Source organism: Demequina litoralis (assembly GCF_030418455.1).
Lineage (GTDB): Bacteria > Actinomycetota > Actinomycetes > Actinomycetales > Demequinaceae > Demequina > Demequina litoralis.
This window is the reverse complement of the sequence record NZ_JAUHPW010000001.1, coordinates 172187-227569: the sequence shown is the minus strand read 5'-3', so window position 1 is coordinate 227569 and position 55383 is coordinate 172187. Positions and strand designations below refer to the sequence as shown.

Annotated in this window: 52 protein-coding genes (1 of these 52 running past the window's edge); 22 read left to right on the top strand and 30 right to left on the bottom strand. The window is 73.7% G+C overall.

The genetic code is table 11. The features are described from left to right. Positions 1-67 precede the first annotated feature (67 nt). Entirely contained in the window at positions 68-1162 is a 1095-nt protein-coding gene (locus QQX09_RS01035; RefSeq protein ID WP_301130853.1) for an ATP-binding protein, read from the top strand. Positions 1163-1190: 28 nt separating this feature from the next. Here QQX09_RS01035 and QQX09_RS01030 read toward each other — a convergent pair whose 3' ends face one another. Further along, a complete protein-coding gene (locus QQX09_RS01030) occupies positions 1191-1922 on the bottom strand; it encodes an MIP/aquaporin family protein (protein WP_301130852.1) in 732 nt (243 codons plus the stop codon). Then, positions 1919-2263, bottom strand: a complete 345-nt coding sequence (locus tag QQX09_RS01025) for an ArsR/SmtB family transcription factor (protein ID WP_301130851.1) — start codon at positions 2261-2263, stop codon at positions 1919-1921. Before QQX09_RS01025 ends, QQX09_RS01030 begins: the two co-directional genes overlap by 4 nt. 79 nt (positions 2264-2342) lie before the next feature. Here QQX09_RS01025 and QQX09_RS01020 point away from each other — a divergent pair, with 79 nt between their 5' ends. Then, the gene (locus tag QQX09_RS01020) at positions 2343-3647 is read left to right on the top strand and encodes an FAD-dependent oxidoreductase (RefSeq protein ID WP_301130850.1); all 1305 of its coding nucleotides are present in this window, start codon (positions 2343-2345) and stop codon (positions 3645-3647) included. On the opposite strand, the gene QQX09_RS01015 is transcribed toward QQX09_RS01020, so the two are convergent. The 8 genes from QQX09_RS01015 to QQX09_RS00980 form a co-directional block, all read right to left on the bottom strand. After that, positions 3648-3806, bottom strand: coding sequence for a hypothetical protein (locus QQX09_RS01015; protein ID WP_301130849.1), 159 nt, complete (start codon positions 3804-3806; stop codon positions 3648-3650). A gap of 199 nt (positions 3807-4005) precedes the next feature. Next, entirely contained in the window at positions 4006-4581 is a 576-nt protein-coding gene (locus QQX09_RS01010; RefSeq protein ID WP_301130848.1) for a flavodoxin domain-containing protein, read from the bottom strand. A gap of 4 nt (positions 4582-4585) precedes the next feature. After that, positions 4586-7993, bottom strand: coding sequence for a pyruvate carboxylase (locus QQX09_RS01005; RefSeq protein WP_301130847.1), 3408 nt, complete (start codon positions 7991-7993; stop codon positions 4586-4588). A 183-nt stretch (positions 7994-8176) separates the two neighbouring features. After that, positions 8177-8749 carry a MerR family transcriptional regulator gene (locus QQX09_RS01000; protein WP_301130846.1) on the bottom strand — a complete coding sequence of 191 codons (573 nt, stop codon included), beginning with the start codon at positions 8747-8749 and terminating at the stop codon, positions 8177-8179. Positions 8750-8839: 90 nt separating this feature from the next. Next, on the bottom strand, positions 8840-9469 hold the full coding sequence (gene ftsR / locus QQX09_RS00995) for a transcriptional regulator FtsR (protein WP_301130845.1): 630 nt from the start codon (positions 9467-9469) through the stop codon (positions 8840-8842). Positions 9470-9580: 111 nt separating this feature from the next. After that, on the bottom strand, positions 9581-10003 hold the full coding sequence (locus QQX09_RS00990; protein ID WP_436969029.1) for an FHA domain-containing protein: 423 nt from the start codon (positions 10001-10003) through the stop codon (positions 9581-9583). Between the two features lie 30 nt (positions 10004-10033). Next, a complete protein-coding gene (locus tag QQX09_RS00985; RefSeq protein WP_301130844.1) occupies positions 10034-10678 on the bottom strand; it encodes a CDP-alcohol phosphatidyltransferase family protein in 645 nt (214 codons plus the stop codon). A gap of 21 nt (positions 10679-10699) precedes the next feature. Continuing rightward, entirely contained in the window at positions 10700-10849 is a 150-nt protein-coding gene (locus QQX09_RS00980; protein WP_156156021.1) for a hypothetical protein, read from the bottom strand. A 116-nt stretch (positions 10850-10965) separates the two neighbouring features. Between QQX09_RS00980 and QQX09_RS00975 the strand changes: the two genes are divergently transcribed. Continuing rightward, positions 10966-11484 carry a MarR family winged helix-turn-helix transcriptional regulator gene (locus tag QQX09_RS00975; RefSeq protein ID WP_301130843.1) on the top strand — a complete coding sequence of 173 codons (519 nt, stop codon included), beginning with the start codon at positions 10966-10968 and terminating at the stop codon, positions 11482-11484. Positions 11485-11533: 49 nt separating this feature from the next. Next, entirely contained in the window at positions 11534-12631 is a 1098-nt protein-coding gene (locus QQX09_RS00970; RefSeq protein WP_301130842.1) for an FAD-dependent oxidoreductase, read from the top strand. A gap of 13 nt (positions 12632-12644) precedes the next feature. Here QQX09_RS00970 and QQX09_RS00965 read toward each other — a convergent pair whose 3' ends face one another. Both QQX09_RS00965 and QQX09_RS00960 read right to left on the bottom strand, forming a co-directional pair. After that, on the bottom strand, positions 12645-13235 hold the full coding sequence (locus QQX09_RS00965; RefSeq protein WP_301130841.1) for a dihydrofolate reductase family protein: 591 nt from the start codon (positions 13233-13235) through the stop codon (positions 12645-12647). A gap of 55 nt (positions 13236-13290) precedes the next feature. After that, the gene (locus QQX09_RS00960; protein ID WP_301130840.1) at positions 13291-16662 is read right to left on the bottom strand and encodes a bifunctional proline dehydrogenase/L-glutamate gamma-semialdehyde dehydrogenase; all 3372 of its coding nucleotides are present in this window, start codon (positions 16660-16662) and stop codon (positions 13291-13293) included. 100 nt (positions 16663-16762) lie between these two features. On the opposite strand from QQX09_RS00960, the gene QQX09_RS00955 reads away from it, so the two are divergent. Continuing rightward, positions 16763-17644 carry a LysR family transcriptional regulator gene (locus QQX09_RS00955; protein WP_301130839.1) on the top strand — a complete coding sequence of 294 codons (882 nt, stop codon included), beginning with the start codon at positions 16763-16765 and terminating at the stop codon, positions 17642-17644. A gap of 20 nt (positions 17645-17664) precedes the next feature. On the opposite strand, the gene QQX09_RS00950 is transcribed toward QQX09_RS00955, so the two are convergent. Next, positions 17665-18480 (bottom strand): EI24 domain-containing protein, encoded by an 816-nt coding sequence (locus QQX09_RS00950; RefSeq protein WP_301130838.1) that lies wholly within the window; start codon positions 18478-18480, stop codon positions 17665-17667. 89 nt (positions 18481-18569) lie between these two features. Between QQX09_RS00950 and QQX09_RS00945 the strand changes: the two genes are divergently transcribed. Continuing rightward, entirely contained in the window at positions 18570-19982 is a 1413-nt protein-coding gene (locus tag QQX09_RS00945; protein WP_301130837.1) for an amidohydrolase, read from the top strand. 9 nt (positions 19983-19991) lie between these two features. Here the strand turns inward: QQX09_RS00945 and QQX09_RS00940 are convergent, their stop codons facing one another. The 3 genes from QQX09_RS00940 to QQX09_RS00930 form a co-directional block, all read right to left on the bottom strand. Beyond that, positions 19992-20429, bottom strand: coding sequence for an OsmC family peroxiredoxin (locus QQX09_RS00940; protein ID WP_301130836.1), 438 nt, complete (start codon positions 20427-20429; stop codon positions 19992-19994). A gap of 101 nt (positions 20430-20530) precedes the next feature. Beyond that, positions 20531-21004, bottom strand: a complete 474-nt coding sequence (locus tag QQX09_RS00935) for a hypothetical protein (protein WP_301130835.1) — start codon at positions 21002-21004, stop codon at positions 20531-20533. Positions 21005-21028: 24 nt separating this feature from the next. Beyond that, positions 21029-21877 (bottom strand): HAD family hydrolase, encoded by an 849-nt coding sequence (locus tag QQX09_RS00930; RefSeq protein ID WP_301130834.1) that lies wholly within the window; start codon positions 21875-21877, stop codon positions 21029-21031. A 168-nt stretch (positions 21878-22045) separates the two neighbouring features. Between QQX09_RS00930 and QQX09_RS00925 the strand changes: the two genes are divergently transcribed. After that, positions 22046-22759 (top strand): gamma-glutamyl-gamma-aminobutyrate hydrolase family protein, encoded by a 714-nt coding sequence (locus QQX09_RS00925; protein WP_301130833.1) that lies wholly within the window; start codon positions 22046-22048, stop codon positions 22757-22759. 6 nt (positions 22760-22765) lie between these two features. On the opposite strand, the gene deoD is transcribed toward QQX09_RS00925, so the two are convergent. From deoD to QQX09_RS00910, 3 genes are all read right to left on the bottom strand, one after another. Next, on the bottom strand, positions 22766-23470 hold the full coding sequence (gene deoD, locus QQX09_RS00920; protein WP_301130832.1) for a purine-nucleoside phosphorylase: 705 nt from the start codon (positions 23468-23470) through the stop codon (positions 22766-22768). A 35-nt stretch (positions 23471-23505) separates the two neighbouring features. Then, on the bottom strand, positions 23506-24417 hold the full coding sequence (locus QQX09_RS00915; protein WP_301130831.1) for a PfkB family carbohydrate kinase: 912 nt from the start codon (positions 24415-24417) through the stop codon (positions 23506-23508). Between the two features lie 105 nt (positions 24418-24522). Beyond that, positions 24523-24735, bottom strand: a complete 213-nt coding sequence (locus QQX09_RS00910; RefSeq protein ID WP_301130830.1) for a hypothetical protein — start codon at positions 24733-24735, stop codon at positions 24523-24525. A 57-nt stretch (positions 24736-24792) separates the two neighbouring features. Here QQX09_RS00910 and QQX09_RS00905 point away from each other — a divergent pair, with 57 nt between their 5' ends. Together QQX09_RS00905 and QQX09_RS00900 are read left to right on the top strand one after the other, a co-directional pair. Continuing rightward, on the top strand, positions 24793-25419 hold the full coding sequence (locus QQX09_RS00905) for an alpha/beta hydrolase (protein ID WP_301130829.1): 627 nt from the start codon (positions 24793-24795) through the stop codon (positions 25417-25419). 66 nt (positions 25420-25485) lie between these two features. Next, entirely contained in the window at positions 25486-26562 is a 1077-nt protein-coding gene (locus tag QQX09_RS00900; protein ID WP_301130828.1) for a class I SAM-dependent methyltransferase, read from the top strand. Here QQX09_RS00900 and QQX09_RS00895 read toward each other — a convergent pair. Together QQX09_RS00895 and QQX09_RS00890 are read right to left on the bottom strand one after the other, a co-directional pair. After that, on the bottom strand, positions 26550-27443 hold the full coding sequence (locus tag QQX09_RS00895; protein WP_301130827.1) for an NUDIX domain-containing protein: 894 nt from the start codon (positions 27441-27443) through the stop codon (positions 26550-26552). The two genes, QQX09_RS00900 and QQX09_RS00895, sit on opposite strands and share 13 nt — an antisense overlap. Further along, on the bottom strand, positions 27440-28693 hold the full coding sequence (locus QQX09_RS00890) for a DUF2254 domain-containing protein (protein WP_301130826.1): 1254 nt from the start codon (positions 28691-28693) through the stop codon (positions 27440-27442). The genes QQX09_RS00895 and QQX09_RS00890 overlap by 4 nt, the downstream gene beginning before the upstream one ends. A gap of 81 nt (positions 28694-28774) precedes the next feature. Between QQX09_RS00890 and QQX09_RS00885 the strand changes: the two genes are divergently transcribed. Further along, positions 28775-29275 carry a glutathione peroxidase gene (locus QQX09_RS00885; protein ID WP_301130825.1) on the top strand — a complete coding sequence of 167 codons (501 nt, stop codon included), beginning with the start codon at positions 28775-28777 and terminating at the stop codon, positions 29273-29275. On the opposite strand, the gene QQX09_RS00880 is transcribed toward QQX09_RS00885, so the two are convergent. From QQX09_RS00880 to QQX09_RS00865, 4 genes are all read right to left on the bottom strand, one after another. After that, positions 29263-29880: a YitT family protein gene (locus QQX09_RS00880; protein WP_301130824.1), complete on the bottom strand. Its 618-nt coding sequence runs from the start codon at positions 29878-29880 to the stop codon at positions 29263-29265. The genes QQX09_RS00885 and QQX09_RS00880 overlap by 13 nt on opposite strands. Before the next feature lie 63 nt (positions 29881-29943). Beyond that, the gene (locus tag QQX09_RS00875; RefSeq protein WP_301130823.1) at positions 29944-31203 is read right to left on the bottom strand and encodes an MFS transporter; all 1260 of its coding nucleotides are present in this window, start codon (positions 31201-31203) and stop codon (positions 29944-29946) included. A gap of 101 nt (positions 31204-31304) precedes the next feature. Continuing rightward, positions 31305-33254: an acyl-CoA dehydrogenase family protein gene (locus QQX09_RS00870; RefSeq protein WP_301130822.1), complete on the bottom strand. Its 1950-nt coding sequence runs from the start codon at positions 33252-33254 to the stop codon at positions 31305-31307. 26 nt (positions 33255-33280) lie between these two features. Then, positions 33281-33904, bottom strand: a complete 624-nt coding sequence (locus tag QQX09_RS00865; protein ID WP_301130821.1) for a TetR/AcrR family transcriptional regulator — start codon at positions 33902-33904, stop codon at positions 33281-33283. Positions 33905-33980: 76 nt separating this feature from the next. Here QQX09_RS00865 and QQX09_RS00860 point away from each other — a divergent pair, with 76 nt between their 5' ends. The 5 genes from QQX09_RS00860 to QQX09_RS00840 all read left to right on the top strand — a co-directional run bounded on the left by QQX09_RS00860 (position 33981) and on the right by QQX09_RS00840 (position 40194). Then, on the top strand, positions 33981-35249 hold the full coding sequence (locus QQX09_RS00860) for an acetyl-CoA C-acetyltransferase (RefSeq protein WP_301130820.1): 1269 nt from the start codon (positions 33981-33983) through the stop codon (positions 35247-35249). Then, complete coding sequence (locus QQX09_RS00855; protein ID WP_301130819.1) at positions 35249-36598, top strand: 3-oxoacyl-ACP reductase; 1350 nt, start codon at positions 35249-35251, stop codon at positions 36596-36598. The genes QQX09_RS00860 and QQX09_RS00855 overlap by 1 nt, the downstream gene beginning before the upstream one ends. Beyond that, positions 36598-37455 carry a MaoC/PaaZ C-terminal domain-containing protein gene (locus QQX09_RS00850; protein WP_301130818.1) on the top strand — a complete coding sequence of 286 codons (858 nt, stop codon included), beginning with the start codon at positions 36598-36600 and terminating at the stop codon, positions 37453-37455. Before QQX09_RS00855 ends, QQX09_RS00850 begins: the two co-directional genes overlap by 1 nt. Positions 37456-37529: 74 nt before the next feature. Next, positions 37530-39257, top strand: coding sequence for an AMP-binding protein (locus QQX09_RS00845; RefSeq protein ID WP_301130817.1), 1728 nt, complete (start codon positions 37530-37532; stop codon positions 39255-39257). Between the two features lie 25 nt (positions 39258-39282). After that, on the top strand, positions 39283-40194 hold the full coding sequence (locus QQX09_RS00840) for a glutaminase (protein ID WP_301130816.1): 912 nt from the start codon (positions 39283-39285) through the stop codon (positions 40192-40194). Between the two features lie 71 nt (positions 40195-40265). On the opposite strand, the gene QQX09_RS00835 is transcribed toward QQX09_RS00840, so the two are convergent. Continuing rightward, positions 40266-40841 (bottom strand): TetR/AcrR family transcriptional regulator, encoded by a 576-nt coding sequence (locus tag QQX09_RS00835; RefSeq protein ID WP_301130815.1) that lies wholly within the window; start codon positions 40839-40841, stop codon positions 40266-40268. Between the two features lie 82 nt (positions 40842-40923). On the opposite strand from QQX09_RS00835, the gene QQX09_RS00830 reads away from it, so the two are divergent. Both QQX09_RS00830 and QQX09_RS00825 read left to right on the top strand, forming a co-directional pair. Further along, on the top strand, positions 40924-42645 hold the full coding sequence (locus QQX09_RS00830; RefSeq protein WP_301130814.1) for an amidase: 1722 nt from the start codon (positions 40924-40926) through the stop codon (positions 42643-42645). Further along, the gene (locus QQX09_RS00825) at positions 42642-43664 is read left to right on the top strand and encodes an agmatine deiminase family protein (RefSeq protein ID WP_301130813.1); all 1023 of its coding nucleotides are present in this window, start codon (positions 42642-42644) and stop codon (positions 43662-43664) included. Before QQX09_RS00830 ends, QQX09_RS00825 begins: the two co-directional genes overlap by 4 nt. A gap of 245 nt (positions 43665-43909) precedes the next feature. On the opposite strand, the gene nrdG is transcribed toward QQX09_RS00825, so the two are convergent. Both nrdG and nrdD read right to left on the bottom strand, forming a co-directional pair. Continuing rightward, entirely contained in the window at positions 43910-44473 is a 564-nt protein-coding gene (nrdG, locus tag QQX09_RS00820) for an anaerobic ribonucleoside-triphosphate reductase activating protein (protein ID WP_301130812.1), read from the bottom strand. A 2-nt stretch (positions 44474-44475) separates the two neighbouring features. Beyond that, on the bottom strand, positions 44476-46731 hold the full coding sequence (gene nrdD, locus QQX09_RS00815) for an anaerobic ribonucleoside-triphosphate reductase (protein ID WP_301130811.1): 2256 nt from the start codon (positions 46729-46731) through the stop codon (positions 44476-44478). 550 nt (positions 46732-47281) lie between these two features. On the opposite strand from nrdD, the gene QQX09_RS00810 reads away from it, so the two are divergent. After that, complete coding sequence (locus tag QQX09_RS00810; protein WP_301130810.1) at positions 47282-49012, top strand: M15 family metallopeptidase; 1731 nt, start codon at positions 47282-47284, stop codon at positions 49010-49012. On the opposite strand, the gene QQX09_RS00805 is transcribed toward QQX09_RS00810, so the two are convergent. Beyond that, positions 49009-50079, bottom strand: a complete 1071-nt coding sequence (locus QQX09_RS00805; protein ID WP_301130809.1) for a beta/alpha barrel domain-containing protein — start codon at positions 50077-50079, stop codon at positions 49009-49011. The genes QQX09_RS00810 and QQX09_RS00805 overlap by 4 nt on opposite strands. A 91-nt stretch (positions 50080-50170) precedes the next feature. On the opposite strand from QQX09_RS00805, the gene QQX09_RS00800 reads away from it, so the two are divergent. The 4 genes from QQX09_RS00800 to QQX09_RS00785 all read left to right on the top strand — a co-directional run bounded on the left by QQX09_RS00800 (position 50171) and on the right by QQX09_RS00785 (position 55085). After that, on the top strand, positions 50171-51541 hold the full coding sequence (locus QQX09_RS00800) for an NAD(P)-binding protein (protein ID WP_301130808.1): 1371 nt from the start codon (positions 50171-50173) through the stop codon (positions 51539-51541). A gap of 69 nt (positions 51542-51610) precedes the next feature. Further along, positions 51611-52561 carry a phosphodiester glycosidase family protein gene (locus QQX09_RS00795; RefSeq protein WP_301130807.1) on the top strand — a complete coding sequence of 317 codons (951 nt, stop codon included), beginning with the start codon at positions 51611-51613 and terminating at the stop codon, positions 52559-52561. 1 nt (position 52562) lies between these two features. Then, positions 52563-53636 carry a glycosyltransferase gene (locus tag QQX09_RS00790; RefSeq protein WP_301130806.1) on the top strand — a complete coding sequence of 358 codons (1074 nt, stop codon included), beginning with the start codon at positions 52563-52565 and terminating at the stop codon, positions 53634-53636. 81 nt (positions 53637-53717) lie between these two features. Next, complete coding sequence (locus QQX09_RS00785) at positions 53718-55085, top strand: pyridoxal phosphate-dependent decarboxylase family protein (protein WP_301131147.1); 1368 nt, start codon at positions 53718-53720, stop codon at positions 55083-55085. Positions 55086-55175: 90 nt separating this feature from the next. Here QQX09_RS00785 and QQX09_RS00780 read toward each other — a convergent pair whose 3' ends face one another. After that, positions 55176-55383, bottom strand: the final stretch of a protein-coding gene (locus QQX09_RS00780; RefSeq protein ID WP_301130805.1) for a cobalamin-independent methionine synthase II family protein. The gene runs 1010 nt beyond the window's last position; 208 of the gene's 1218 nt are visible here — the last part of the coding sequence; its start codon lies off the right edge, out of view — the gene reads right to left on this strand; it ends in the stop codon at positions 55176-55178.

Below are 55383 nucleotides of genomic sequence, written 5' to 3'. Positions count from 1 at the left end.
ATCGTTCCGCTGTCGGACCCCTGTGGCAAAGTACCAAGATGTAACAAAGCGTCACCAGGAGGCGAGGATGGCCAACCCCTTCAAGCCCACGGCGGGTGCGGTCCCTCCCCTGCTCGTGGGCCGCGATGCGCTGCTGGCGGAGGTCGACGAGGGGATCCGGGCCGGTGCCGGCCACCCCGCGCGGATCACCATCTTCACGGGCGCGCGCGGAACCGGCAAGACAGTCATGCTCACTGAGGCGGGCGACCGCGCGATGGCGCACGGCTGGCTCGTCATCGACGAGTCCGCCTCCCCCGGCATGCTGGCGCGCATCGGGGAGGCCGTCGACCGGCTGCTCGACGGCGTCAACCCCCGGGCGCGGCGCCGCATCACCGGCATGTCGATCGGCGGGGTCGGCTCGGTCGAGACGGAGCTCACGCCGCGCCTCGCGGAGGGCGTGCGCCACCGCATCGGCCGCCTGCTCGACACGCTCGAGAAGGACGGCACCGGGCTGCTCGTCACCGTGGACGAGGTGCACGCGCGCTCCGACGACCTCCGTGAGCTCGCCCTCATCACCCAGCACCTCGTGCGCGAGGACCGGGAGTTCGCGATCGTGATGGCGGGGCTGCCGTCGGCCGTGTCGGACCTGCTGCGCAGCGACGCCCAGGGGCGCGTGCTCACGTTCCTCCGGCGCGCCGACAAGCACGTGCTCGCCGACGTCGAGGTCGACGAGGTCCACGACGCGCTCGTGCAGACCGTCACGGACAACGGCCGCACCATCGACGAGGACGCCGCCCGCGCGGCCGCCGAGGCGACCCATGGCTACCCGTTCCTCATCCAGCTCGTCGGCTTCCACGTGTGGCGCGCCGCCGCGGGCGATCGGATCACGCGCGCGGACGTCGCCGCGGGCGTGGACGCGGCGCGCGAGCGGCTCGGCACGCTCGTCACCGAGACGGCCCTGGCCGACCTCTCCCCCAGGGACCTCGACGTGCTGCGCGCGATGGCGGCCGACGACGGCCCGTCGCGCATGGTGGACCTGGCCGCACGCACCGGGATGGCCCGCCAGAACGCCGACACCTACCGCCGGCGCCTGCTCGACGCGGGCGTGATCGTGCAGGCGGGCCGCGGGCAGGTGGACTTCGCGCTCCCCTACCTGCGGGAGCATCTACGCGCGCGGATGTGACGCGCGACGGGACGATGCGCGGGTGGCGTCAGGCCCGCGCGGAGGGCTCGTCGTGCGGCACCACGACGTCGTCCGCCGCCTCGCCCGCGTCGGGGTAGAGCGCGAGCACGAGGCCCAGCGCGACCGCGAGGCCGACGAGCTGCGCCCCGATGAACGGCGCGACGGAGCCCGGCGCGATGCCGGCGAACGTGTCCGAGAACACGCGGCCGATGGTCACCGCGGGGTTCGCGAACGACGTCGAGCTGGTGAACCAGTACGCCGCGCCGATGTAGGCGCCCACGGCCGGTGCGGCCAGCGCACCGCGCCCGGAGCGCGCCAGGGCGAAGATGATGAGCACGAGGCCGGCCGTCGCGACCACCTCGGCGAGCAGGTGCGGCCCCGTGGCGCGGTCCTTGGTCGACAGCAGCGTCTCGACGTCGAACATGAGGTTCGCCAGGACCGCGCCGCCGATGCCGCCGGCGACCTGCGCGACCGTGTAGGCGCCCACCTCGGGCAGGGACAGGCCGTGGCCGCTACGGCGGCCGAGGAACCAGTCCGCGAGCGACACCACCGGGTTGAAGTGCGCGCCGGAGACCGGGCCGAACATGAGGATGAGCACCGTGAGGCCGAGCGCGGTCGCGATCGCGTTCTCGAGCAGCTGCAGGCCCACGTCGTCCGGCGACAGCTGGGAGGCCGCGATGCCGGAGCCGACGACGACCGTGACGAGCAGCGCGGTCCCGAGCAGCTCGGCGAGCAGGGCCCGCCAGCGAAGCGCGCTCATGCGGCGCCCAGGGCGCGCGAGACGCGGTCGAGGGCGCCGGGCACGAGCGCGTAGTACGCCCAGGTGCCCCGCTTGGTGCGGCTGAGGAAGCCGGCCTCCGTCAGCACCTTGAGGTGGTGCGACACGGTCGGCTGGCTGAGGCCGACGGGGCCGGTGAGGTCGCACACGCACGCCTCTCCCCCGCCGGAGGCCGCCACGATGGAGAGGAGGCGCAGCCGCGCGGGGTCCGCCAGCGCCTTCATGGTGTGGGCCAGCTCCGCGGCGGCCGCCTCGCTGAGGGGCTCGCCGACCAGCGACGTCGCGCACGCGGCGGTCACATCCGTGATCTCGATCTCTGTCATGACATTGACGATAGTCTATATTGACAAGTATCGATAGAGGCAGGCAGACTCGACGCCCGATCCCGCCCCAGGAGATGTGATGACACTGCTCGACCTCACCCCGCGCCCCGCGGCACGCCCCGCCAACGACCACCTGCCGGTGGCGATCATCGGTGCGGGCCCGGTCGGGCTCGCCGCCGCCGCCCACCTGCTGCGCCGCGGCATCGACTTCGTCGTGCTCGAGGCCGGCGACACCGTGGGCGCGGCCGTCCGGTCGTGGGGTCACACCCGCCTGTTCTCGCCCTGGCGCCATCTCGTCGACCCCGTCGCCCAGGCGCTCCTCGAGGAGCGCGGATGGACGCTCGAGAGGCCCGACCGGGCACCCACGGGCGCCGAGCTCGTCGAGGGGTACCTCGAGCCGTTGGCCGCCGTGCCGGGCATCGCCGCGCGCCTGCGTCTCGGCGTGGCGGTGTCGGACGTGGCCCGCGACGGCATGGACCGGACCCGGACCCGCGGCCGCGCGGGCGCACCCTTCGTCGTGCGCACCCGCGACGCGTCCGGCGAGGTCGCCGACGCGACCTACCGCGCGGTCGTCGACGCCTCGGGCACCTACCTCACCCCCAACTCCCTCGCGTCGAACGGCCTCACGCTGCCCGGGCTCGCGGACGTCGCGGACCGGGTGCTGCCCGCGCTGCCCGACGTGCTCGGCCGCGACCGCGACACGTTCGCCGGTCGCCACACCACCGTGGTGGGCGCGGGCCACTCCGCCGCCAACACGGTGCTCGCGCTCGCCGCGCTCGCACGCGACGTGCCCGGCACGCGCGTGACCTGGGCGATCCGCACCGCGACGCCGGACCGTGTCACCGCCTCGGACGAGGATGGGCTGCCCGGTCGGGCCTCGCTCGGCGCCCGGGCGCGCCGCGCCGTCGCCGACGGGCGCGTCACGCTGCTCGACGGCTTCGAGACCGTGGGCGCGCGCCGGGACGGCGACGCGGTCGAGCTGGTCGGGCGACGGGGCGGCGACGTGGTCGCCCACCGCACCGACCTCGTGGTCAACGCGACCGGCTTCCGCCCGGACCTGTCCCCCTACCGCGAGATCCGGCTCGACGTCGACGAGGTGGTCGAGGCTCCCCGGCGGCTCGCGCCGCTCATCGATCCCAACGAGCACTCGTGCGGCACGGTCGAGCCTCACGGCTACCGCGAGCTCGCCCACCCGGAGCAGGGGGTCTTCATCGTGGGCATGAAGGCGTACGGCCGCGCCCCGACCTTCCTGCTCAAGACGGGCTACGAGCAGGTGCGCTCGGTGGTCGCGTGGATCGCGGGAGACGTCGCCGCTGCCCAGGCGATCGAGCTGGTGCTGCCCGCGACGGGCGTGTGCTCGACCGACGACGGCGGCTGCTGCTGATCAACGGTGCCGACGGTGGTGGTTGTGCCACCCCACGGCAAGCGTGCCGGCGATGCCCGCGGCGAACAGCGCGATCATGAGGTAGAACCCCGGCGCGAACGAGGTGGTGGGCGTGGTGGCGGCGCTCAGGGTGGCGGCCGCCGCGGTTGCGGTGAACATGAACTCTCCGTTGAGTCGTTCCGCGAGGCCCGATGGATCGCACCGGCCTCGCTTCCAGGCGGGGACCTGATCCCAGCGTAGTGCCGGGCGAGGCCGCCGTCGGCCGTCGTGCCCGGGTGTCGCATCGTCCCGCGGCACGGCCCTCGGGGAGACGCGAGAGGCCCGCTCCCGGCGATGGGAGCGGGCCTCTCGGAGCGCGTCAGGCGGCGGCGATGGACTCCAGCTGGGTCGCGACGCCGGAGGCCCACTCGCGGACCGCGGTGAAGTCGCGGAAGTCGCCCTTGGGCGGGTTGAGCGCACGGATGAGCGCCTTCTCCCCGACGTTGAGCCTGTCCCAGTTGAGCGCGCCCGGGAAGCGGGCGTGGTCGTGGGCCTGGATCTCCTCGGCGAAGCCGTCGGCCTCGTCGAGCGGCTGGCCCGGCTGGACCACCGTCTCCATGCCGACCGAGAACATCCACACGTCCTTGTCGCGCAGCTCGTCGCGGTGCTCCCGCACCAGGCCCGAGGCGTCGCGACGCCACAGCCCGCCGTACACGGCCGAGCCGAGCACCACGGCCTCGTAGTAGTGGATGCCCTGCACGTCGCACGCGTCCTGAAGGTCGACCTCGAAGCCGTGCGCGCGGATCTCCTCCGCGATCCGCTCCGCGACCTCGCGCGTCGCTCCGTACTTCGATCCGACCGCTACCAGCACCTTCATGGTGACCTCCTCCGGGGTGAACGGCACCATCGTCCCGTGACGCGGCGTCACGCCGACGGGACGATGGTCCCCGACCACGTGTCTATTCGACCACGAGCACCAGGTCGCCGCCCGCGAGGGACTGCGAGCCGCCGATCACGACCCGCGCGACCGTGCCCGCCACGGACGACGTGATGGACGACTCCATCTTCATCGCCTCGATGACCGCCACGGTCTGGCCCGCCTCGACCTGGTCGCCCTCGGCGACGCGGGGGGTGACGAGGCCCGTGAACGGCGACGCGATGTGACCGGGCTTGCCCGCGTCCGCGCGCTCCCGCTCGACCACATCCACCTTCGCGGACAGGTCGCGCACCTGGATGGGACGGATCCCGCCGTTGTAGTTGAAGATGACCGTGCGCTCGCCGCGCGAGTCGGGCTCGCCGACCGCCTCGATGGTCGCGATGATCTTGACGCCGCGGTGGAGCTCGATCACGGCCTCCTCGCCCGAGCCGACCGACAGGCCGTACAGGTAGTGGAACGTGTCGATGACCGAGATGTCGCCGTACTTGTCGACCGCCTGGTCGAAGTCCTTGGCCGGTCCGGGGAACAGCAGGTGGTTGAGGCGGCGACGGCGCGCCTCTCCCGGCTCCGCGAGCACCGTGCGGTCGTCGTCCGTGAGCTCGGCCATCGTGCGGGAGACGTCGCGGCCCTGCAGCGCCTTGGTGCGGAACGGCTCCGGCCAGCCGCCGGGCGGGTCGCCCAGCTCGCCCGCGAGGAAGCCGATGACGGAGTCCGGCAGGTCGTACTTGTCGGGGTTCTCCTCGAAGTCCGCCGGATCGGCGTCGTTGGCCACGAGGTGGAGCGCGAGGTCGCCCACCACCTTGGAGGACGGCGTCACCTTGACCAGGTTGCCGAGGATCCGGTTCGCGGCCGCGTACATGTCCTCGATGGCCTCGAACTTGTCCGCGAGGCCCAGCGAGATCGCCTGCTGACGCAGGTTCGACAGCTGGCCGCCGGGGATCTCGTGGTGGTACACGCGGCCGGTCGGGCCGGGCAGGCCCGACTCGAAGGGCGCGTACAGCTTGCGCACCGACTCCCAGTACGGCTCGAGGTCCTGCGCAGCCGACAGCGAGATGCCGGTGTCGCGCGTGGTGTGCTCGAGGGCCGCGATGAGCGCCGACATCGGCGGCTGCGAGGTGGTGCCCGCCATCGCGGCGTTCGCCACGTCGACCGCGTCGACGCCGGCCTCGGCCGCCGCGAGCAGCGTGCCGATCTGGCCGCCCGCCGTGTCGTGCGTGTGCAGGTGGACCGGCAGGTCGAAGCGCTGGCGCAGCGCGGACACGAGCATGAACGCCGCGGCCGGCCGCAGCAGGCCCGCCATGTCCTTGATCGCGAGCATGTGCGCGCCCGCCTCGACCAGCTGGTCCGCGAGGCGGAGGTAGTAGTCGAGCGTGTACAGCTTCTCGTCGGGCGAGATCATGTTGCCCGTGTAGCACAGCGTCGCCTCGGCGACCGCGGTGCCGGTGCCGCGGACGGCCTCGATCGCGGGACGCATCTGCTCGACGTCGTTGAGCGCGTCGAAGATGCGGAAGATGTCGATGCCGGTCGCGGCCGCCTCCTCGACGAAGGCCACGGCGACCTCGTCCGGGTACGGCGTGTAGCCCACGGTGTTGCGCCCGCGCAGCAGCATCTGCAGCGCGATGTTCGGCATCTTCGCGCGGAGGTCCTCGAGGCGGATCCACGGGTCCTCCGACAGGAAGCGCATGGCGACGTCGTAGGTCGCGCCGCCCCAGGCCTCCATCGACAGCAGCTCGGGGGTCATCCGCGAGACGTGGCCGGCGGCCGCGAGCAGGTCGTACGTGCGCACGCGGGTCGCGAGCAGCGACTGGTGTGCGTCGCGCATCGTCGTCTCGGTGATGGCGAGCGCGTTCTGCTCGCGCAGCGCGCGGGCGAAGCCCTCGGGGCCCAGCTCGAGCAGGCGCTGGCGCGAACCCGCCGGCGGCTCGGCCGACAGGTCGATCTCGGGCAGCTTGTCCGCCGGACGCACGAAGACCTCGGCGTGCTCGCCGTGCGGGCGGTTCACCGTGGTGTGGCCCAGGAACGCGAGCAGCTTGGTCGAGCGGTCCGGGGTGGTCGCCAGGTCGAGCAGCTCCGGGTGGGTCTCGATGAACGAGGTGGTGAAGCCGCCCGCCTGGAAGTCGGGGTGCGCGAGCACGGTGCGCAGGAACTGGATGTTCGAGGTGACGCCGCGGATGCGGAACTCGGCGAGCGCACGCAGCGCGCGGCGGTTCGCGGTCGCGAAGTCGTGGCCGCGGCACGTGAGCTTGACGAGCATCGAGTCGAAGTGGCCCGTGATCTCGTTGCCGGCCATACCGGTGGCGCCGTCGAGGCGGATGCCCGCGCCGCCCGGCGAGCGGTACGCGACGATGCGGCCCGTGTCGGGCAGGAAGCCGTTCGCCGGGTCCTCGGTGGTGATGCGCGTCTGGATCGCGAAGCCGCTGACGCGGATGTCCTCCTGGCGGACGCCCATGTCCTCGAGGGACTCGCCCGCGGCGATGCGCAGCTGCGAGCTCACGAGGTCGACGCCCGTGACCTCCTCGGTCACCGTGTGCTCGACCTGGATGCGCGGGTTCATCTCGATGAACACGTGCTGGCCGGCGCGCTCGCCCTCGGTGGCGAGCAGGAACTCGACGGTGCCGGCGTTGACGTAGCCGAGGCTCTTCGCGAACTTCACCGCGTCCTCGCACAGGGCGTCGCGGATCGCGGGGTCGAGCGCCGGCGCGGGCGCGATCTCGACCACCTTCTGGTGGCGGCGCTGCAGCGAGCAGTCGCGCTCGAACAGGTGCACCACGTTGCCCTGGCCGTCGGCGAGGATCTGCACCTCGATGTGGCGCGGGCCCAGCACGGCCTGCTCGAGGAAGACCGTGGGATCGCCGAAGGCGTTCTCGGCCTCGCGCATCGCGGCCTCGAGCATCTCGACCAGCAGCTCGCGACGCTCCACGCGTCGCATGCCGCGCCCGCCGCCGCCCGCGACGGCCTTGACGAACACCGGGTAGCCGATGCGGTCGGCCTCGCCGATGAGGAACTCGATGTCGCGCGACGGCTCCGACGAGTCGAGCACGGGCACGCCCGCCTCGCGCGCGGCCTTGAGCGCGGCGACCTTGTCGCCCGCCTTGGCGAGCACCTCCGGCGGCGGGCCCACGAACGTCACGCCCTCCTCGGCGCAGCGCTTCGCGAACTCGACGTTCTCGGACAGGAAGCCGTAGCCGGGGTAGACCGCGTCCGCGCCCGCCTGCTTGGCGACGTCCAGGATCGCGTCGATGTCGAGGTACGCCTTGACGGGGTGCCCCTTCTCGCCGATCTGGTAGGACTCGTCGGCCTTGACGCGGTGCTCGGACATCCGGTCCTCGTACGGGAACACGGCCACGGTGCCGGCACCGTTCTCGACGGCGGCCCTGAAGGCTCGGACGGCGATCTCTGCACGGTTGGCCACGAGGACTTTGGCGAACATCTGCTTCCCTTCGTCGATGGGGACATCCTGCCAGGTTTCGGGACGCCAGTCAGCCGCCGTCCACCAGGTGAGACGGGCCGCGCGGGCACTGCGCGTGGCCTCGCCGCGGGGCGGTCACGACGGCAGGACGATGCGCGGGCAGGAGGGCGCGCATCGTCCCCGAGGACGACGGGAAGGGTGGGGTCAGCCGGCCTGGCTGCGCCGGGCGCGGCGCTCCGCGAGCTCGTCTACGGCGGCCACGCGGGCCGGGTCGTCGGCGCGGTCGGCGGGCAGCGAGGACAGCGAGCCCTCGAGCTCGCGCCACACCTTGCCCAGCGCGATGCCGAACACGCCCTGACCGCCCTGGACGAGGTCGATGACCTCGTCGTCGGACGTGCACTCGTAGACCGAGGCGCCGTCGGACATCAGGGTGATGCGGGACAGGTCCTCGACGCCGCGCTCGCGCAGGTGCTCGACGGCGCTGCGGATCTGCTGGAGGGACACCCCCGAGTCGAGCAGCCGCTTGACCACCCGCAGCACCAGGATGTCGCGGAAGCCGTAGAGGCGCTGCGTGCCCGAGCCGGTCGCGGAGCGCACGGTGGGCTCGACGAGGCCCGTGCGGGCCCAGTAGTCGAGCTGGCGGTAGGTGATGCCGGCGGCCTTGCACGCGGTGGGACCGCGGTAGCCCGCGTTCTCGTCGAGCGGCGGAAGACCGTCGTCGAAGAGGACCCCCTGATCGAGCCGGGGAGGCGTGCGGTGGCCGGGTCCGTCGGTCATCTGTCCTCCTAGGTTCAACCTTGACTCAAACGTTAGGGCTGCGGGCCCACCGGGTCAACGACCGCGCGCACGTGTCGCGCGGCCCCGTCCCTATCCTCCCACCTGGTGCCGCACGACGGCGGAGAACGCGGCGATCGCGGCCTCCCCGAACTCGGCGGCGGCGGCCTCGGCCTCTCCCCCGGCGCGACGGCGCAGGGGTGCGGCGTGGGCCTCGGCGCGGTCCGCCTCGCGGCGGGCCGCCAGCACGAGCGTCCGCAGGGAGCGCACGTCCCCGCCGGCGTTGAGGTACGCGGCGGCGGCCACCACGACGGTCAGCACGCCCGGCTCGTAGCCGCCGGGCGTGGAGGCGCCCACGATGCCGGCGTCCTCGAGCTCCCGCAGCGTCTCGAGCGTCACTCCCCCGCGCTCCGCGACCGCCGCCGCGGTGAGGTAGTCGTCGGGGGCCTCGCCGATCTCGGTCAGCGTCACAGGCTCGTGCAGCAGCCCCGAGTCGAGGGCGTCGAGCTGCTCCCGGATGACGGTGAGCGGCCGGTAGTGGTCGCGCTGCTGGCGCAGCACGAAGCGCAGCCGCTCGACGTCCGCGGGCGAGTACTGGCGGTAGCCCGCCGACGTGCGCTGCGGTGTCACGAGGCCGTTCGAGTCGAGGAAGCGCAGCTTCGACGTCGTGAGCGTGGGGAACTGCGGCTGGACCAGACCGAGCACGTCGCTCACGCGCAGCATCGGCTCATGCGAGAGCGCGTGCGGCCATGTGCCGACCAACGGCTGCGGCGAAGCGCCCTCGGTCTCCCGGGGCGCGGGCGCCGCCTGGGGGCGTGCGGCCTGCGCCATCCGTCAGGCCTGCGAACCGGGGTGGAAGGTCAGGCGGTACTTGCCGATCTGGACCTCGTCGCCCGCCTCGAGCCTGCGCTCGGAGACGTTCTCCCGGTTGACGTACGTGCCGTTGAGCGACCCCTGGTCGCGCACGAAGAACGCGTGGCCGTCGCGGATGAACTGCGCGTGCTCGCGGCTCACCGTGACGTCGTCGAGGAAGATGTCGGACTTGACGGACCGCCCGGCCGTCGTGACGTCGACGTCGAGCAGGAAGCGCGCGCCCAGGTTGGGGCCGTGGTGGACGATGAGCAGCGCGTGATCGGGACCGAGCGCCTCGACGGCGGCCTGGTCCTGCGAGCTCAGGCGGTGCTGCACCGCCTCGTCCACGGGGGCTGCGGAGTCGAGCGACATCGTGCGCTCGACGGGGCTCTCGTCATAGGTCATGACGCCTCCTTCAGCTCGACCGTTCGCTGCTCATCCTAGGCCCGCGGGGCCCTCCGGCGACACCTCGCCACGCCCGGCGTGCGAGGCCATTCGCGCACGCAGATCGCGGACGTAGCCCACGCCGGAGTACCAGTAGAAGACGGCCGCCACGGATGCCCCCGCGATCGCGACCGCGTGGAGCGGCCCCCAGTCGGGGAAGGCCACGGTGACGAGGTACGCCATCGGCAGGAAGAGGTAGAGCAGCGCGGTGGCGAGCTTGCCCACGAAGGTCACCTGCGGCGACGCGACGTGGTGGCGGTGCGCGATGAGCAGCACCGTGCCGACCATGACGTCGCGGGCGAGCAGCACCGCGACGAGCCACCACGGGATGATGTCGCGGAAGGCGAGACCGAGCACGACCGCGACGGTGAGCAGCCGGTCCGCGGCGGGATCGAGCAGACGGCCCAGCCGGGTGACCTGGCCCCACCGGCGCGCGAGGTAGCCGTCCAGGAAGTCGCTGATGCCGGCCGCCGCCAGCGCGACGATCGCCCAGGTGTCACGGTCGGCGCTGAGGAGCGCGCCGAAGACCGCGATCAGGACCAGACGGACGGCGCTGATCGCGTTGGGGATCGTCCACACCGCGGTCGACGGGACCGGATGGACGTGCCCGGGTCGGGGGTGCTCGACGGCTTCCACGCCGCACAGTCTAGAGGGATGTCAGGAGGAGGACTCCTGCTCCATCACCTTGTCGACGGTCGCGGCCGCGATGCGGGTGGCCTCGTCCTCGCTCGCGCCGCGCGCGAGCTCCTTCGCCTTGATCTGCTCGAACTTGTAGTGCCGCGTGTCGAGGACCTTGTCGTCGCTCATGATCCACCTCCGTCGCTGGTCCTGGGGACGTCTCCAGCCTAGGACGGGCGCGCGGGTCGCGCGAGGGCGGGCGCGGCCTCCGTGACACGTCACCGGCGCGCCCCTAGCATGGAGGCGTGACCTCCCCCTCCCTCGAGCCGCGCGATTGGGCGCTGTGGCGCGCGATCGCGCTCATGGGACGCCGTCTCGTGGCGGGCCTCGAGCAGCGGCTGCAGGCGGAGGTGGGCATCTCCGTCCCCGACCTCGACATCCTCATGGCGCTCGACGCGGCGCCCGACGGCCGCCTGCGTGCGGGCTCGCTCGGTGAGATGCTCGGGTGGGAGAAGTCGCGGATCTCGCACCACGTGTCGCGCATGGAGGCCCGCGGGCTCGTCAAGCGCGTGACGTGCGTCGAGGACCACCGCGGCACGTGGGTGGAGCTGGACGATGCGGGAGGCTCGGCGCTCACCGCGGCGCTCCCCGTCTTCGCCGCGCACCTCAAGCACGGCCTGGTCGACGTGGTGCCCGCGGACGAGGCCGAGGTGATCGGACGGGTCGCGCTCAGGGTGCTGGACGCGTCCCCCGCGACGAGCTGCCAGGCGGAGATCGACCGGCTCGGAGTCGAGCTGGGCCTCCGCGCCGGCACCCCCTCCTGACGCCCGTGCGCCTGCCGTCGTCCCTTCGCTGAACCCGTAGTGTTGAGCCATGCCCGAGCCGACGCACCGCACCGCCGACGTCGTCATCATCGGGGCGGGTCAGGCAGGCCTCGCCGTCGCCTACCACCTGGCACGCAGGGGTCTGGAAAGCGGCCGCGACGTGCTCGTCCTGGACCGCGGCCCGGGTCCCGGCGGGGCGTGGCAGCACCGCTGGTCGTCGCTCACCCTGGGCGGCACGCACCACCTCCATGACCTGCCGGGCATGGCCGACACGGGGCTGTCCTTCTCGTCCGCGCCGGGCGACCGCCCCGCCCGCGACGTGGTCGCCGAGTACTACGGCAGCTACGAGGAGCGGCACGGGATCGACGTGATCCGTCCCGTCACGGTGGCGCGCGTCGAGCGTGCCGGCGACCGCTACCGGGTGCTCGCGGCGACCGGTTCCGCGGTCTCGTCCGTCGAGGCCCGCGTCGTCGTGTCCGCGACGGGCACGTGGACCAGCCCCCGCACGCCGTTCATGCCGGGCCGCGACCTCTACCGCGGCCTCCAGGTCACCACCGCCGCGTACACGGGAGCCGCGCCCTTCGCGGGCCTGCGGGTGGGCGTGGTCGGGGGCGGCACCTCGGCCCTCACCTTCCTCGACGAGGTGGGCGACGTGGCCTCGGAGGTGCTGTGGTTCACGCGCCGGAACCCGACCTTCCACGACGAGGAGGTCGAGCTGTCCGCGGAGCGCGGACGGGTCGCCGTCGCCATCCAGGACGAGGCGGCGCGCGCCGGCCGGCCCCTGCCGTCGATCGTGTCGGTAACCGGGCTGCCGCGCTCGCCCCTCGTGCGGCGCCTCGAGGCCGCGGGCCGGCTCGAGCGGCGCCCCATGTTCGCGGAGATGACCCTGACCGGCGTGATCACCCGCGAGGACGTGGAGATCCCGCTCGACGCGGTGATCTGGGCCACGGGCTTCCGCCCGGAGATCGCGCACCTGCGTCCGCTTGGCGTCGTGAACGATGCGGGTGGCATCGTGGTCGAGGACGGCCGGGTGCCCGGCGAGCCGGGGCTCTTCCTCGCGGGCTACGGCCCCCAGGCCAGCACCATCTCGTCGAACCGTGCGGCCCGCGTGACGGCGAAGGCGATCGCGGAGGTCCTCGGCCGCTGACGCCTCGGGTCGGTCAGGCCGACGGCCGCCGCACCCGGTACCGCACGTGCATCACCCGGTCCCCTTCGATCACCTCGTCGGGGTCCTCCAGCAGGTGCGGGGCGTGGACCGCGCCGAAGAAGCGCCGGCCGGACCCGAGCACCACCGGCACGACGTCCATGCGCACCTCGTCGACCAGTCCCGCGTCGAGCGCCTGACCGCCGATGTCGCCGGCGGAGACCTCGACGACACGGCGCCCCGCGAGCACCCGCGCCGCGGCCACGGCCCCCTCGACCCCGTCGATGAAGTGGAACGGCGCCGCGGGGTCCCACCCCTCGGGCGGTCCCCGATGCGAGACCACCACGACGTGCTCGACGCCGCTCGGCGGCGTCCCGTCGAAGCCGTCCGCGAGGTCGAAGGACCGGCGCCCGACGACGGTCGCGCCGATCCGGTCCCAGTACGGCCGCGTGTAGTCGTAGGACGCGCGCGAGACCCGTAGCACACCGCCGTCGTCCAACGGCACGTCGCCGCCGACCAGCCAGTCGAACAGCGGCCCGGGCCGGTCCCCGTCGTCGGCGATGAACCCGTCGACGGACACCGAGCCGTACATGACCACCTGGCCCATGGGCCCTCCCCCGCCTCGGGTTCCTCCAGGCTAGCCCCGTGCCCGGGTGCGACCTCTACAGCTCGGCCACCACCGCATCGGCCACGGGCCAGGCGGTGCCGAAGCGGTGCATCGTCACGGCGACGGCCTGCTCGCGCAGGAACGGCAGCAGCTCGACCTCGGGTGCGCCGGTCACCGGGGCGTCGTAGACGGCGAGGTCGATGCGCTGCCGGGGCGCGGCGCCCACGGCCCGCACCCGCGCGCCGTCCCCGGCGACGCGCGCGACGAGCTCCTCCTCGGTCTCGATGGTCACCGCGAGCCCGGCCTCCTCGACCAGCGCGCGCAGGCGCGGCGCCGGCTCGACCGCGCTCGACAACCCGCCCGTGCCGCCGGCCAGGATCCTGGCCGCGCACACGCGCTGCAGCGCGGCCTCGTCGGCGCCGTCCCAGCGGATCTCCGTGGCCGCGGGCGCGTAGCGCAGCGCGTTGCGCTCGGACCCGAGGCGGCTGCGGTCGACCGCGGTGCCGAACGTGCGGTCCCAGGCGCGCGCATCGGCCTCGGCGGCGGCGCTCACCCATCCCGGCGCGTCCGCGAGCAGCGGGAGCCGCGCGGCCGCGGACGGCGTCGAGGGCTCGGTCCGCTCCCACCCGGTCAGCTGCACCAGGTAGGACGGGCCGCCCGCCTTGGCGGTCGGGCCCACGACCGAGCGCTTCCAGCCGCCGAACGGCTGGCGCTGCACGATCGCGCCGGTGATGCCGCGGTTGACGTAGACGTTGCCCGCCTCGACGGCGCCGAGCCAGCGCGAGATCTCGTCGCCCTCGAGCGAGTGCAGGCCCGCGGTCAGGCCGTAGTCGACGCCGTTCTGGAGCGCGATCGCCTCGTCGAGCGTCGCCGCGGTCATGATGCCCAGGACGGGGCCGAAGCATTCGGTCAGGTGGAACCACGAGCCGGGCGTCACGCCGGTGCGGACGCCGGGCGTCCAGGTCCTCCCCTCGTCGTCGAGACGACGGGGCTCGACGAGCCACCGCTCCCCCGGCTCGAGCGTGGTGAGCGCGCGCAGCAGCTTGCCGCGGGCGGGCTCGATGACGGGGCCCATCTGCGTGGTCGGGTCGTCGGCGGGACCCACGTGCAGCGAGCGGACGGCGTCCTCGAGCTGCGTGAGGAAGCGACGGGAGGTGGCGACCGAGCCGACGAGGATGACGAGCGACGCGGCTGAGCACTTCTGGCCGGCGTGGCCGAAGGCGGACTGCACGACGTCGCGGGCCGCGAGGTCGAGGTCCGCGCTCGGGGTCACCACGATCGCGTTCTTCCCGGAGGTCTCCGCGAAGAGCCGCAGGCCCGGCGCGACGCGGTGGAACAGGGCGCCGGTCTCGTACGCGCCGGTGAGGATCACCTGGTCGACGTCGGCGTGACCCAGCAGCGCGTCGCCCAGCCCGGCGTCGATGCCGGCGGCGGAGATGTCCACGAGGCGCAGCGCGTCGCGCGGGACGCCCGCCTCCCACAGGATCTCGGCGAGCAGGGCGCCGCAGCGTGCGGACTGCTCCGCGGGCTTGAGCACGACGGCCGAGGCGGCGGCGAGGGCCGCGAGGGTCGACCCCGCGGGAATCGCGACCGGGAAGTTCCACGGCGGCGTCACCACCGTGACGTCGCGCGGCACCGGGCGGGCGCCGTCGAGGCGGTGGAGGTCGAGCGAGCGCTCGGCGTAGTAGTGGGCGAAGTCGACGGCCTCGGAGACCTCGGGGTCGGCCTGGTCGATGGTCTTGCCCGCCTCGGCCATCATCACGGCGACCAGGTCGCCCCGACGGGCCTCGAGCGCGCGACCCGCCGCGTGCAGGATCGCCGCACGGTCCTCGGGGGCGAGCGCCTGCCAGGCCGAGGCACCGGCCTTGGCGGCCGCGACCTGGGCGGCGACCGCCGCATCGTCCTCCACGCGGGCGGCGCCAAGCGTGGCCAGGCCCGCCTGCGAGGACCGGCTGCCGGCGTGGATGGCGCGGGCCCAGGTGCGGCTGGCGGGGAGCGACGGGTCGGTGTCGGCGGCGTTGACGAAGCCCGCCGCCGGCGCCGGGGCGCGTCCGGCGTCACGGTGGGACGCGGGCGCCGGCTCCTCGGCGCGCGCGAGGGACGCGCGGAAGCGGGCCTCCTCGCGGGCGAAGGTGGCGTCGTCGTCGAGGTCGAAGAGCGCGGACATGAAGTTCTCGGGGCTCGCGACCTCCTCGAGGCGGCGCACCAGGTACGCGAGCGCGACGTCGAACTCGCCGGGGTGCACCACGGGCGTGTAGAGGCGGAGCGGCCCGGCGTCCTCGGCCACCGCGGCGGCGACGTGCTCGCCCATGCCGAGCAGCATCTCGAAGTCGAGGCCGGCGGTGATCCCCCGCTCGCGCGCGGTCAGCAGGGCGTGCGCGATGTCGAACAGGTTGTGGCCGGCGACGCCGAGACGCACGTGCGCGAGGGACTCGGGGGTGAGCGCCAGGTCGAGGAGGCGCTTGTAGTGGGCGTCGGACTCCTCCTTGGAGCCCCACGTCGCGAGCGGCCACCCGTGCTGCTCCGCGTCGACGCGCTCCATCGAGAGGTTGGCGCCCTTGACCAGGCGCACCTTGATGGGGGCGCCGCCGCGCGCGACGCGCTGGGCGGCCCAGTCCTGGAGGCGGCGCATCGCGCCGAGCGAGTCGGGCAGGTAGGCCTGCAGGACGATGCCCGCGGTGAGGCCCTCGAGGCCGGGACGCTCGAGCAGGCGGGTGAACACGGCCACGGTGAGGTCGAGGTCGCGGTACTCCTCCATGTCGAGGTTGACGAAGGCGCCGTCCTTGCGCGCCGCGAGCTCGTACAGCGGCGCGAGCCGCTCGACCACCGCGTCGACGGTGGCGTCGAAGGCCCACGGCGAGTGGGGCGCGACCGCCGCGGAGACCTTGAGCGACACGTAGTCGACGTCGGGGCGCTCGAGCAGCGCGAGGGTGCGCTCGAGGCGGCGGTCGGCCTCGGCGGCGCCGAGCACCGCCTCGCCGAGCAGGTTGAGGTTGAGCCGGCTGCCGCGGGAGCGCAGGCGGGCGAGCACCCGGCCGAGGCGGTCCTCGGAGGCGTCGACGATGAGGTGGCCGACCATCTCCCGCACGACGCGGCGGCAGACCCCGACCACGAGCCCGGGAGCGACGTACGAGGCGAGCGCGCCGGCCCGGAGAGCGACCCGCTGGTAGCCGGGGAGGAAAGCGTGGCCGCGTCGCACCAGGCGTCGCAGGCTCGCGGCGGCCACGTCCGTGTCCTCGGGCCGGACGATGCCGTCCACGAAGTCCGTGAGGAACGGCAGCCCCTGCGGGTCGCGCAGCATGCGCGCGAGCAGGCGCGCGGAGCCGTCGATGCGGTGGGACCGGGAGGCCTCGAGCCACGTCCGCACCTGCGCGACGGTGTCGTCGGCGGTGTGGAGGCGCTCGGGAGCCAGCGGGGACATGGTCATGGTGCTCCTTCTCTCAGGGCATCAGTGTCGGGCCGTGCAACCCCACAGCACCAGCGACCCCGACTTACGAATATTCGTAAGGAATGCTTATGCTTCGGGGGTGCTCGACCTCGTCCGTCTCGTCGCCCTCCGGGAGCTCGCCCTGCGCGGCACGATCGCGGCCGCCGCGGACGCGCTCGGCTACACCGCGTCCGCCGTGTCCCAGCAGCTCGCGACGCTCGAACGCGAGGCCGGGGTGCCGCTCACGATCCGTTCGGGACGACGCGTCATCCTCACGCCCGCCGGCGAGCGGCTGGTCGCCCGGACGCACGAGCTGCTCGACACCATGGAGCTGGCGGAGGCCGAGCTCAGCGCCGGCTCGGGGCGCGTCACCGGCACCGTGCGGCTCGCGGTCTTCCAGTCCGCGGCGCTCACGATCGTCACCGGCGCGCTGCTGCGGCTGCGCGAGAGCCACCCCGGGATCCGCGTCAAGGTGACCCAGACCGAGCCCGAGGAGGCGTTCGCGGACACGTGGGCGCGCGAGTACGACCTCGTGGTCGCCGAGGAGTACCCCCACCACTCGGCGCCGCACTACCCGGGTGTCGTGCGCCGGCCGCTGGTCCGCGACGAGCTGCTCCTCGCGGTCGGCGGCGAGTGGGCGGGCGCCTCGTCCGTCGCGGAGCTCGCCGACGCCGCGTGGGTGATGGAGCCCGCGGGCACCGCGACGCGCCACTTCGCCGAGCAGACCTGCCGGGTCGCGGGCTTCGAGCCCGACGTGCGCTTCGAGAGCTCGGACCTGCAGGCCCACGTGCAGCTGGTGCAGAAGGGCCTGGCCGTCGCGATCCTGCCGGGGCTCATGGTGTCGTACGCGGGGATCGACGCGCGGGTGCTGCCGCTCGCGGGCGGCCCGCGGCGCACCGTCTTCACCGCGATGCGCGCGACCTCGCGGCGCGACCCGGCGGTCGAGGCGGTGCGTGCGGCCCTCGAGGCGTCGGCCACCTGACCGGGGACCGGGCGGGTCGTTCAGGCCGGCGTGTCGGGACCCGTTCCGTGCGCACCGTCGGACGGGGTGGGTGGGGCGAGGGGGAGGTCGCGCACCAGCAGGGTCGCTCCCGCGACCGCCGCGGGCATCGCGAGCACGGCGCCGAGCGGCAGCAGGAAGATGAGGAAGACCGCGGCGCCGAAGGCGACCAGGCGCAGCCGGTACGGCCGCAGCGCCCGGACCCGGTCGCGCCGCGCCACGATCCCGCGCCGGGCCATCGGGTAGGCCGTCAGCTCGATCGCGAGGAGCCGTCCGCCCACGAGCACGCCGATGGTGAACGCGGTCACCGAGCCCACCACGGGCAGCAGCCCGATCCCGAGGAGCAGCAGCGACACCCCGATCGAGATGGCGAGCGTGACGATGCCCTCGCCGATCCCCCGCAGCAGCGCGGGCCACCACGGCTCGCCCTCGGGCTCCGCGTCGAGGCGGGCGTCGACGCGACGCGAGACCGCCTCGAAGAACGGCTGCCCGACCGTCAGCGTGAGGGTGGCGAACAGCGCCACCGCCACGAGGGACGATGCGGCCAGGACCGCCACCGAGGCCGTCACGGCGGCGACGTCCCCGAGCCACCCGTCGTCGAGCCCGAGCGCTCCCGCCAGCCCCCGTCCGACGGCGCCGACATTGACGGCGAGCACACCGAGCCCGATCCCGAGCACCGCCCCCACGAGCAGCCCGGGCAGCACGCCGAGGCCGAGCAGCCGTGGCGCGCGGGCCCACGCGCGCAGCCCGGCGGCCACGGTGCGGACGCCGACGGCGACCTCGCGCGCACGGGCGGGGACGGCGCGGGCGTTCGGCATGCGCCGATGCTAACGGCGCCTCCCCCGGCGGGCTACAGTGACGCGCATCGCGCCCGACAGAGGCGCCTCCGCCGCCGCGAGGAGCACCCATGCACGACCTCGTCCTGCGCGCCGCCCGGCTGCGCGGCCACGAAGGCCCGCTCGACATCGCCGTCGACGGCGGCGTCATCGCGGCGATCGGTCCGGACCTCGGACGCGGCCGCGAGGAGCTCCCCGTCGACGGCCGCCTCGTGGTGCCGGGCCTGTGGGACGCGCACGTGCACTTCGGCCAGTGGGTCCGCACCCGCGGCCGGCTCGACGTGTCCGGCGCGGCATCGGCGGCGGAGGCGTGCGCCGCGGTCGCTCACGCTCCGGCCGACGGGCTGCTGGTCGGCTTCGGGTTCCGCTGGGCCACCTGGGCGGAGCCGCCGACCGCGGCGGCGCTCGACGCCGCCCGCCCCGCCCCCACCGTGCTCCTGTCGGGCGACCTCCACACCGCCTGGGTCAACACCGCCGCGGCGCTCGCGCTCGGCTGCCGTCCCGGCCTGCTGCGCGAGGACGAGGCCTTCGCCGCGCAGGTCGCGCTCGACGCCGCTCCCCCGCCGCCGGCCGCCGTCGCGGAGGCCGTGCGCGCCGCATCGTCCCGGGGCGTGGTCGGCATCGTCGACCTCGAGCTCGCCGACACGGCGGCCGCATGGGCCGCGCGCATCGCCGCCGGCATCACGGGGCTCCGGGTCGACGCGGGCTTCTACGCCGACCTGCTCGAGGACCGGATCGCCGCCGGCGCGGGCACGGGCGACCCGGTGGCGGGCACACGCGGCCTCGTGCGTCACGGCCCGCTCAAGGTGATCGCCGACGGCTCTCTCAACACGCGCACCGCGCACTGCGCCGACCCGTACCCGGACGGCGGCGTCGGCATGCAGAACGTCGATGCCCCGGCCCTGGGCGAGCTGATGATGCGCGCGACGGGTGCGGGCCTCGCGTGCGCGATCCACGCGATCGGCGACGCGGCCAACGCGATCGCGCTCGACGCGTTCGAGGCGACGCGCGCCCGCGGCAGCATCGAGCATGCGCAGCTCGTGGCCGATGCCGACCTCGCGCGCTTCGCGCGGATGGGCGTGGTCGCGAGCATGCAGCCCGAGCACGCGCTCGACGATCGCGACGTCGCCGACGAGCTGTGGGCCGGCCGCACGCGCCGCGCGTTCCCGCTGCGCGCGCTGCTCGACGCGGGCGCCCGGGTGGCGCTGGGCTCGGACGCACCCGTCGCCCCGCTCGACCCGTGGATCGGGATCGCCGCGGCGGTCCGGCGCACGCGCGGCGACCGGCCTGCGTGGCACGCGGAGCAGGCCGTCACGGTGGACGAGGCGCTGACCGCGAGCACGCGCGGCACGGTCGAGCCGGGGCAGCCCGCGGACCTCGCCGTGCTCGACGGCGACCCGTGGGCCGCCACGGGCGACGCGCTGCGCGCGCTGCCCGTGGGCCTCACCCTCGTGGCGGGCCGCGTCACGCACGCGGCCCTCTAGGGTGGCGCCCTAGACGACCGACTCCTCGAGCGTCGCGCTCTCCAGCGAGATGTCGACGCCCGCCAGCGCCTTCGAGACCGGGCAGTTGTCCTTCGCGTCCTCGGCGAAGCGCGAGAACTCGAGCTGGTCGATGCCCGACACCTTCGCGTGGACCGTGAGCATGCTCGACTTCACCCCCACGCCGGCCTCGAACTTGACCTCGGCCTCGACCTGCACCCAGTGCGGCGGGGTCCCGTTCTGCTCGAGCGCGAAGGACAGCGCCATCGAGTAGCACGAGGCGTGCGCGGCCGCGAGCAGCTCCTCGGGGGTGGTCGCCTTCTCACGGCCCTCGGAGCGGGCCTGCCAGTCGACCTCGAACTCGCCGTTGCCGGACGCCAGGGTCGTCTTGCCCTGACCCGTCGTCAGCCCGCTGTACCACTTCGTCATCGCCTTGCTCGAGACCGTCATCACGTGCTCCTTCGCCTGGTTGCGGGTCCGCCGGCGGTCGCCGGCGGGCGCGGGTTCCCCCACGTCCCACGTTAGGGCCCAGTCGACGTCCGGCGCCTGCTTCAGGCGTCGACGCGCTCGCGCCTCGGCAGCGTGCACGCGTACTCGTTCCGCACGCGGGACACGAGCGCCCAGCCGAGCAGGACGATCGCGCCGACCGCAAGGTAGGGCTGGATCGGCTCGAAGAACTGGATCGCCCCCGTGTAGCCGAGCGCGAGGAGCACGAGCTTGTTGCACACCGGGCAGCCGACGGCGAAGAACGTCACGAACGCGCCCGCCATCCCGAGCTTGCCGTCGCGCTGCGCCTTCGCCTCCTCCGGCGTCGCGACGTAGGTCGCGGCGAGCAGCCCCGACAGGATCGCCGACACGGCGAGGGCCCAGTACGACCACGCGGTCGGCGGGATCTCGCGTCCGAACACGGGGTTGGGCACGAGGTCCGTCGGCAGGGCGATGAACAGGTAGGTCGCGACGGCGGTGCCGAGCGCGACGAGCCACCGACGAGCCGGCCAGCGGCGCAGGGAGATGAGGACGTCCACGCGGGAACTATACCCCAGGGGGTATCAGGCGACGGGGTGGTCGAGGAGGCGCCTCAGCGTGGTGATCACTCCCGCGTCCTCGTTCGACGGCGCGGTGTAGCGAGCCCGCGCGGCCACGTCGGGGTGGGCGTTCGCCATCGCGAACGACAGCTCCGAGGCGTCCATCATCTCGAGGTCGTTGAGGTAGTCGCCGAAGACCACCGTCTGGCCCGGCGTGATGCCCAGCGCCTCCTGGAGGCGGCGGACCGCGACCCCCTTGTCGACACCGGCGCCCATGATGTCGATCCAGTGGCGGTCCGACACCACGACCTTGAGCTCGCCGTCGAAGCGCGCGAGCACCGGCGCCGTGTCGTGCGCCGCGTCGCCGAAGTCGTAGACCGCGACCTTGAGGAAGTCGTCCTCGACCGCGGTGAGGTCGTCGACGAGCTCGAGCGCGGCGTAGTAGGGCTGCGAGCGCGACAGGAACGCCTCGTCCGTGCGCTCGACGTACGCCGACCGCTTGCCGCAGAGCACCGCGCCGACGTCGTAGCCCGCGGCCGCGTGCGCGCGCACCGCGGCCACGATCTCGGGCACCGTCGCCGTCGGGATGGGCGAGGACGAGATCTCCTCGTCGCCCCGCCGCACGTAGGAGCCGTTCTCCGCGATCACGACCAGCCCGTCGCCCAGCCGTGAGAACTGCCGTGCGAGAGTCGCGTGCTGGCGACCCGAGGCCGGCGCGAACAGGATCCCGCGCTCGTGCATCCGGTCGACGAGCGGCCACAGCGCGTCGGGGATCCGCTTGGCGGCGTCGAGCAGGGTGCCGTCCATGTCGCACACGACGAGCCGGATGTCGTGGGGTCCGTCCGGCACGTGGAACGCGTCGGGGTAGGTCATCGTCACTCCTGGTCTGTCGGCGGCCTCCAGCCTAGCCGCGGACGATGCACGGTCGGCGCGGGCCCCCGCGGCGGGGGCCGAACCGGGGCAAGGTGGTCATCGGGGTCCTTGAGGACCAGTAGATTCCTCCACCAAGGGGCGCGGGCGCCCCACCGTTCGGGGGGAACCATGGGAGCACCGGTCATCGGCGTCACGTCGTACGTCGAGCAGTCGAGCACCGGCATCTGGCACGACACGGAGGCCGTGTGGCTGCCCGATGCCTACATCGCGCCCGTGCGGCGTGCCGGCGCGGTCATCGCGGTGCTCCCCGAGCAGGACCCGGCCCTCGCGGCGGACGCCCTCGCCCGCGTCGATGCGCTGTACCTCACGGGCGGCTACGACGTCGACCCGGCCGCGTACGGCGCGGACGCCCACCTCCGCAGCGACGCGCCCCGCGCCGGCCGGGACGCGTGGGAGATCGCTCTCGTCCGCGAGGCGCACGCGCTGGGCATGCCCATCCTCGGGGTGTGCCGCGGCGCCCAGGTGCTCAACGTCGCGCGCGGCGGGACCCTGCATCAGCACGTCCCCGACGTGGTGGGCCACGACGACTACCAGAAGGGCGACGCGATCTTCCGCGAGCTCGGCGTCAGCGTGCTGCCCGACACCCTGCTCGCGAGCCTGCACCCGCTCGAGCGCGACGTGCCGATGTACCACCATCAGGCCATCGACCGCCTCGGCGACGGCCTCGTGGTGTCCGCCCGCTCCGTGCACGGCCTCGTGGAGGCCGTCGAGGACCCGGATCAGGCGTTCTGCCTCGCGCTGCAGTGGCACCCCGAGCACGACGAGCCCTCCGCCGTGTGGGACGCGTTCGTCGCCGCAGCGCGGGTGCGCGTCGCCCGGTGACCGCCGCTAGAGGGCGAGCGCGATCCTCGCGGCCGCGTCGAACTGGGTCTCGCGCTCGTCCGCGGTCATGCTCTCCCCCGTGACCAGGTGGTCCGACACCGTGACGACGGCGAGCGTGCGCACCTTCTCCGCCGCTCCGACGGCGTAGAGCGCGGCCGCCTCCATCTCGACCGCGAGGGTGCCGTGCGCCGTGAGCGCCTCGGTGAGCGCGGGGCGGTCGAGGTAGAAGTGGTCGGAGGTGAACACGGCACCCGCGTGGATCGCGGCGTCGCCGCCCATGCGCTCGGCCTGCTCGACCGCGGCGCGCGCGAGGGAGAAGTCGGCGAGGTGGCTGAACTGGACGCCCGGGATCCGGCTCGCCGTCATGGTCGAGTCGGTGTGGGCCCCGGTGGCGATGATGACGTCGCGCACCGCGACGTCGGTGCTCATGCCGCCGCAGGTGCCCACGCGCACGATCTGCCGCACACCGTACTCGCGCGCGAGCTCGGTCGCGTAGATGGTGATCGACGGCGCGCCCATGCCGGAGGCCATCGCGGTGACCCGCCGCCCCTCCCACGTCCCGGTGAAGCCGAGGATGCCCCGCACGTCCGTGACGAGCTCCGCGTCCTCGAGGTAGTCGGTGGCGATGCGCTCGGCGCGACGGGGGTCGCCCGGCATGATGACGCGGTCCGCGATCTGCCCGCGCTCGGCGCGGATGTGAGGGGTAGGCATGCGGCCACCCTCTCATGGGGTGCGTGGGGGACGGCTCAGCCCGTCTGCTGGAGCGCGAGGAAGTCGTCGACGTCGTCCGCGGTCGGGATCGAGTCCGCCGACCCGGGCCGCTGCACCGCGAGGGCGGCCGCGGCGACCGCGCGGCGCGCCGCCTCCTCCACGGTCATCCGCCTCGCCAGACCCGCGGCGAGCGCCCCGCAGAAGGTGTCGGTGACCGCCGACGCGTCCAGCGCGTGGGCGACGTAGCGCGGCAGGGCACGCACGCCGTCCGCGTCCGCGAGGACGGATCCTCGGAGGCCGCCGAAGACGATGACCGCCGGCACCTTGGCGGCAAGCGCCGCCGCGAGCTCCTCGGGGCTCGCATCCTCCATCCCCGCGAGGGCCGCCGCCTCCTCCTCGTCGGCGACCAGCACGTCGACCAGGTGCAGCATGCCGGCCGCCGAGGCGCCACGGGGCCCCGCGTTGAGGACCACGGTGCCCCCCTCCTCGCGTGCGAGGGACGCCGCCTGCGCGGACCCCATGACGGGGCTCTCGAGCTGCAGCAGCAGCACCCCGGTGTGGCTCACGACGTGGTCGGCGCGGTCGGAGAGCACGTCCAGCGTCGCGTTCGCCCCGGGCAGCTCGATCACGGTGATGTCGCCGTCGTCGTCGACCGCGATGAGGGCCGCGCCGGTCGCCCGCCCCTCGACCTCGTCGACGCAGGCCTCGACGCCCGACTCGGCGAGGCATCGCAGCAGCATCGCGCCGTGGTCGTCGTTGCCCACCGCGCCGACGAAGGTGGTCCGTGCTCCCATCCGCGCGGCCGCGACGGCCTGGTTGAGACCCTTGCCGCCGGGCCCCATCTCGAGGTCGTGAGCGACCTTCACCTCGCCGCGCAGCGGCGGCGCGTCGACGAGCACCCGCAGGTCCGCGTTCGCGCTGCCGAAGACGGTCACTTCGCGGTGCACTGGGCCTCCTGTCGTGGGATCGCGCGCCGTTGCGCGCCCGGGGCAGCCGTCATGAGGACCCTAGGCGCGCGACCGGGGCGGCGCAACGGGACCCGACGGTGCGGGCTAGAGATCGGCCTTCCAGTGGAAGCCGCCCTCGATCGCCTCGCGCATGGCCTGCATCGCGTTGGCGATCGTGGTCTGGTAGATGCGCGACTCGTCCGACTGCGCCGCCGTGGACTTCGTCCGCGCGCTGTGCTCGTGGAAGGCCAGGTACGCGACGATGCGCGCGCGCTCGATCTCGCGGCCCTCGTCGACGCCGCCGGTGTGCTCGCTCATGGCTCCGCATCGTACGCGTGGGCGTCCATCCGGGGCGGGACGGGGATACTGGGGCGCGTGGCCCACCTGCGCTCCGTCCTCTCCCCCGTCCTCCCCGACGCGTCCTCGCCCGCCGTCGCGCTCCTGCTGCACGGCTTCGGCTCGCACGAGCGTGACCTGCCCGGCCTCGCCCGATGGCTGCCGACGGGCCTGCCCTGGGCCTCGCTGCGGGCCCCGCTCGACATGGGCTACGGCGGCGCCGCATGGTTCCCGCTGTCGCCCGACGGCGGCATGGACCAGGCGGCGATCGACGAGGCGACCGACGCCGTGTGGGCGTGGGTCGACGCGCACGTCGCGGACGACGCGCGCATCGTCCCGGTCGGCTTCTCCCAGGGCGGGCTGATGGCGCTCCAGCTGCTGCGCACGCGCCCCGAGCGCGTGCTGGCGCCGGTGGTGCTCGCGGGCTTCGTCCCCGTCGACCCGCAGCCCGCGGACGACGCCCTCGCGGCCTCGCGCCCGGCGGTGTTCTGGGGACGCGGCGACGCGGATCCGGTGATCTGGCCCGACGCGGTCGCCCGTACCCGCGAGTTCCTCGCCCGGCATGCGACGGTCGACGCCCACGTCTATCCGGGGCTCGGCCACTCGATCTGCGAGGAGGAGATGGAGGACGTCCGCGCCTTCCTGGAGGCGCGCCTCCCCGGTTGACGCGCGCCCCCGCCTGGGTTCCGATGGAGGGGACGGGCGCCCGCAGGGCGACGGGGAGGAGCGGCCATGTCACCGCACGCGCACGCACCGGCGGACGAGTGGGCCGATCACGTGGTCGGCTCGGCGATGGCGGCGATGGAGACGCTGGCGATCCACCTGGGCGACCGGCTCGGGTGGTACCGCGCGCTTGCCGAGTCGGGACCCCACACCCCCGCGTCGCTCGCCACGGCCACCGGCACGAACGAGCGGTACGCCCGCGAGTGGCTCGAGCACCAGGCCGCCGCGGGCATGGTGACGGCCACCGACGACGCAGGCATCCGTCGCTTCGCGCTGCCGCCGGGCGCGGCCGAGGCGCTCACCGACGGCAGCTCCCTGGCGTACGCGGCGCCGATCGCGCGCATGGTCGCCGCCGCCGCGACCCAGATGCCGGCGCTGCTCGAGGCGTACCGCGACGGCGGCGGGGTGAGCTGGGCGGACCTGGGCGACGACGCCCGCTGGGCGCAGGCCGAGGTCAACCGGCCGTGGTTCGACACCATGCTCGCGCCCGCGCTCGCGGCCGTGCCCGAGCTCGACGCCATCCTGTCCCGGCCGGGCGCCAGGATCGCCGACATCGCCTGCGGCGCGGGCTGGTCCGCGCTGGCGCTCGCGCGGGCGTACCCGGAGGCGCGGGTCACGGGGGTCGACGTCGATGAGCCCTCCATCGCGCAGGCGCGCTCCAACGCCGCGGCGGCGGGGCTCGCCGACCGGGTCGAGTTCCTCCATGAGGACGCCGGGAGCCTCGAGGGGCCGTACGACGCGGCCTTCGTGCTCGAGGCCTTGCACGACATGCCGCAGCCGGTCGAGGTGCTCGAGGCGATCCGGGGCGCGGTGCGCGAGGACGGCGCCGTCGTGGTGATGGACGAGGCGGTCGCGGAGCAGCCGGCGGGGCCGGGCGACGACGTCGAGCGCCTCATGTACGGCTACAGCATCCTCGTGTGCCTGCCCGACAGCATGTCCGCGACGCCGAGCGCCGCCACGGGTACGGTGATGCGCCCCGCGGTGCTGCGCGGCTACGCGGCCGACGCGGGCTTCGCCGACGTCACGGTCCTGCCGATCGAGGACTTCGCCTTCTTCCGGTTCTACCGGCTCCATCACCCGCGCTGACGGGCGGCGTCGAGGGCGTCGATCAGCCAGCCCGCGCCGCGGGTGGCGGCCACCGGCTCGACGCGCGCGCGCAGCCCGCGGTCGGACGTCGCCACCGTGACCGCGTGCCCCGCCGCGGCGAGCGCGTGCGTCTGCGCGACGATCGCATCGTCCCCCGAGCCGGGCGCGTCGACGACCTCGACGCCCGTGCCGGGCGCGGTGCCGCGGGCCCGTCCCTCGACCACGGCGACGATGCGTGGGAACCACCGCTGCAGCGGCAGGTCCCACTCCCCCGCGTCCATGCCTGCCTGGGCGAGTTCCTCGAGACGTCCGACGAGGCGCGCGGCCGCGCCCGCCCGGTCGCGCCACCAGCCGTCGGGCACCGCGCCGACCACGTTGGCCGCGTCCACGACGAGCGCGGGACGATGCGCGAGCGCCTCCCGGAGCACGGGCCAGGAGGCGGCGAAGCCGGGGTGCAGCTCGCGTCCGGCCACCTCGTCCAGCGCGACCCACGCGAGCTCGAGGCTCTCCTCGTCGCCGGCGACGGGCTCGAACGGCTCGGTCACCTCGGCCACCACGGTCGTGTAGGTCCACACCTCGCGGTCGAGGACGTGCAGCGCGCGGGGCCTCAGCCGACCGGAGGGCGCCCCCGCCTCCTCGGAGGCCTCGCGCAGCGCCGCCGACAGCGGCCCCTCGCCCTGGTGGCGGGCCCCGCCGGGGATGCCCCACGTGCCCCCGTGGTGGCTCCACTCCGCGCGGTGCTGGAGCAGGATGCCCCGCTCGACGTCGTGAGCGAGCAGCCCGGCCGCGCCGAACGCGCCCCAGTACCGCGTGCCGTCGGGCGCGACCGCCCAGTTGTCGCCCGGGTCGCGGTCGGCGCGGAGACGCGGGGGCCGGCTCATGCCGCCTCGCCCCGTGCGCGCGCCGCCGCCTGCCCGACCAGCGCGACGTCGCCCGGGTCCGAGAGCCCCGCGGCGGCGCGGCGCTCCGCGCGGCGGGACGCCTCCCGCAGCACGGCGGCGTCCTCGTCACCGGCGACGTGGAGCAGCCCGCCCAGGACGCGTTGGACCCGCAGCCCCACCTCGACGAGCGCGGCGCCGTCCCTCGCGATGGGCCGCACGCCGTCCTCGACCAGGTCGGCGAGCGCGACCGAGGGCACGTGGACGCGAGCATGCGCGGTCTCGCCGTCCGGCGCGGTGGTGAGGGCCGCGGTGAGGACCCGCTGGATGGCGTTGAGCGCCTCGATCGCGGTGCCCGGGTCGTTGGTCGACGGCGACAGCGCGCGGCTGCCGATCTCGCCGAGCGCGACCATGCCCAGCCGGGGGTCCTGGTCGTACGTGCGGTGACGTTCGACGAGGAACGCCCGTCGCACCGCGCCGCCGTGCTCGTCCTCGCCGCCGCGCTCGACGCGGGCGAGCGCCTCGCCGCGCGCGACCGCCGCGCCGGCCCGCACCAGGACGTGGACGCGCCCGCCGCAGCGCTCGGCCACCGTCGAGAGGGCCTGCAGGTCGATGCGCGTCACGACGCCCGCGACCGCCGCCTCGACCGCCCACGCGGTCGCGGGCACCGGTACGGGCGGCAGCCCGCCGAGGTGCGGGCGCCGGGCCGCCTCGGTCGCGGCGTCGCACGCGGCGCGCTCGACCCGGTCGAGGACGTCGGCCATGCGCCCGAAGCCCACGAGATGCTGGATCCAGCGCAGCAGCGTGATCACCACGAGCGCGATCACCACGAGCGTGCCCGCGTAGAGAACGATGCGCCCGTCCTCGCCGTAGTAGCCGGTCGACAGCGCGGCGATGCCCACGATCGAGTACACGAACGCGCCGAGGAACGTGGCGAGCGCATGCTGCGAGGTCTGATCCTCGACGAGCAGCTGGGTCGCGCGCGGCGTCGACACGGAGGCGGCGGACGCGTAGACGGACACCATCACGGTGAGCGAGAACGTGGTGACCGCGAGCATCGAGGTCGCGAGGATCTGCAGCAGCGTCTGCACGGAGCCCTGCCCGAGATCCACGGGCACCACCGACGTGGGCCACGAACCGGCCGCTCCCGCGAGCAGCGCGACCGCCACCGCGCCGACCGCGAAGGCCGCGAGCCGGAACCACAGGCGCCGCGTGAGACGCACGAAGGCCAGGCGCCACCCGCTCGCGTCCATGGCCCCTCCCTCCGTGTCGCCTCCATCCTGCCTGGCCCGGGGCGCTTCCACCGCCCCACGCGCCGGTGCCAGAATGAACGGATGACCACGCTTCACGACTTCTCCGCGATCGCCCTCGACGGGACCGAGCGGGACCTCGCCGACTACGCGGGCCGGGTCGTGCTCGTCGTCAACACCGCGTCGCGCTGCGGCCTCACTCCGCAGCTCGAGGGTCTCGAGGCGCTCCACCGCGAGCTCGGCGGGGACGGACTCGTCATCCTCGGGTTCCCCTGCAACCAGTTCGCGCGGCAGGAGCCGGGCACGTCGGAGGAGATCGGCGCGTTCTGCCGCGCGAGCTACGGGGTGTCGTTCCCGATGTTCGCGCGGATCGACGTCAACGGGCGCGCCGCGCACCCGCTGTACCGGTGGCTCACGCGGGAGACGCGGGGCCTCACCGGCGGGCGCATCAAGTGGAACTTCACCAAGTTCCTCGTGGGTGCGGACGGCCGGGTGGTCCGGCGCTACGCGCCCACGACGGAGCCGTCCGCCATCGCGGCGGACATCCGGGCGGCGCTGGCCGCCCTGCCGGCTCAGCCGAAGTAGCGGCCCGGCCGGTGGTTGATCGCCACCACGAGGTTGAGGAGCACGCCGCCGACGATCGAGCACAGCAGGATCCACGGCTCGACCAGGGCGACCGAGGCGGCGATGACGCACAGGTCGAGCGCGAGCTGGACGTAGCCCGCCCGCCAGCCGCGGGACTTCTGGAGGTACTGCGCGAGGATGCCGAAGCCGCCCGCGCTCGCTCCGTGGCGGAACAGCACGATCATGCCGGTGCCGACCGCGAGGCCCGCGAAGATCGCGGCGTACATGGGGTCGAGCGAGGTCACGTCGATGAACTCCGGGTGGAGGCCCACGCCGACCGAGATGAGCGCGACGGCCGTGAGGGTCTTCGCGGTGAAGGCCCAGCCCATGCGCCGCACGGCGAGCCAGTAGAACGGCACGTTGACGAGGAAGTACACGAGGCCGAGCTGCCAGCCGGACACGTAGCTCGTGAGGAACGCGACGCCCGCGAGGCCGCCGGTGACGCCGTCGATGGCGTTGAGCAGGTACATGCCCCAGGACATGAGGAACGAGCCGATGAGCAGCGCGAGCGCGTCCTCCCAGAGGGCGTGCTTCTTGATCTCGACGGGCGGCTCGATGACGGTCACGGGGGTCCTCCGGTGATGCGCGGGCGTGCGTGTCGCCCCGGTGGGGGCGTGCTGCGGCCGGGATCAGGCGCCGGGACGCGCCGCGACCCGGTCGTCGTCGGCCGCCAAGGAGGGTATCGCATCGTCCGCCGGGACCCGGGTGACCGCCCAGCCCGCCACCGCCGCGAGCACGCCGGGCACGCACAGCGCGAGCCCCACCCAGGTGGGGGCGAGATAGCCCCAGCCGGCGGCGATGACGGCGCCGCCGAGGAAGGCGCCGAGGCTGTTGCCGAGGTTGAGAGCGGAGTGGTTGACGGCCGCGGCGATGGTCTGGCTGTCGCCGGCCACGTCCATCAGCCGCGTCTGGATCGCGGGCGAGATCGCGGCGGCCGAGGCGCCCACGGCGAACAGCCCGACCAGGAGCCCGGGCACCGTGCCGGCGCCGAGCGCGAGCGCCAGCAGCGATGCCGCGAACGCGGCGAAGAGCTGGAAGACGGACCGCATCGCGCCGCGGTCGGCCATGCGCCCGCCGACGACGTTGCCGACCGTCATGCCAAGGCCGAGCACGATGAGCGCGAGCGGCACGAAGCCCTCCCCCGTCCCGGTGACCTCCGTCGCGAGCGGGGAAACGTAGGAGTACACGGCGAAGAAGCCGCCGAAGCCGAGCGCGCCCGTCGCGAGGGCGAACCAGACCGCGGGCCGGGCGAAGGCCGACAGCTCGCGGCGCATGGTCGCGCGCGGGTCGCCGGGCGCGCCGGGCACGAGCACCGCGATCGCGGCCGTGGTGAGCGCGAAGATCGCGGCGACCCCGAGGTAGGCGACGCGCCACCCGGACTGCTGGCCCACCCACGTGATGGCGGGCACGCCCACGACGTTCGCGATCGTGAGCCCGGAGAGCACGAAGGCGACCGCGCGGCCCCGCCTGCCGGGCCCCATGAGGTCGGCTGCGGCGAGCGCGGCGACGCCGAAGTACGCGCCATGCGGCAGGCCCGCGAGCACGCGCGCCGCGACCACCGTCTCGAAGGTGGGCGCGAGCGCGGAGGCGACCGTGCCGAGCGTGAAGGCCGCGGCGAGCGCCGTCAGCAGCGCCTTGCGGGGGAAGCGGGCGGCCACCGCCGCGATCGTCGGCGCGCCCACGACGACGCCGATCGCATAGGCGGAGATGACGATGCCGGCGCGAGCGATCGCGGCGTCCGGGTCCTGCGCGTAGAGGCTCGGCAGCAGGTCGCGCGCGATGTCCGGCAGGAGGCCCATCGCGACGAACTCGGTGGTGCCGATGCCGAAGCCGCCGAGCGCGAGCGCGAGGAGGGCCAGGCGCGTGCGCGCGGGGCTGAGCGAGGTCATGAAGGCGCCGATCTGTGACGAGGGTGGTTCCGCTCGTCGTCGAGCGCGCGGTCCTCAGTCAACCACGCGGCCCCCGCCGCGATTCCCTGGATCCGGGGGCGTCAGTCCTCGAGGAGAGCCGCCGCCAGCCAGCCACGCGGGATGCCGAGCCCCTCGACCAGCGCCAGCGCGTGCGGCCGCAGCTCACGGCACAGCGCGTCGATCTGGTCGCCGATCGCCTTGGACCGGGCAGCGGTGACCCGGTTGTGCTCGAGGAACCAGGCGCGGTCGCCCGCGATGCTCGACAGCGCGTAGAGGCTGCACACCCGCTCGAGCACCTCGCGCGCCTCGGCGTCCTCGCACGCGTCGACCAGCTTCACCAGCGCCGCCAGCGTGACGCGCTCCATGTGCGCCCGCGCGACGAACTGCACGTGGGGTCCGAGCCGGTTGAAGGCCTCGAACTGGTCGCCGCCGGACTTGGAGGCGGCGCGCATGCGGCGCGCGAGCGACTCCAGCGAGTGGCGCTCGCGGTCCTCGAACATCATCGCGTGCCAGCCGCGGTCCACGAGGGTGGTCTCCTCGGGCCGGCGCCGCGCGGTCGAGGCGAGACGGTCGAGCATGAGCCCCGCCGCCGTGCGCTCCATCACCATCTCCCCCACGGCGCGCGTGGTGGCCTGCACCACGCCCGAGCGGTCGAGCGCGCTCCACGCGTGCCGGTAGTCGGTGAGCAGCGCCTTCGCGACGAGCTGCATGAGCACGGTGTTGTCGCCCTCGAACGTGGCGAAGATGTCGACGTCGCCTCGCAGCGCGGTGAGCTCGTTCTCGCTGAGGTAGCCGGCGCCGCCGCACGCCTCGCGCGCCTCCTGCACCGCGCGGTTGGCGAACCACGTCTGCATGGCCTTCATGCCGGCGGCGAAGGTCTCGAGCTCGCGCTGGTCGCGCTCGGTGCTCTCGTCCTCGCCCTGGACGTGCACGAGCGCGCCGATGAGCTCGTTCTGCGCGGCGCCGAAGGCGTACGCGCGGGCGACCAGCGGCAGCAGGCGCCGCTGATGCACCACGTAGTCGAGCAGCAGCACGCCGTCGGGGCGGCCGGGCGCGGGGAACTGCCGGCGGCGCAGCGCGTGCCGGGTCGCGATGGACAGGGCGCGTCGTGCGGCCATGGAGCCGCCCCCGCCGACGCACACCCGGCCCCGCACCAGCGTGCCGAGCATCGTGAAGAAGCGCCGGTTGGGGTCCGCGATCGCGGAGCGGTACGCCCCGTCCTCGCCCACGCCGCCGTAGCGGTCGAGCAGCATGCGCCGCGGCACGCGCACGCGGTCGAAGCGCAGCGTGCCGTTGTCGATGCCGAGCAGGCCGCCCTTGTGCCCGTGGTCGCCCACGGTGACCCCCGGCAGCACGCGCCCGGCCTCGTCGCGGATCGGCACGAGGACGGTGTGGACGCCGTGACTCTCCCCCGCCACGACGAGCTGGCCGAAGACCGCCGCCATGCGCCCGTCGCGGGCGGCGTTGCCGATGTAGGCCTTCGTCGATGCGGCCGTGGGAGAGTGCACCTCGAGCTCGTCCGTCGCCGGTACGTACGTCAGGGTCGTCTCGAGGCTCGCGACGTCCGAGCCGTGGCCCAGCTCGGTCATGGCGAAGCACCCCAGCAGCTCCATCGACGTGACGCCGGGCAGGAACGTGTCGTGGTGCCACGCGGTGCCGAGGTTCGCGATCGCGCCCCCGAAGAGGCCGAACTGCACGCCCGACTTGATGGTGACCGACAGGTCCGTCTTCGCGAGGGTCTCGAACGTGAGCACGGCCTCGAGCGGGTCGGCGTGCCCGCCCGCGCGCTCCGGGACCCCGGCCGAGCCGAAGCCCGCCTCGTCCAGCGCCCGCAGCCGCGCGAGCGTCCAGTCCCGGGACTCCTCGACTCCCAGCCCGACGGGCCGCAGCGACCCCTCCGCCGGGTACGTCGCGCGGTTGACCGCGCGCTCGGCGGCGTAGGGCCCGTCGAGCGCGGTGCGCAGCGCGGCGCCCAGCGTCGTGAGGCGCTCGTGCGCGAGCGGGGCCGGGGTCTCGTCGGTCAACGTCATTGTTGCTCCTTACGGGTCGGGGTGGGTCAGGTGGCGATCGCGCCCTTGAATCCGGGCGTGAAGACTGCGGTGATGTGCGTGACGACCTCGGCGCGCGGCGGCCGCGGCTCGGTGAGCATCCACTGGTCGGCGGCGGCACGGATGAAGCCCACCAGGCCGTGGCCCCAGATCGGGGCGGACGAGGCGTCGAGCCCCGACAGCACCAGACGCTCGGCGATCGCGGCCGAGACATGCCGGCCCATGATGTCCGGCAGCGCACCGGCGGGATCCGAGTCCGGCGAGCCTTGTGCGGCGGGGGCTGCGAGCACGAAGCGGTAGATGTGGGGGTCGTGCTCGACGAGGCCCAGGTACGCGTCCGCGAGGTCGCCGGCCATCCGGCCGAGGTCGGCCGCATCGGTCACCTCGAGCGCCGCCATGAGGCCCGAGTGGATGTAGTCGTGCACCGCCTCCACGATCGCCGCGTAGAGGCCCGCGCGGTCGCCGAAGTGCCGGTAGATCACGGTCTTCGACGTCCCGGCCCGCGCGGCGATGTCCTCCATCGCGACGCCGGGGCCGTGCACGCGGATGGCGCGCAGGGCGTGGGAGACCAGCTCGCGGCGCCTGTCGACGCGATGCTGCTCCCAGCGGGTGTCCCTGCCATCGGTGGCCATGACCCCACCATAACCAGTACTCGCGGTATCTGCTACCGTCGGTATCGGTTAGTCACCGAGAGGCATCGGAGGAGCTATGCACCACAAGGTCGTGGTCGTCGGTGGGAACAGGATCCCGTTCGCGAAGGCGGGAGGCCCGTACGCGCGGGCGTCCAACCATGACATGCTCACGGCGGCGCTGGACGGGCTCGTGGCCCGGACCGGCCTCGCGGGCGAGCGCATCGGGGAGGTCGCGGGAGGTGCGGTCCTCAAGCACCCGAACGACTTCAACCTCACGCGCGAGGCCGTGCTGAGCTCGGCGCTCGCGCCCGAGACGCCGGCATGCGACCTCCAGCAGGCCTGCGCCACGGGCCTCGAGACCACGATGTACATCGCGAACAAGATCGCCCTCGGCCAGCTCACCCACGGCATCGCCGCGGGCGTCGACTCCGCCTCGGACGCGCCGATCAGCGTGAGCGACCCGCTGCGACGCATCCTGCTCCAGGCCTCCCGCGCCCGCTCCGCGAAGGAGCGCCTCGCCGCCTTCGCCAAGGTGCGCCCCGGCCACCTCGCCCCCGCCGCCCCCCGCGTCGCGGAACCGCGGACCGGGCTGTCGATGGGCGAGCACCAGGCCGTCACGACCATCCGCTGGGAGATCGATCGCCAGGCGCAGGACGAGCTCGCCGCTGCCAGCCACCACCGCCTCGCGGAGGCCTGGGAGCGCGGCTTCTTCGACGACCTCGTCACGCCGTACCAGGGCGTCACCCGTGACGCGGTGCTGCGCCCCGACACCAGCGTCGAGCGGCTCGGCACGCTCAGGCCCGCGTTCGGCGGACCCGACGGCACGATGACGGCCGGCAACTCGACGCCGCTGTCGGACGGCGCCGCCGCGGTGCTGCTGGCGACCGAGGAGTGGGCCGTCGCGCACCATCTCACACCGTGGGCGCGCATCGTCGATGCCGAGGTCGCCGCCGTCGACCACCCGGGCGGAGCCGACCTGCTGCTCGCGCCCGTCGGCGCCACCGGGCGGCTGCTCGCCCGCCAGGGCCTCACCGTGGACGACATCGACCTCTTCGAGATCCACGAGGCCTTCGCGTCGACCGTGCTGGCGACGCTCAAGGCGTGGCAGGACGAGGACTACTGCCGGTCGCTCGGGCTCGACGGGCCCATCGGCGCGATCGACCGCGACCGCCTCAACATCGCCGGCTCGTCGCTTGCGGCGGGCCACCCGTTCGCCGCCACCGGCGCCCGCATCGTACCCACGCTCGCGAAGCTCCTGCACGAGCGCGGCCCGGGCACGCGCGGCCTCATCTCGGTCTGCGCCGCCGGCGGCCAGGGCGTCGTCGCGATCCTGGAGGCGGTGTGATGAGCGCGCTCGAGAAGGCCTACTACTCCCCCGTCGGTCGCAGGGTCGCCGCCAAGGCGGGCCTCGCCGAGCCGCCGCGCCTGCGCCGGGGCCGCGAGTTCCCCCACGGACCCCTGGTGCTCGCCGCGCTCGGCCCGTCGACGCTCGTCGCTGATGTGCTGAGCCTCCTCGGGCGCCCGCACGAGGCGCCCGTGATCGACACGGGCGACGACGCACCGGGATACGGCGACCGCATCGGCGCCCTCGTGGTCGACGCCACCGACGTGCGCACCGTCGCCGAGCTCGAGCCGCTGCGCGCCGTGCTCAGGCCCGCCGTGCGCGGCATCGAACGCTCGGGGCGCATCGTCGTCGTCACGCGTCCCGCCACCGGCCAGGACTGGGAGGCCGATGCCGTCGCCCGCGCCCTCGACGGCATCAACCGCACGGTCGCGAAGGAGCTCAGGGGCGGCGCGACCGCGACCCTGATCTACGCGCACGAGGGCGTCGAGGCGGGCGATCTCGTCTCGACGCTCGGCTTCGTGCTCCAGGGCCGCTCGGCCTTCGTCGACGGGCAGACGTGGCACGTGCGCCCCGCCGGCGCCGCCACTACGCGCCTGGAGGAGCGCCCGCTCGAGGGCCGCGTCTGCGTGGTCACCGGTGCGGCGCGCGGCATCGGCGCGGCGATCGCGCGGACGCTCGCCCGGGACGGCGCCTCCGTGGTCGCGGTCGACATCCCTGCGGCCGGCGAGTCGCTCGCGGCGGTCGCCAACGAGATCGGCGGCACCGCGCTCCAGCTCGACATCACCGCGGACGATGCGGGCGCACGGATCGCCGAGCACGTCGCCGCGCGCGGCACCCGCATCCACGCGATGGTCCACAACGCGGGCATCACGCGCGACAAGATGCTCGTCAACACGGACGCCGCCCGCTGGGCCTCCGTGCTCGATGTCAACCTCGCCGCGGAGATGCGGATCAACGCGGTGCTCCTCGACCCCGCCACGGACGGCGGCATGGCCGACGACGGCCGCATCGTCGGCGTGGCCTCCACCTCGGGCCTCGCCGGCAACAAGGGCCAGACCAACTACGCCGCGTCCAAGGCCGGCGTCGCGGGGCTGGTCGCGGCGATGGCCCCCGACCTCGCCGATCGCGGCATCACCGCCAACGCGGTCGCCCCCGGCTTCATCGAGACCGAGATGACCGCGCGCATCCCCTTCGTGCAGCGCGAGATCTTCCGCCGCGTCAACAGCCTCAACCAGGGCGGGCAACCCGTCGACGTCGCCGAGACCATCGGCTACCTCGTCGACCCCGCGTCCCAGGGCGTGACCGGCCAGGTGGTGCGGGTGTGCGGCCAGAACATGGTGGGCGCCTGATGGGCCGCGACGTCGAGACCCTCGAGGCGCTGCCCGCGATGGGGGCCGCATTCGCGCGGGCGCTCGTGCCGAGCCGCTCGACCGAGGCGAGGATCCCGGCGCACGCGGTGCGCGTCGACGGCGTGGTGCAGGACCGCGACCGCCTCGCCGCCTACTCGCGCGTGTGCGGCTTCACGCTCCGCGACTCCGTGCCGGCGACGTGGATCCACGTCCTCACCTTCCCGCTGCACGTCGCGCTGCTGGGCGACCGTCGCTCGTCCGTGCGCCTCGTGGGTGCGGTCCACGCCACGAACACCATGACCATGCACCGTGCGGTGGACGCCGGCGCACGCCTCGCGCTGCAGGTCCATGCCGACCACCTGCGCCCGCACGCGCGCGGCGCGATGCTCGACCTCGTCGGGCGCGCCAAGGTCGACGGCGAGACGGTGTGGGAGGGAGTGAGCACGTACCTCGCGACCGGCATGACGGCGCCCGGGGAGCCCGCCCCCGTCGAGCGGGACCCGTGGGAGCCCGTCGCCCCCATCGCCCGCTGGCGGCTCCCCGCGGACCTGGGGCGCAGCTACCGGCGCGTGTCGCAGGACCCCAACCTCATCCACACGAGCCGGGTCGCGGCGCGCGCCTTCGGCTTCGCGCGCCCCATCATCCACGGCATGTGGACGCACGCGCGGGCGCTCGCGGCGGTGGAGGGACGGCTGCCGGAGGCGCACCGCGCCGAGGCCGCCTTCCTCAAGCCCATCCTCCTGCCCGCTACCGTGGGCCTTGCGGTATCCCCCAACGTTGAGGGCCTCCGCTTGGCGGTGACCACCAAGGACGGTGCGAAACCCCACGTATTGCTGGATGTCGGTGCTGCGCGCTGATTGGCGCGGGCGCAGCTCCAGGCACCACAATGCAGCCCAGCCCTATCCACCCATCGACGAGGATGACCTCCCCCATGCCATCTGAGATCCCCCCGGCCTACGACCCCGTCAACGGCGACGAGCGTCCCTGGTACCGCTACTACGGCCCGGGCGTCCCCCACGCGATCGACCCCGCTCCCGAGGGCTCGCTCGGCGAGATGGTCGCGGAGGCGGCCCGCAACCACGGCGACCGGGTCGCGTTCTCCAACCTCGGCGGCACCCTCTCGTTCCGCGACGTGGACCGTCTCGCGACGCGCTTCGCGGCCTTCCTCCAGCACGACCTCGGCCTGGTCAAGGGCGACCGCATCGTCATCCAGATGCCGAACCTGCTCCAGTACCCGGTCGCCCTGTACGGCGCCCTGCGCGCGGGCCTCATCGTGGTCAACGCGAACCCGCTCTACACCGCGCGGGAGATGGAGGGCGTGTTCCGCGACGCCGAGCCGAAGGCCATCGTGGTCCTCGCTAACTTCGCGGACAAGGTCGCGGAGATCCTCGCCGACACGACCATCGAGCACGTGATCGTCACGCAGGTGGCGGACATGCTGCCCCAGCCCAAGCGCGCGATCGTCAACTTCGTCGCCGCCAAGGTGAAGAAGATGGTGCCCGCGTACGACCTGCCCCGGGCGATCCCCTTCACCAAGGCGATGGCGGCCGGCGCGCACGAGCGTCTCGCCGACCCGGGCCTCACGCACGACGACGTCGCGTTCCTCCAGTACACCGGCGGCACCACCGGCGGCGGGGCGAAGGCCGCGGTCCTCACGCACGGCAACCTCCTGGCCAACCAGGACCAGTTCATGGCGCAGATCCGCAACACGCTCGGCGAGGAGCGCCAGTCGGTGATCATCGCCGCGCTGCCGCTGTACCACGTGTTCTCCCTTACGGTGAACTGCATCGGGTTCTTCCGCTTCGGCGCGCACAACGTGCTCATCACCAACCCGCGCGACCTCGGCGGCTTCGTCAAGACGCTCGACGCGTCCCAGCCGGACGGTCTCATCCTCGTGAGCACCCTCGCCGGCGCGCTGCTCGACGCCGAGGGCTTCGCGGACATCGACTTCGACCGCCTCAAGCTCACGGTCGGCGGCGGCATGGCCGTGCGCTCGTCGGTCTCGGACCGCTGGAAGGCCGTCACGGGCCACGACATCACCGAGGGCTACGGGCTCACCGAGGCCTCGCCCGTGGTGAGCGTCAACCCCACGCACGTGCCCCCGCGCATCGGCACCATCGGCGTGCCGCTGCCGAGCACGGACGTGCGCATCGTCGACGACGAGGCCAAGCCGCTGCCGCTGGGCGAGCGCGGCGAGCTCGCCGTCCGCGGCCCGCAGGTCATGCGCGGCTACTGGAAGAACGAGGACGAGACGCGTCGCGTGCTGACCGAGGACGGCTGGCTGCTCACCGGCGACGTCGCGATCGAGGACGAGGACGGCTTCTTCCGCATCGTCGACCGCAAGAAGGAGATCATCGTCTGCGGCGGCTTCAACGTGTACCCCGGCGAGATCGAGGACGCGGCGATGCTGCACCCCGGCGTGGTCGAGGCGGGCGCGATCCCGATCCCGAACGAGCACTCGGGCGAGGTGCCCAAGCTCTTCGTGGTGCGTCGCGACGAGTCGCTGACCGAGCACGACCTCCGCGTGTTCCTCAAGGAGCGCCTCACGGGCTACAAGCGTCCGCGCGAGATCGAGTTCATCGACGCGCTGCCCAAGAACAACGTGGGCAAGGTGCTGCGCCGCGAGCTGCGCGAGCTCGAGGCCTCGCGCGCCGAGTGAGCCCATCCGTGGGAGCATCGCTGGCGTGACCGCGCCCGCCTCCGCACTCCTCGCCTCGGCGGTGGACGATGCGCGACGCGGGCCGGCCGGCCGCGTCACCGCGGTCTACCCGGCCCTGGCAGCGGTCGATCCCGCGTTGCTGGCCGCCGCCGTGCGTCCCGTCGCAGGGGCGCCGACGGCTGCCGGCCACGCCGACGCGAGGTTCATCCTCATGTCGGTGGCGAAGCCCTTCGTGCTGGCGCTCGCGGTCGACGCGCTGGGGGCCGAGCGGGTGCTGGCGCTCACCGGGATGCGGGAGACGGGACGCGCGTTCAACGACCCGGCCGCCATCACCGACGCGCCCGACGGCAGGACCAACCCCATGGTCAACCCGGGCGCGATCACGGCGTCGAGCCTGCTCGGGGGCGGCGACGTGCGCGCGGGCGAGGCCGCGATCCGGGAAGGGCTATCGGCCTTCGCGGGTCGTGCGCTCGCCGCGGACGCGGTGATGGTCGATGCGATCCACGCCACCAACGAGCGCAACCGGGTGCTCGCGGGCCTGCTCGCCGAGCACTCCCTGCTCGGCTGCGACCTCGAGGACGCGCTTCACCTGTACACGTACCAGTCGTGCCTGGGCCTCACGGTGCGGGAGCTCGCGCGCATGGGCGCCGTGCTCGCCCACGGCGGGCTCGACCCCGTCTCCGGCGCGCGGGTCGTGTCCGAGGAGGCGGCCGCGATCGCGCTCGAGGCGATGGCGCTCGCCGGGCTGTACGAGGCGACCGCGTCCTGGAGGGCGGAGGTCGGTCTGCCGGCCAAGAGCGGCATCGCCGGCGGGCTCGTGATGGTCGCGCCGGGCGCGGGCGCCCTCGCCGCCTACTCCCCCGGCCTCGACCCGACCGGCAACCCCCTGCGCGCGCAAAGGATCGCGAGGACCCTTGCCCCAGCGCTGCTCTCCTGATTCCCCATGAAGAAGGTGACGCATGTGGCGCAGGTGACTTCAGGTGTCGGCAGTCACTCCTGTCACCTTTGTCATGGGGAGTCGAGGGGGAGGCCCAGCATCGACTCGAGGGCCCGCATCAGCAGGGGCGCGTGGTCGGCGCGATCTCGCCAGTCGGCGAGGCCATGGGCGTTGACGCCGTCGATCATGCCCAGCAGGACCCGCGCGACAGGGGCAGGGTCGGGGGCTCCGGCCTCACGGAGCCGCTCCTCGAGCAGCCCCTGCCAGGCGTCCATCTCCGCGCGCACGGCGCGCGCGAGCTCCGCATTGCCGGGCGCCGCCGCCCAGGCCTGCACCCACACGAGGGTGACCGCGTCGCGGCTGCCGTCGGTGAGGGTGCGCACCACCGCCGCGACGCCTTCCACCCGGGCCACCTCGGCGCGCTCCTCCCCGGAGATGCGGGCGAACACCTCGGCCACCAGCGCGTCCATGCCATCCACGTAGTGGGCGACCAGGCCCGACGCGACGCCGGCGCGCTCCCCCACGCGGCGCAGCGTAAGCGCGGCGAGGCCCTCGGAGAGCGCGAGCTCGGTGGCGGCGGTGAGGATCGCGGCGCGTCGCTCGGGTCCGGCGAGGCGCTGCGCGGCTGCGGGGGTCGTTGACGGCATGGGGACGATTCTGTAGGTTCGGGCCCAGTTGATCAACCGATCAACTGCGGTCGCGGGGCCACCCGCGGGGACGGGAGCGCCCGTGATCGACGTCGTCGAGGCCACCATCGCCGAGCTGCGTGCCGCGCTCGAGTCGGGACGGACCACCGCGGTCGAGCTCGTCCGGGCATACGCCGCGCGCGCGGCGGCGTACGACGCGCCGGGCACGGCGACCGCACTCAACGCCATCGTCGTGACCAACCCCGACGCGCTCGCCGAGGCCGAGGCCTCCGACGCACGCCGGGCCGCCGGCGCCGCTCGGGGCCCGCTCGACGGGATCCCCTACACCGCCAAGGACTCGTACCTGGTCGAGGGCCTCACCGCGGCCGCCGGCAGCGCGGCCTTCAAGGACCTGGTGGCACAGCACGACGCGTTCACGATCGCGCGCCTGCGCGCGGCCGGCGCGATCTGCCTGGGCCTCACGAACATGCCGCCCATGGCGAACGGCGGGATGCAGCGCGGCGTGTACGGCCGCGCCGAGAGCCCCTACCACGCCGACTTCCTCACCGCCCCGTTCGCCTCGGGCTCGTCGAACGGATCCGGCACGGCGACCGCGGCGAGCCTGTGCGCCTTCGGCCTCGGCGAGGAGACCTGGTCGAGCGGCCGCGGGCCCGCGTCCCACAACGCGCTCTGCGCGTACACGCCGTCCCGTGGCGTGATCTCCGTGCGGGGGAACTGGCCGCTCGTGCCGACGATGGACGTGGTGGTCCCCCACACCCGCACCATGGCAGACCTCCTCGAGGTGCTCGATGTGATCGTCGCCGACGACGCCGAGACCCGCGGCGACCTGTGGCGCGCGCAGCCCTGGGTCGCGCTGCCGCGCGCCTCCGCGGTCCGGCCCGACTCGTACCCCGCGCTCGCGGACGAGGCCTCCCTCACCGGGGTCGTGCTCGGCATCCCCCGCATGTACGTCAACGCCGACGCGGAGGCGGGCACCGCATCGTCCCCCGGCATCGGCGGCCCGACGGGAACCCGCATCGACACCCATCCCGACGTGATCGCGCTGTGGGAGCGCGCCCGCGCGGACCTCCAGGCGGCCGGGGCCACCGTCATCGAGGTCGACCTGCCGATGGTGTCGCGCTACGAGGGCGACCGGCCCGGCGCGCCGACGATCAAGGACCGGCCCGAGCTGCCCGCCGGGTTCCTCGCCAGGGAGATCGTGGACCTCTCCGCGTGGGCCTGGGACGACTTCCTGTCGGCGAACGACGACACCGCGCTGCGCACGCTCGCGGACGTCGACGGCGCACGGATCTTCCCCCACCCCGAGGGCGCCCTCCCCGACCGCTACACGGGCTTCGACGACGACATCGCGGACTACCCCGCGTGGGTGCGCGCCCACCCGGGAACGCGCCTCGAGGACATCCCGACGCTCGCCGAGGGCCTCGCGGGGCTCGAGGCGATCCGGAAGGCGGACCTCGAGGACTGGATGGACCGCCACGGGCTCGACGCGCTGGTGTTCCCCGCCGTCGCGGACGTCGCGCGCGCGGACATGGACGTCGATCCCGTCTCCGCCGACGAGGGATGGCGCAACGGCGTGTGGATCGCCAACGGCAACCTCGCCATCCGCCACCTGGGCGTTCCCACCGTCACGGTCCCCATGGGCACGATGCGCGGCACCGGCATGCCGGTGGGCCTCACCTTCGCGGGCCGGGCGTACGACGACAGCGCGCTGCTGCGGCTCGGCACCGCCTTCGAGGCGGTCGGCCCCCGACGCGTCGCGCCACCCCGCACCCCCCGACTTCCCGCCACCGAGGAGACCCCATGAGCCGCCGCATGCCCGCCGAGTGGGAGCCCCACACCCGCACCTGGATGGCCTGGCCCAGCACGGGCTACACGCTGGGCGACACGGCTGACCTGGCCGAGGAGGCACGGCGCACGTGGGCCGCCGTCGCGAACGCCGTGATCGCGCGCGAGCCCCTCACGATGCTCGTCGGCCCGGAGGCCGTCGGCGCGGCGCGCGCGCACCTCGATCCGCGCATCGTGCTGCTGGAGGCGCCGCTGGACGACGCGTGGTTCCGCGACATCGGGCCCACCTTCATCGATGACGCGGGCGAGCTCGCCGGCGTCGACTGGGTCTTCAACGGCTGGGGCGCGCAGGACTGGGCCACCTGGGACAGGGACGCGCTGGCCGCGCGCGCCGCCCTGGCATCGGCGGACGTGCCGCGCATCGGCAGCGCCATGGTGAACGAGGGCGGGGGCATCCATACCGACGGCCGCGGCACCTTCCTCGTCACCGAGACCGTGCAGCTCGATCCGGGCCGCAACCCCGGCTGGACGCGTGCCCGGGTGGAGGACGAGCTCGAGCGCACCCTTGGCGCGCGCAAGGTGATCTGGCTTCCGCGCGGCCTCACCCGCGACTCGGAGCGCTACGGCACTCGCGGCCACGTGGACATCGTCGCGTGCTTCACCCCCGGTGGCCAGGTGCTGGTGCACGACCAGCGCGACCCGGCGCACCCGGATCACGTGGTCTCCGCGCAGGTGCGCGAGGTGCTGGCGGCCGCGACGGATGCCGACGGCGGCCCGTTGGACCTCGTCGCGATCCCGGCGCCGGCGACGCTGCGCGACGACGAGGGCTGGGTCGACTGGTCCTACGTCAACCACTACGTCCTCAACGGCGCAGTCGTCGCGTGCGTGTTCGACGATCCGCACGACGCCGCGGCGCTCGAGGTCCTGGCGGCCGCCTACCCGGGCCGCGAGATCGTGCCGGTGGACGCACGCCCGATCTTCGACCGCGGAGGCGGCATCCACTGCATCACGCAGCAGCAGCCGGCGATCAGGGCCTGACGAGCCCGCTCCCACCCCATCCGCTGCCCCGCCTGCACGCCTTCCCGACGCTCGCCGATTTCATGCACGAAGCGCGCCCGGGGGCGCCTCGGCGGCGCCGCCGAGCGGCGCCCTCGGGATGCCCGCTCGCGAACGTCCTGCTAGATGGCGCCTATCGCTCTCCGGGTGGGCTCGCAGGTCCCGTGGCGCGGTCGCGCGCGCCGAAGGTGCATGAAAACGGCGAGCACGCGGACGGGACACCCCGCCTAGGATGCCGCGGCGCCTCGCCACGGCACGGCCGCGCCGGCGGCGAGCGACGCCGGCACGTCGAGCACGCGCTGGTTGCGGCTGCCCCGGAACGCGAGGGTGAGGTCGCGCCGCGCGAGGTCGAACGGGCCGTCGACGAGCACGTCGATCTCCTCGAGCAGGGCCCGCTTGTCGTCGCTCTCGGCGAGCAGCTGCTCGAGCGTGTAGCCGGTCCAGCACCACACGTCCTTGCCCGGCAGCTCGGCCCGCATGCGGCGCACCAGGGACAGGCACGTGCCGGTGTTGAGGAACGGCTCGCCGCCCACCAGGGACAGGCCCTGCACCGCGGGATGCGCGAGGTCGGCGAGGATGCGCTGCTCCATCTCCAGCGTGTACGGCTCGCCGCACCGGAAGCTCCACGCGTCCTCGTTGAAGCAGCCCTCGCACTGGAACAGGCAGCCCGACACATACAGCGAGCACCGCACGCCCTCGCCGTCGACGAAGACGAACGGCTTGTAGTCGGCGACGTGGCCCTGGCTGACCCGGGAGGCCAGCCAGGACTCGCGCACGGGCGTCCGATGCATCGTCAGCCCTGCTCGGTGCGCGCGATCCGGTCGCACGGGTCGAGCGCCGACAGCGGCACCCGGACGTCGTCGTCCATGTGCTTGACCCGCGAGGAGATCTCCTGGTGGCGCCCGTGCACCATGGGCCGCTGCTGCGGGTTGCCCAGGTAGCCGCACGTGCGCTTGACGACGTCGCACGTGCGCGGGTCGTCGTTGCCGCACGCCGGGCACGAGAAGCCACGCGCGGTGGGGTCGAAGTCCCCCGCGTAGCCGCACGCGAAGCAGCGGTCGATCGGGGTGTTGGTGCCGAGGTAGCCCACCCGGTCGTACGCGTAGTCCCACACCGCCTCGAGCGCCTTGGGATTCTGCTGGAGCACCGGGTACTCGCAGTAGTGGATGAAGCCGCCCGAGGTGAGGGGGGCGTACTCCGCCTCGAAGTCGAGCTTCTCGAACGGCGTGGGGTTCTTGCGCACGTCGTAGTGGAAGCTGTTGGTGTAGTAGTCCTTGTCGGTGATGTCCGCCACCGAGCCGAAGCGCTCCTTGTCGAGCCGGCAGAAGCGGTCCGTGAGGCTCTCCGAGGGCGTCGAGTAGACGCTGAAGTGGTAGCCCGACGCCTCCTTCCACGCCGCGGCACGCTCCCGCAGCGTCCGCAGCACGCGGACCGTCAGCTCCTTGGCCTCGGGGTCGGACTCCCACTCGCCGCCGTAGAACGCCGTCGCCACCTCGTAGAGCCCGATGTACCCGAGCGACACCGTCGCGCGGCCGTCGCGGAACAGCGTGTCGACCTCCTCCGCGGGCGCGAGCCGCTTGCCGAAGGCGCCGTGCACGTACAGGATCGGCGCGTTGCCCGGCACCGCCTCCTTGCACCGCTCGATGCGGTAGCTCAGCGCATCGTGCATCGTCTCGAGACGCTCGTCGAGCAGCCGCCAGAACTCCGCGTGGTCGCCGTCGGCCTCGAGCGCGATGCGCGGGAGGTTGAGCGTGACGACGCCGAGGTTCATGCGCCCCTCGACCACGTCCTGGCCGTCCTCGTCCTCCCAGCCCTGCAGGAACGACCGGCAGCCCATCGGCGCCTTGAACGAGCCGGTGATCTCGACGATCTTGTCGTAGCTGAGGACGTCGGGGTACATGCGCTTGGTCGCGCACTCGACCGCCAGCTGCTTGATGTCGTAGTTGGCGTCGCCCTCGGACAGGTTGAGCCCGCGCTTCACGGTGAACAGCAGCTTGGGGAAGATCGCGGTGCGACCCTCGGCGCCGAGGCCGCGGATCCGGATCTGCAGGATCGCCTTCTGGATCTCGCGCTCGTACCAGCCCGTGCCGAGACCGAAGCCGATGGACGTGAACGGGGTCTGCCCGTTGGACGTGAACAGCGTGTTGATCTCGTACTCGAGCGACTGCATCGCGTCGTAGATGTCCTTGCGCGTCTTCGCCTGGACGTAGGCCTCGCGGCGCGCCGGGTCGTCGATCCACTCCGCGGCGTCCGCCTCGTGCTTGGCGCGGTTGAGCGCGGCGTACGGGGCGAGCAGCTCGTCGATGCGGTTGACGGTGCATCCGCCGTACTGGCTCGACGAGACGTTCGCGATGATCTGCGAGATCTGCGCGGTCGCGGTCTGGATCGACCTCGGCGGGGACACCTGCGCATTGCCGATGCGGAAGCCCGTCGACAGCATCGTCCGGAAGTCGATGAGGCAGCAGTTCGTCATCGGCGCATAGGGGTGGTAGTCGAGGTCGTGGTAGTGCAGGTCTCCCTTCTGGTGCGCGTTGGCGACGTGCGCCGGGAGCATCCGCAGGCCGACCGCCTTGCCGACCATGCCGGCGGTGAGGTCGCGCTGCGTGTTGTAGACCTCGGCGTCCTTGTTCGCGTTCTCGTGGACCACGCTCGAGTCCTTGGAGATGAGGCGCGTGATCGAATGGTTGAGGTCCATCGCCTTCGAGCGGGAGAAGTCGCGCTCGACGCGGTAGTCGATGTAGGCGCGGGCGACGTCGTACTCCCCCGCCTCGAGCAGCTCGTGCTCGACCACGCTCTGGATCTCGTAGATCTTCACGGCGTCCGTGAAGCGCGCGGTGAGCTCCGCGTCGATGCGCGCGACCAGCCCATCGAGGGCGGCCTCCTGTGCCGGGGTGAGCGTCCCGTGCACGGCGGTGAAGGCCTTGGCGAGCGCGGCCGCGATGCGACGGTCGTCGAAGATCAGCGTGCGGCCGTCGCGCTTGACGACCCGCAGCACCGGGCGGTCCTCGCCCTCCCCGGTCGGCGTGCGGTCCAGCTCGGTGATGCTCATGAGGGCTCCCCTTCGTGTCCTGTGGTCCCGCCGGTCACACCCACAACACAACATCTAGGGCCCCCGGTCGCACCTGAACACTAGATCTCGTGGTTCGACGCGGGTGGGCCCTTGGTCCCAGGCGCGGGTCCGCGGGGACGATGCGGCGGCCGGCCGTGCGGGGAAGCGGCCGAAACGGCGCCGTGCGGATGGAGCGACGCCCGGCGTGTCGCTCGCCCGGGCGTGGCGTTGACCGGCTGCGGGGGACGCGGCCGCGCACCTTAGTGGCAGCGGGTCACCCCGAGGTGACGGATCGGCCCCGGTGAGACGGAGATCACATCGGGAAGCACCGCGATGCCCCCCGGGACATGACATCCCTGCATACGCCGCCGATTCCCGCCGCGCGGCGCAACGTACATCCGCACGCGCGCGCCCCGATGCCGGAATCGTGCTCCTGGGTCCCATGGATATCGCAGTTATGGTCTTACGAGCCTCCGCCCCACGAAGCGCCGCTGGCAAGGCCCGGCAGCTCGGCGCGGACGGCAGCCCTTGACCCCCACCCTGGAGACATGTGCGCAAGTTTCACCTGCCCTTCCGATGGCAGACGGCGACCACGTTCGCCGTCTGCTGCTTTCTTGGCGGCATCGCCGTCGCGCTCGGCGTGCACGAGCAGCGCGTGGGAAGCGCCGTCGAGGAGGCACGCGCCCAGGCGCGCCTGCTCGACGACGAGCGGATGAAGCTCGAGCTGACGCTCGAGAAGGCGCGCGAGGTGTCGCAGGTGTCCGAGTCTGTCTCGGACGAGGATCTGGTCGCCTCGGCGGCCGCCGAGCTCGCGCAGGCGGCCACATCGGCCGCCTACGCGGCCGAGCAGCACAACATCGTGGTGAGCGCCACCGCCGTGGTCCCGCCGGTGTGGGCGAACGCGCCGCTGGGCGTCGAGACCGCGCGCGGGCCGTTCGCGTCCACGCCGTCCCTCGAGGTCGACGTGGCCGCGGTGCTGGGCGAGGCCGAGGAGGCCTCCGCCACCGACGCGACCCTCGACGACGCCGCCGAGCAGACCGAGGCGAGCGCGTCCTCCACGGACGACGCCTCCGCGGAGCCCTCGGCAGAGCCCAGCACCTCCCCGAGCGCCTCCCCGACTACCGACGCGAGCGCATCAGCCTCGCCGTCGGCCGAGCCGAGCGCCTCCCCCGACGCCGAGCCCAGCACGGATGCGGCGGTGACCGAGGACGACGCCGAGGCCCTGGCGGCCCTCATCGACGACACGGAGGTCGCGCAGGTCCTGCGCGGCGAGGTGGACGACCTGGAGACCGTCGCCGCCACCGTCACCCGCCTCGAGGAGGCCGCGGCCCAGCTCGACGCCGCGACGCGCCGCATCGAGGGCACCACCGCGGTGCTCGAGGCGGCCACCGCCGACGCCGCGCTCGAGCGCGCCAACCTGTCCCTCGAGGAGAAGCTCGATGCCGTCAAGGCCATCGCCGACTCCGCGAAGGACATGGTCGAGGCCGTCGACGGCAACGTGCAGAAGCGCTCCGTCATCACCGATCTCAACGAGGCCCGCCGCGCCCTCCTCGACCTGCGCAAGGTCGACGTGGACCGCGACGATGCCGAGGCGGTCGAGGCGCTCGTCGCCGACGTCCAGGCGGCGACCGCCGACGTCGAGCAGGCCGAGCAGGCGCTCTACACGTCCCACCGGAGGTGGGTGAAGGCGGAGAACCAGCGCCGCACCGCGATCAACAAGAAGCGGATGGCCGCGTACGAGCGCCAGGTCGAGAAGGCCTACGCGAACAGCTGGTCCAAGTACGCCCAGGCCGCCGCGAACCACCAGGACGGCTGGTCGGGCGCGCCGACCGGCATCAGCTACAGCAACGGCCAGGTGCCCGCCTCGCAGCTGTGCTCGCTGTCCTTCGCCTCGGGCCACCAGCTCCAGTGCGATGCCGCGGAGGCGCTCGAGCGCGCCGACGACGACTACTACGCCCAGACGGGCAACCACCTGTCGGTGAGCTCGTCGTACCGGTCCTACAGCGCCCAGGTCGCGACCAAGGCATCGAAGGGCTACCTCGCCGCGACCCCGGGCACGTCGAACCACGGCTGGGGCATGGCGGCCGACTTCGCGCCGGCCTCGGCCACGTGGATGCGTGCCAACGGCGAGAAGTACGGCTGGGTGCACCCGCTGTGGGCCCGCTCCGGCGGTTCCAAGCCCGAGTCCTGGCACCTCGAGTTCGTGGCGCCCGGCATCGATGTCGACATGCCCGACAAGCCGACGCTGCTGAAGAGGGTGAAGAGCTCGCTCCAGGGCTAGACGGAGACGCGGCGCACGGCCGCGCCCAGGCCCGGGTCGATCATCGCGCCCGTCGCGCTCATCACCGCGTCGGCACCCGCGGCACGGTATGCGCGGTAGTGCGCGGCGGTGAGCACGCCGCCGACGCCGACGATCGCGTACCGCCGTCCGCCGCGCTCGCGCAGGCGCGCGAGGCGGGCGGTCATGTCGAGGCCGGCCCAGCGGATCGCATCTCCGCACACGCCCGCGATCTCGCGACCCTCCCCCGGGAGCGCGGCCCGGCCGTCGCGGTCGACCAGCCGTGCCGGCAGGGTGTTGACGGCCGCGTACCCGTCGACGATGCCCGCCGTCGCGTCCACGAGCGTCGCCAGCGCCGCATCGTCCGCGAAGTAGGCCAGCTTGAGCAGCAGCGGCACGTCCCCGACGGCGTCCTTGACCGCGCCGGCGATGCGGGCGGCCTGCGGCGCGTCGAAGCACAGCAGCGCACCCGTGCCCTCGTTGGGGCAGCTGAGGTTCATCTCGAGCACCGGCGCGCCGGTCTCGACGACGAGGCGTGCGGCGGCGACGTGGTCGGCGACGTAGGCCGCCTCCCGGTCGGCCGCGCCCGCCGGCGGGTGGGTGCCCTGGAACGAGCCGACCAGCAGCTGGCCAGCTCCGGCCGCCCGGACCGCGGCCGCCATGTCGGGCTGCCACGCGTCGGGATCGCGCGACGGCACGCCGAACGAGTTGGAGATGCTGGTGGCATCGTCGAGCGCGTCGTCGGCCAGGAGCGGCTCCCGCCGGTCCGCACCGAGGTCGCCGTCGACGTGCACCGCGAGGGCGTTGGGGAACGGGTGCGACGGCCAGGCGCGCGTCCGCACGGTCTTGTAGACGTTGACGTCGAAGCCATGACGGAAGGCCGCCGCGACGTACGCGGCGTTCACCAGCGGGCCCGCGGGGATGCCGAAGGGGCGGGCGACGGGCAGCCCGAGGAGCGAGGCGCCGTCCTCCGGGTCCGAGAGTCCGTCCGGCGCGGAGGAGAGCGCCCCGAACGGTCCGTGCGCGTAGTTGTCGTCGTAGGTGCGGCGGGGGTCGTAGAACCAGGTCATGGTGGCTGCAGGCTAGCCCCGGCCTTGGGCGCCCTGCCGGGACCTCCGGCCGGACCGGGCACGACGCCCCGAGCCGTGGTGTGCTGAGGGCGTGACCCCGGAGATCGACGCCGACTACCTGGTGGTCGGCGCGGGCGCGGCCGGCCTCGCGTTCGCCGATGCGCTGGTCGACCACTCCGACGCGACCGTCGCCCTCGTGGACCGACGGGACGCGCCGGGCGGGCACTGGCGCGACGCGTACCCGTTCGTGCGCCTCCATCAGGCCTCGACGTTCTACGGCGTGGCGTCGACCGTGCTGGGCGGCGCGCTCCAGACGGCCGGCCCGGAGCGTGGGCTCCAGGTGCGTGCCACGGGTGCGCAGGTGCTCGCCTACTACGAGCGCGTGCTCGCACGCCTCCGCGGGACGGGCCGGGTCGGCTTCGTGGGCGGCGTCGCGCATACCGGCGGCGGCCGGCTCGAGGCGGCCGACGGCGCACCCGTCGCGCGCGCCCGTCCCGGCACCCGCCTCGTCGACGCGCGCTACCTCTCCCCCGTCATCCCCGCATCGACCGCACCCCCGTTCGCCGTCGATCCCGAGGCCCACGTGGTGCCCGTCGGACTCCTCGACGAGGCGCTGGACGCGCCCGCGATCGTGGTCGTCGGGTCGGGCAAGACCGCGACGGACGCGATCGTCCATGCCCTCGGCGCGGGCGTCGCGCCCGACCGCCTCACCTGGATCCGGCCGCGGGATCCCTGGATGCTGGATCGTGCGGTCGTCCAGCCCGATCCCGCGATCTTCCACGGCATGGTCGCGGCGACCTGGGAGGCGGCGGCGTCGGCGCGTTCGCTCGCGGACGTGTTCCTCCGGCTCGAGGACGCGGGCGTGATGATGCGGATCGACCCCGGTGTCGCCCCCACGATGGCGAAGGCCCCGACGCTGGGCCGCTGGGAGCTGGACCTCCTCCGGTCCGTCGAGAGGGTCGTGCGGCTGGGACACGTGCGCGCGGTCACCCCCGGACGGATCGTCCTCGACCGGGGCGAGGTCGACGTGCCACCCGGTGCGGTCGCGGTGCACTGCGCCGCGGACGGCCTGCGCCGCCCGCCGGCGGTGCCCGTGTGGGTGCCCGACGCGATCACGCTCCAGCCCGTGCGCGCGGGGTTCCCGTGCTTCGGCGCGGCCCTGGTCGGATACGTCGAGGCCACCCGCACGGACGACGCCGCCCGCAACGCGCTGTGCGCGCCCACCCGCTACGGCGACACGCTCCCCGACTGGGCCGAGATGACCGTGCGAGGAGCCCGCTCGTCCGCGTCGTTCCTCCGTGAGCCCGACATCCGCGCGTGGGCGGACTCCGTCGCGCTCAACCCCGCGCGCGTGCCCACCGGCGCCGCCTCGGCCGCGCTCGACGACGCGCGGGAGCGGATCGCGCGCCACGGCCCCGCGGGCATGCGGCGACTCGCGGAGCTCGCCGGGCTCGCGGCGTAGCGCCGCTCTCGGCAAACCCTGAGGTGGCTGCCAGGGAAAACGCGGTGCGGCCTTCGTAGCGTTCCCCTCATGACCTCGACCGCCGCCTCCCGCCCCCACCGCCTGCGCCGGCGCATCGTCGCCGCGGCCGCCACCTTCCTGCTCGCGCTCGCCGCCGTCACCGCGTGGGCGCTCGACCGCTACGTGCTCGACCACGTCGAGGTGGCGAACGCCTCCGCCTACGAGGCGGAGGTCGCCGCGGACGCGAACGAGCCCGCCCTCGCGACCGCCGCCACCGACGACACGGACGCGGTCGCCGAGGACGCGGCTGACATCACCGTCACGGAGCACACCTACGGCAGCGGCGACGACCAGGCGACGTACTACGTGGCGGACGTGGTGCTGAGCGACATCACCCAGCTGCGCTCCGCCTTCGCGCAGGACGCCTTCGGCGAGAACATCGTCGAGTACCCGTCCGACATCGCCGCCGACGTGGGCGCCGCGCTCGCGATCAACGGCGACTACTACGGCTTCCGGACCACCGGCATCGAGATCCGCAACGGCGTGATCTACCGCGACGAGCCCGCCCGCGAGGGTGCCGTGATCTACGCGGACGGCACCATGGAGGTGTACGACGAGACCACCACCAGCGCGCAGGAGCTCCTCGACGCGGGCGCGTGGCAGACGCTGTCCTTCGGACCCGCGCTCGTGGACGACGGGGAGATCGTCGACGGCATCGACCAGGTCGAGGTCGACACGAACTTCGGCAACCACTCCATCCAGGGCGACCAGCCGCGCACCGCGATCGGCATGATCGACGCGAACCACTACGTGCTCGTCGTGGTCGACGGCCGGTCGAGCGAGAGCGCCGGCGTGACGCTGACCGAGCTCGCGGAGATCATGACCGACCTCGGCGCCACCGAGGCGTACAACCTCGACGGCGGCGGCTCCTCGACGATGGTGAGCGACGGCTCCGTCGTCAACGTGCCGGGCAGGCGGGGCGAGGAGCGGGGCACGTCCGACATCCTGTGGGTGGGCTGACGTGCGCGTCCTCATCCCGGCCTACGAGCCCGACGCGCGCCTCATCGCCCTCGTGGAGGCCCTGCAGCCGGCCCACCGCGTTCTCGTCGTGGACGACGGCTCCGGCTCTGCGTACGACGCGGTCTTCGCCGAGGTGGCCGCGCGCGGCGCCACCGTCCTCCGGCACGAGTCCAACCGCGGCAAGGCGGCCGCCCTGCGCACCGGATTCGCGTGGATGGTGGGGCATGCGCCCGGCGAGGCGGTCGTCTGCGCCGACAGCGACGGTCAGCACACCGCCGCCGACATCGGCAGGGTCGCCGCGGCGCTGGCGGACAGGAGCGACGCACGGCGGGACGATGCGGTGGTGCTGGGTGTCCGTGCCTTCGTGGGCGACGTGCCGCTGCGATCGCGGCTCGGCAACCGCGTCACGGCGGTGCTGCTGACGGCCGTGGCGGGCGTGCGGGTCTCCGACACCCAGACGGGGCTGCGCGGATATCCGGCGTCGCTCCTGCCGTGGGCGCTCGGCGTGCGCGGTGAGCGCTTCGCCTACGAGCTCGAGCTGCTGCTCGACGCGAGCCGCCAGGGCGTCCCCGTCGTCGAGGTGCCCATCCGGACCGTCTACCTCGACGGCAACGCGTCCTCCCATTTCCGGCCCGTCGTCGACTCCGCGCGCGTGCTGTGGCCTCTGGCGCTCTTCGCGGCCTCCTCGCTCGCCGCCTTCGCGATCGACGCCGTCGCGGTCCTCGCGCTGTCCGCCGCCACCGGATCGCTCGCGATCGCCGTCGTGGGCGCCCGCCTCGTCAGCGCATCGGTCAACTTCGCGGTCAACCGCCGCGCGGTGTTCCGCGCGCGAGGCCCGGTGGCGGGCCAGGCGGTGCGCTACGCGCTGCTCGCGGCCGTGATGCTCTTCCTCAGCTATGCGTCGCTCCGCACCCTCACGGAGGCGGGCGCACCCCTGCTCCCGGCCAAGCTCGTCACGGATGCGCTCCTCTGGGCGCTGTCGTATCGGATGCAGCGCTCGGTCGTGTTCAGCACACAGCAAACGCGCGCGAGCGCCAGATCTATGCAGGATTCCACGCCGTGTGCGCAGGTTTAGCACACGTCTCGTGCGCGACCCGAACCCTATCCTGGCTCGGTGATCCCCCGCCCCGTCCCCGACCCCCTCCGGCCCGAACGCATGCACGCGGTCTCCGCGGAGAGCCATGCGATCGTCGAGTCGGTGCTCGACTACTCGCGCCGTCGCGTGCTGTGGGAGGACGTCCCGCTCGACGTGCCCGCAACGCCCGACGAGCTGGCCGCGCAGGCCCCCGCGTCCATCACCCCGGGAGGGATCGGGGCGGCGCGCGCGCTCGCGCTGTTCGGGGACGTGCTCGCCCCCACCTGCCTGTCGACCGACCATCCCGGCTACCTGGCCTTCATCCCCTCCGCGCCGAGCAGGGCCGCGTCGGCCTTCGACCTGGTGGTCTCCGCATCGTCCATCTACGCGGGCTCGTGGCTCGAGGGCGCGGGGGCGGTCCACGCGGAGAACGAGGTGCTCGCGTGGCTCGCGGGCGAGTTCGGCCTGCCCGACAGCGCCGGCGGGGTCTTCGTCCAGGGCGGCACCATCGGCAACCTGTCCGCGCTCGTCGCGGCGCGCGACGCGGCGCGCCGCCGCAACCGCGAGGCCGGCCGCCCGGACCCCGCCCGCTGGGCCGTGGTGTGCAGCGGCGAGTCGCATTCGTCCGTCGAGTCCGCCGCAGCGGTGATGGACGTCGACGTCGTCGGCATCCTGCCCGACGACGACGGTCGCCTCCACGGGCACGCCGTCGCGGAGGCGCTCGCGGAGCACGGCGACGCCGTCTTCGCGGTGGTCGCGACCGCGGGCACCACCAACTTCGGGATCGTCGACGACATCGCCGGGATCGCGAGGGTCACCCGGGACGCCGGCGTGTGGCTGCACATCGACGGCGCGTACGGGCTCGCCGGCATGCTCGTGCCGCGGATGCGGGAGGCGTACGCCGGGGTCGAGCACGCCGACTCGCTCATCGTCGACCCCCACAAGTGGCTGTTCGCGCCGTTCGACGCCTGCGCGCTGCTCTACCGCGACCCCCAGGTCGCCCGCCGCGCCCACACCCAGCACGCGTCCTACCTCGACACGCTCACCGAGGCCCCCGAGACGAATCCGTCCGACCTGTCGGTGCAGCTGACGCGTCGCGCCCGCGGGCTGCCCCTCTGGTTCTCGCTGGCCACGTACGGCACGGACGAGTACCGCGCCGCGATCGCGCACGGCATCGACCTCGCGGGTCGGGTGGCGGACGAGATCGAGAGCCGCGAGGGGCTCACGCTCGTGCGACGGCCGCAGCTGTCCGTCGTGGTGTTCCGCAAGGACGGGTGGACGCGCGCGGACTACGACGCGTGGTGCGCCCGGCTGCTAGGCGATCAGAGGGCCTTCGTGGTGCCCAGCTCCCACCATGGCGAACCGGTGCTGCGCTTCGCGATCGTCAACCCGCTCACCACCTTCGAGCTGCTCAACGAGATCCTCGACACCCTCGACGATTCCCAATGACAAGGGTGACAGGTGAGCAGCGTGGGGCTCGGGCGTCACTCTGATCGCACGAGCCCCACGGTTCACCTTCTTCATTGGGAATCGCGGCGCTCAGCCGCCTAGCAGGGCTTCTGCGCGGCGCGCACCCTCGCCGAGGGACTCGAGCTTGGCCCACGCGATCTGGGGGTGGACGCGTCCGCCGAGGCCGCAGTCGGTCGACGCGACCACGTTCTCGGGACCGACGATCTCGGCGAAGCGCACGATGCGGTCCGCGACCAGGTCGGGGTGCTCGACGACGTTGGTGGCGTGGCTCACGACC

What these genes read in the sequence shown, in the direction of transcription:
- QQX09_RS01035 (WP_301130853.1), top strand. Translation starts at nt 68, where the DNA reads ATGGCCAACCCCTTCAAGCCCACGGCGGGTGCGGTCCCTCCCCTGCTC.
- QQX09_RS01030 (WP_301130852.1), bottom strand. Translation starts at nt 1,922, where the DNA reads ATGAGCGCGCTTCGCTGGCGGGCCCTGCTCGCCGAGCTGCTCGGGACC.
- QQX09_RS01025 (WP_301130851.1), bottom strand. Translation starts at nt 2,263, where the DNA reads ATGACAGAGATCGAGATCACGGATGTGACCGCCGCGTGCGCGACGTCG.
- QQX09_RS01020 (WP_301130850.1), top strand. Translation starts at nt 2,343, where the DNA reads ATGACACTGCTCGACCTCACCCCGCGCCCCGCGGCACGCCCCGCCAAC.
- QQX09_RS01015 (WP_301130849.1), bottom strand. Translation starts at nt 3,806, where the DNA reads ATGTTCACCGCAACCGCGGCGGCCGCCACCCTGAGCGCCGCCACCACG.
- QQX09_RS01005 (WP_301130847.1), bottom strand. Translation starts at nt 7,993, where the DNA reads ATGTTCGCCAAAGTCCTCGTGGCCAACCGTGCAGAGATCGCCGTCCGA.
- QQX09_RS01000 (WP_301130846.1), bottom strand. Translation starts at nt 8,749, where the DNA reads ATGACCGACGGACCCGGCCACCGCACGCCTCCCCGGCTCGATCAGGGG.
- ftsR (WP_301130845.1), bottom strand. Translation starts at nt 9,469, where the DNA reads ATGCTGCGCGTGAGCGACGTGCTCGGTCTGGTCCAGCCGCAGTTCCCC.
- QQX09_RS00990 (WP_436969029.1), bottom strand. Translation starts at nt 10,003, where the DNA reads ATGACCTATGACGAGAGCCCCGTCGAGCGCACGATGTCGCTCGACTCC.
- QQX09_RS00980 (WP_156156021.1), bottom strand. Translation starts at nt 10,849, where the DNA reads ATGAGCGACGACAAGGTCCTCGACACGCGGCACTACAAGTTCGAGCAG.
- QQX09_RS00970 (WP_301130842.1), top strand. Translation starts at nt 11,534, where the DNA reads ATGCCCGAGCCGACGCACCGCACCGCCGACGTCGTCATCATCGGGGCG.
- QQX09_RS00965 (WP_301130841.1), bottom strand. Translation starts at nt 13,235, where the DNA reads ATGGGCCAGGTGGTCATGTACGGCTCGGTGTCCGTCGACGGGTTCATC.
- QQX09_RS00960 (WP_301130840.1), bottom strand. Translation starts at nt 16,662, where the DNA reads ATGACCATGTCCCCGCTGGCTCCCGAGCGCCTCCACACCGCCGACGAC.
- QQX09_RS00950 (WP_301130838.1), bottom strand. Translation starts at nt 18,480, where the DNA reads ATGCCGAACGCCCGCGCCGTCCCCGCCCGTGCGCGCGAGGTCGCCGTC.
- QQX09_RS00945 (WP_301130837.1), top strand. Translation starts at nt 18,570, where the DNA reads ATGCACGACCTCGTCCTGCGCGCCGCCCGGCTGCGCGGCCACGAAGGC.
- QQX09_RS00940 (WP_301130836.1), bottom strand. Translation starts at nt 20,429, where the DNA reads ATGACGGTCTCGAGCAAGGCGATGACGAAGTGGTACAGCGGGCTGACG.
- QQX09_RS00930 (WP_301130834.1), bottom strand. Translation starts at nt 21,877, where the DNA reads ATGACCTACCCCGACGCGTTCCACGTGCCGGACGGACCCCACGACATC.
- QQX09_RS00925 (WP_301130833.1), top strand. Translation starts at nt 22,046, where the DNA reads ATGGGAGCACCGGTCATCGGCGTCACGTCGTACGTCGAGCAGTCGAGC.
- deoD (WP_301130832.1), bottom strand. Translation starts at nt 23,470, where the DNA reads ATGCCTACCCCTCACATCCGCGCCGAGCGCGGGCAGATCGCGGACCGC.
- QQX09_RS00910 (WP_301130830.1), bottom strand. Translation starts at nt 24,735, where the DNA reads ATGAGCGAGCACACCGGCGGCGTCGACGAGGGCCGCGAGATCGAGCGC.
- QQX09_RS00900 (WP_301130828.1), top strand. Translation starts at nt 25,486, where the DNA reads ATGTCACCGCACGCGCACGCACCGGCGGACGAGTGGGCCGATCACGTG.
- QQX09_RS00895 (WP_301130827.1), bottom strand. Translation starts at nt 27,443, where the DNA reads ATGAGCCGGCCCCCGCGTCTCCGCGCCGACCGCGACCCGGGCGACAAC.
- QQX09_RS00890 (WP_301130826.1), bottom strand. Translation starts at nt 28,693, where the DNA reads ATGGACGCGAGCGGGTGGCGCCTGGCCTTCGTGCGTCTCACGCGGCGC.
- QQX09_RS00885 (WP_301130825.1), top strand. Translation starts at nt 28,775, where the DNA reads ATGACCACGCTTCACGACTTCTCCGCGATCGCCCTCGACGGGACCGAG.
- QQX09_RS00875 (WP_301130823.1), bottom strand. Translation starts at nt 31,203, where the DNA reads ATGACCTCGCTCAGCCCCGCGCGCACGCGCCTGGCCCTCCTCGCGCTC.
- QQX09_RS00870 (WP_301130822.1), bottom strand. Translation starts at nt 33,254, where the DNA reads ATGACGTTGACCGACGAGACCCCGGCCCCGCTCGCGCACGAGCGCCTC.
- QQX09_RS00865 (WP_301130821.1), bottom strand. Translation starts at nt 33,904, where the DNA reads ATGGCCACCGATGGCAGGGACACCCGCTGGGAGCAGCATCGCGTCGAC.
- QQX09_RS00860 (WP_301130820.1), top strand. Translation starts at nt 33,981, where the DNA reads ATGCACCACAAGGTCGTGGTCGTCGGTGGGAACAGGATCCCGTTCGCG.
- QQX09_RS00855 (WP_301130819.1), top strand. Translation starts at nt 35,249, where the DNA reads ATGAGCGCGCTCGAGAAGGCCTACTACTCCCCCGTCGGTCGCAGGGTC.
- QQX09_RS00850 (WP_301130818.1), top strand. Translation starts at nt 36,598, where the DNA reads ATGGGCCGCGACGTCGAGACCCTCGAGGCGCTGCCCGCGATGGGGGCC.
- QQX09_RS00845 (WP_301130817.1), top strand. Translation starts at nt 37,530, where the DNA reads ATGCCATCTGAGATCCCCCCGGCCTACGACCCCGTCAACGGCGACGAG.
- QQX09_RS00835 (WP_301130815.1), bottom strand. Translation starts at nt 40,841, where the DNA reads ATGCCGTCAACGACCCCCGCAGCCGCGCAGCGCCTCGCCGGACCCGAG.
- QQX09_RS00825 (WP_301130813.1), top strand. Translation starts at nt 42,642, where the DNA reads ATGAGCCGCCGCATGCCCGCCGAGTGGGAGCCCCACACCCGCACCTGG.
- nrdG (WP_301130812.1), bottom strand. Translation starts at nt 44,473, where the DNA reads ATGCATCGGACGCCCGTGCGCGAGTCCTGGCTGGCCTCCCGGGTCAGC.
- nrdD (WP_301130811.1), bottom strand. Translation starts at nt 46,731, where the DNA reads ATGAGCATCACCGAGCTGGACCGCACGCCGACCGGGGAGGGCGAGGAC.
- QQX09_RS00805 (WP_301130809.1), bottom strand. Translation starts at nt 50,079, where the DNA reads ATGACCTGGTTCTACGACCCCCGCCGCACCTACGACGACAACTACGCG.
- QQX09_RS00795 (WP_301130807.1), top strand. Translation starts at nt 51,611, where the DNA reads ATGACCTCGACCGCCGCCTCCCGCCCCCACCGCCTGCGCCGGCGCATC.
- QQX09_RS00785 (WP_301131147.1), top strand. Translation starts at nt 53,718, where the DNA reads ATGCACGCGGTCTCCGCGGAGAGCCATGCGATCGTCGAGTCGGTGCTC.